Annotated in this window: 46 protein-coding genes (1 of these 46 running past the window's edge); 8 read left to right on the forward strand and 38 right to left on the reverse strand. The window is 58.8% G+C overall.

From position 1 onward, the window contains the following. The 26 genes from B0G52_RS32095 to B0G52_RS32220 all read right to left on the reverse strand — a co-directional run. On the reverse strand, positions 1-212 hold a 212-nt coding region (locus B0G52_RS32095; protein ID WP_233163279.1), incomplete at its 3' end, for a transposase zinc-binding domain-containing protein. Between the two features lie 163 nt (positions 213-375). Next, complete coding sequence (locus B0G52_RS32100; protein ID WP_094050523.1) at positions 376-1275, reverse strand: AraC family transcriptional regulator; 900 nt, start codon at positions 1273-1275, stop codon at positions 376-378. Between the two features lie 122 nt (positions 1276-1397). Continuing rightward, positions 1398-3053, reverse strand: a complete 1656-nt coding sequence (locus tag B0G52_RS32105; RefSeq protein WP_094050524.1) for a transglutaminase domain-containing protein — start codon at positions 3051-3053, stop codon at positions 1398-1400. Between the two features lie 181 nt (positions 3054-3234). Then, complete coding sequence (locus B0G52_RS32110) at positions 3235-5076, reverse strand: ABC transporter ATP-binding protein (protein WP_233163281.1); 1842 nt, start codon at positions 5074-5076, stop codon at positions 3235-3237. Beyond that, positions 5073-5693 (reverse strand): PadR family transcriptional regulator, encoded by a 621-nt coding sequence (locus tag B0G52_RS32115; protein WP_094050525.1) that lies wholly within the window; start codon positions 5691-5693, stop codon positions 5073-5075. Before B0G52_RS32115 ends, B0G52_RS32110 begins: the two co-directional genes overlap by 4 nt. 216 nt (positions 5694-5909) lie before the next feature. Beyond that, entirely contained in the window at positions 5910-7739 is a 1830-nt protein-coding gene (locus B0G52_RS32120; RefSeq protein ID WP_094050526.1) for an ABC transporter ATP-binding protein, read from the reverse strand. Then, positions 7723-9486, reverse strand: a complete 1764-nt coding sequence (locus tag B0G52_RS32125; RefSeq protein ID WP_094050527.1) for an ABC transporter ATP-binding protein — start codon at positions 9484-9486, stop codon at positions 7723-7725. Before B0G52_RS32125 ends, B0G52_RS32120 begins: the two co-directional genes overlap by 17 nt. An 85-nt stretch (positions 9487-9571) precedes the next feature. After that, the gene (locus B0G52_RS32130) at positions 9572-10486 is read right to left on the reverse strand and encodes a carbohydrate ABC transporter permease (protein WP_094050528.1); all 915 of its coding nucleotides are present in this window, start codon (positions 10484-10486) and stop codon (positions 9572-9574) included. Positions 10487-10511: 25 nt separating this feature from the next. Then, positions 10512-11435, reverse strand: coding sequence for a carbohydrate ABC transporter permease (locus tag B0G52_RS32135; protein WP_233163283.1), 924 nt, complete (start codon positions 11433-11435; stop codon positions 10512-10514). Continuing rightward, positions 11419-13683: a DUF5696 domain-containing protein gene (locus tag B0G52_RS32140; protein ID WP_094050529.1), complete on the reverse strand. Its 2265-nt coding sequence runs from the start codon at positions 13681-13683 to the stop codon at positions 11419-11421. Before B0G52_RS32140 ends, B0G52_RS32135 begins: the two co-directional genes overlap by 17 nt. Further along, the gene (locus B0G52_RS32145) at positions 13680-15842 is read right to left on the reverse strand and encodes a YIP1 family protein (RefSeq protein ID WP_094050530.1); all 2163 of its coding nucleotides are present in this window, start codon (positions 15840-15842) and stop codon (positions 13680-13682) included. Before B0G52_RS32145 ends, B0G52_RS32140 begins: the two co-directional genes overlap by 4 nt. A gap of 17 nt (positions 15843-15859) precedes the next feature. Next, the gene (locus B0G52_RS32150) at positions 15860-16741 is read right to left on the reverse strand and encodes a carbohydrate ABC transporter permease (RefSeq protein WP_094050531.1); all 882 of its coding nucleotides are present in this window, start codon (positions 16739-16741) and stop codon (positions 15860-15862) included. Positions 16742-16743: 2 nt separating this feature from the next. Next, positions 16744-17664, reverse strand: a complete 921-nt coding sequence (locus tag B0G52_RS32155) for a carbohydrate ABC transporter permease (protein ID WP_094050532.1) — start codon at positions 17662-17664, stop codon at positions 16744-16746. Then, positions 17654-20638, reverse strand: a complete 2985-nt coding sequence (locus tag B0G52_RS32160; RefSeq protein WP_094050533.1) for an extracellular solute-binding protein — start codon at positions 20636-20638, stop codon at positions 17654-17656. Before B0G52_RS32160 ends, B0G52_RS32155 begins: the two co-directional genes overlap by 11 nt. A 27-nt stretch (positions 20639-20665) precedes the next feature. After that, a complete protein-coding gene (locus B0G52_RS32165; protein ID WP_094050534.1) occupies positions 20666-21772 on the reverse strand; it encodes an ABC transporter ATP-binding protein in 1107 nt (368 codons plus the stop codon). 66 nt (positions 21773-21838) lie between these two features. After that, positions 21839-23227: an ABC transporter substrate-binding protein gene (locus B0G52_RS32170; protein WP_094050535.1), complete on the reverse strand. Its 1389-nt coding sequence runs from the start codon at positions 23225-23227 to the stop codon at positions 21839-21841. 139 nt (positions 23228-23366) lie between these two features. Further along, positions 23367-23954: a thioredoxin family protein gene (locus B0G52_RS32175; protein WP_094050536.1), complete on the reverse strand. Its 588-nt coding sequence runs from the start codon at positions 23952-23954 to the stop codon at positions 23367-23369. A gap of 47 nt (positions 23955-24001) precedes the next feature. Further along, entirely contained in the window at positions 24002-24946 is a 945-nt protein-coding gene (gene cysK, locus B0G52_RS32180; protein WP_094050537.1) for a cysteine synthase A, read from the reverse strand. A gap of 1 nt (position 24947) precedes the next feature. Continuing rightward, positions 24948-25751, reverse strand: a complete 804-nt coding sequence (locus B0G52_RS32185; protein ID WP_094050538.1) for an alpha/beta hydrolase family protein — start codon at positions 25749-25751, stop codon at positions 24948-24950. A 13-nt stretch (positions 25752-25764) separates the two neighbouring features. After that, positions 25765-27093, reverse strand: coding sequence for an extracellular solute-binding protein (locus B0G52_RS32190; protein ID WP_094050539.1), 1329 nt, complete (start codon positions 27091-27093; stop codon positions 25765-25767). Between the two features lie 119 nt (positions 27094-27212). After that, positions 27213-27563: a 4Fe-4S dicluster domain-containing protein gene (locus tag B0G52_RS32195; protein WP_094050540.1), complete on the reverse strand. Its 351-nt coding sequence runs from the start codon at positions 27561-27563 to the stop codon at positions 27213-27215. Next, complete coding sequence (locus B0G52_RS32200; protein WP_094050541.1) at positions 27560-29191, reverse strand: FAD-dependent oxidoreductase; 1632 nt, start codon at positions 29189-29191, stop codon at positions 27560-27562. The genes B0G52_RS32195 and B0G52_RS32200 overlap by 4 nt, the downstream gene beginning before the upstream one ends. 286 nt (positions 29192-29477) lie before the next feature. Further along, positions 29478-30110, reverse strand: a complete 633-nt coding sequence (locus B0G52_RS32205; RefSeq protein ID WP_094050542.1) for a nitroreductase family protein — start codon at positions 30108-30110, stop codon at positions 29478-29480. Positions 30111-30155: 45 nt separating this feature from the next. Further along, entirely contained in the window at positions 30156-30536 is a 381-nt protein-coding gene (locus B0G52_RS32210) for a 4Fe-4S dicluster domain-containing protein (protein WP_094050543.1), read from the reverse strand. A gap of 5 nt (positions 30537-30541) precedes the next feature. Beyond that, positions 30542-32176 carry an FAD-dependent oxidoreductase gene (locus B0G52_RS32215; RefSeq protein ID WP_094050544.1) on the reverse strand — a complete coding sequence of 545 codons (1635 nt, stop codon included), beginning with the start codon at positions 32174-32176 and terminating at the stop codon, positions 30542-30544. Between the two features lie 457 nt (positions 32177-32633). Then, positions 32634-34085, reverse strand: a complete 1452-nt coding sequence (locus tag B0G52_RS32220) for an RNA-guided endonuclease InsQ/TnpB family protein (protein WP_094050545.1) — start codon at positions 34083-34085, stop codon at positions 32634-32636. Positions 34086-34301: 216 nt separating this feature from the next. Here B0G52_RS32220 and B0G52_RS32225 point away from each other — a divergent pair, with 216 nt between their 5' ends. After that, the gene (locus tag B0G52_RS32225) at positions 34302-34670 is read left to right on the forward strand and encodes a DUF6864 domain-containing function (protein WP_094050546.1); all 369 of its coding nucleotides are present in this window, start codon (positions 34302-34304) and stop codon (positions 34668-34670) included. Beyond that, entirely contained in the window at positions 34663-34977 is a 315-nt protein-coding gene (locus tag B0G52_RS32230) for a hypothetical protein (RefSeq protein ID WP_094050547.1), read from the forward strand. Before B0G52_RS32225 ends, B0G52_RS32230 begins: the two co-directional genes overlap by 8 nt. A 66-nt stretch (positions 34978-35043) precedes the next feature. Here the strand turns inward: B0G52_RS32230 and B0G52_RS32235 are convergent, their stop codons facing one another. Continuing rightward, the gene (locus B0G52_RS32235; RefSeq protein ID WP_094050548.1) at positions 35044-36987 is read right to left on the reverse strand and encodes an AraC family transcriptional regulator; all 1944 of its coding nucleotides are present in this window, start codon (positions 36985-36987) and stop codon (positions 35044-35046) included. Between the two features lie 197 nt (positions 36988-37184). On the opposite strand from B0G52_RS32235, the gene B0G52_RS32240 reads away from it, so the two are divergent. From B0G52_RS32240 to B0G52_RS32250, 3 genes are all read left to right on the forward strand, one after another. Then, positions 37185-38315 carry a glycoside hydrolase family 88 protein gene (locus B0G52_RS32240; protein WP_094050549.1) on the forward strand — a complete coding sequence of 377 codons (1131 nt, stop codon included), beginning with the start codon at positions 37185-37187 and terminating at the stop codon, positions 38313-38315. A 108-nt stretch (positions 38316-38423) separates the two neighbouring features. Then, a complete protein-coding gene (locus tag B0G52_RS32245; RefSeq protein WP_094050550.1) occupies positions 38424-39278 on the forward strand; it encodes a helix-turn-helix transcriptional regulator in 855 nt (284 codons plus the stop codon). 145 nt (positions 39279-39423) lie between these two features. Further along, positions 39424-41658, forward strand: a complete 2235-nt coding sequence (locus B0G52_RS32250) for a carbohydrate-binding domain-containing protein (protein ID WP_094050551.1) — start codon at positions 39424-39426, stop codon at positions 41656-41658. A gap of 75 nt (positions 41659-41733) precedes the next feature. Here the strand turns inward: B0G52_RS32250 and B0G52_RS32255 are convergent, their stop codons facing one another. Beyond that, positions 41734-43671 (reverse strand): hypothetical protein, encoded by a 1938-nt coding sequence (locus B0G52_RS32255; protein ID WP_094050552.1) that lies wholly within the window; start codon positions 43669-43671, stop codon positions 41734-41736. Between the two features lie 200 nt (positions 43672-43871). Here B0G52_RS32255 and B0G52_RS32260 point away from each other — a divergent pair, with 200 nt between their 5' ends. After that, positions 43872-44738 (forward strand): AraC family transcriptional regulator, encoded by an 867-nt coding sequence (locus tag B0G52_RS32260; protein WP_094050553.1) that lies wholly within the window; start codon positions 43872-43874, stop codon positions 44736-44738. 35 nt (positions 44739-44773) lie between these two features. On the opposite strand, the gene B0G52_RS32265 is transcribed toward B0G52_RS32260, so the two are convergent. The 4 genes from B0G52_RS32265 to B0G52_RS32280 form a co-directional block, all read right to left on the reverse strand. Continuing rightward, entirely contained in the window at positions 44774-45682 is a 909-nt protein-coding gene (locus B0G52_RS32265; protein WP_233163285.1) for an alpha/beta hydrolase, read from the reverse strand. A 107-nt stretch (positions 45683-45789) separates the two neighbouring features. Then, positions 45790-46578: a prolipoprotein diacylglyceryl transferase gene (gene lgt / locus B0G52_RS32270; protein WP_094050554.1), complete on the reverse strand. Its 789-nt coding sequence runs from the start codon at positions 46576-46578 to the stop codon at positions 45790-45792. A 60-nt stretch (positions 46579-46638) separates the two neighbouring features. Further along, positions 46639-47442: a M56 family metallopeptidase gene (locus B0G52_RS32275; RefSeq protein ID WP_094050555.1), complete on the reverse strand. Its 804-nt coding sequence runs from the start codon at positions 47440-47442 to the stop codon at positions 46639-46641. Further along, on the reverse strand, positions 47439-47849 hold the full coding sequence (locus B0G52_RS32280) for a BlaI/MecI/CopY family transcriptional regulator (protein WP_198960775.1): 411 nt from the start codon (positions 47847-47849) through the stop codon (positions 47439-47441). Before B0G52_RS32280 ends, B0G52_RS32275 begins: the two co-directional genes overlap by 4 nt. Positions 47850-48055: 206 nt before the next feature. Here B0G52_RS32280 and B0G52_RS32285 point away from each other — a divergent pair, with 206 nt between their 5' ends. Together B0G52_RS32285 and B0G52_RS32290 are read left to right on the forward strand one after the other, a co-directional pair. Continuing rightward, positions 48056-48385, forward strand: a complete 330-nt coding sequence (locus tag B0G52_RS32285) for a hypothetical protein (RefSeq protein ID WP_198960772.1) — start codon at positions 48056-48058, stop codon at positions 48383-48385. Between the two features lie 35 nt (positions 48386-48420). Continuing rightward, complete coding sequence (locus B0G52_RS32290) at positions 48421-48711, forward strand: transporter (protein ID WP_094050557.1); 291 nt, start codon at positions 48421-48423, stop codon at positions 48709-48711. Between the two features lie 204 nt (positions 48712-48915). Here the strand turns inward: B0G52_RS32290 and B0G52_RS32295 are convergent, their stop codons facing one another. The 6 genes from B0G52_RS32295 to B0G52_RS32320 all read right to left on the reverse strand — a co-directional run. Beyond that, the gene (locus B0G52_RS32295) at positions 48916-49578 is read right to left on the reverse strand and encodes an HAD family hydrolase (protein ID WP_094050558.1); all 663 of its coding nucleotides are present in this window, start codon (positions 49576-49578) and stop codon (positions 48916-48918) included. A gap of 146 nt (positions 49579-49724) precedes the next feature. Continuing rightward, a complete protein-coding gene (locus B0G52_RS32300; protein WP_094050559.1) occupies positions 49725-51656 on the reverse strand; it encodes a beta-N-acetylhexosaminidase in 1932 nt (643 codons plus the stop codon). A gap of 50 nt (positions 51657-51706) precedes the next feature. Continuing rightward, the gene (locus B0G52_RS32305) at positions 51707-53968 is read right to left on the reverse strand and encodes a glycoside hydrolase family 3 C-terminal domain-containing protein (RefSeq protein WP_094050560.1); all 2262 of its coding nucleotides are present in this window, start codon (positions 53966-53968) and stop codon (positions 51707-51709) included. Positions 53969-53993: 25 nt separating this feature from the next. Further along, the gene (locus B0G52_RS32310) at positions 53994-56519 is read right to left on the reverse strand and encodes a glycoside hydrolase family 3 N-terminal domain-containing protein (RefSeq protein ID WP_094050561.1); all 2526 of its coding nucleotides are present in this window, start codon (positions 56517-56519) and stop codon (positions 53994-53996) included. Positions 56520-56544: 25 nt separating this feature from the next. After that, positions 56545-57429: a carbohydrate ABC transporter permease gene (locus B0G52_RS32315; RefSeq protein WP_094050562.1), complete on the reverse strand. Its 885-nt coding sequence runs from the start codon at positions 57427-57429 to the stop codon at positions 56545-56547. 14 nt (positions 57430-57443) lie between these two features. After that, positions 57444-57671 carry the 3' portion of an ABC transporter permease gene (locus tag B0G52_RS32320; protein WP_094050563.1) on the reverse strand. The gene runs 702 nt beyond the window's last position, so only the last 228 of its 930 coding nucleotides appear in the window; its start codon lies beyond the right edge, outside the window; it ends in the stop codon at positions 57444-57446.

The following is a 57671-nucleotide window of genomic DNA, read 5'->3' on the forward strand; positions in this document are numbered from 1 at the left end:
GTCGTACAAAACCTTCCCTTGCACCTGTACGGCACTCTCCTTATATCGTGGCAACCTTCGCATACCAAAAGCTTAAATCCGTTCTTAGGATTCCCACAACCTAAAAACTTCGTCACTTCCTTCAATACCGCTGGTCGGATTCGATCTCCATGCTTCGCACAAAACCATTCCCAGTTCTCCAGAAAAATCCGCTTCAGTTCATTGCTCTCCATATGCTTACCTTAACAAATTTTCTGAAATAGGGCAGTGATTTTATACTTTCTGATATTGTGAAAAAGGGCAGCAAAAACGCCCGCCCCGTGAAGGGCGAGCGCATCATCCGAACGTTATTCACTTATGGCCTGACTTGAATACGGCAGTCGCACAACAATCAGCCTACGCCTTAGGCTTGACCGGAATATAGATGTCCATCTCAAACAATTCGGCGCGGTCGCGACAGCTGCGCTCGTCGTAATACTCCAGCTCCGCGCCGCCGGAATGCTCGTAGTCGGAGTTGGGGAACCATTCGCTGAAGATGACGCCCCAGGTGCTCTGGATCGACTCGGAGAACCGGTCGGGAGTTACTTTCGGAGTCGTGAAGACGGCGTACGTCGTTTCCGGATAATGACGCTTAACGGTTCCTTCCGGAGCCTCCGCCCCCTCCTTGGCCTCCACGCAGATAATATAGCTGAACTCTCCCGACTCCATGTCGAAGTCGTCGCAGATGCCGTACTCGGCGCCGGAGACGGCCAGCCCGTGCAGATTCTGCCCCATCTTCTCTTCCATGTAGCGGCTCCAGAATGCGGGAATGTCCCGGTGATTCTCGCCCTCGTGGGTTCTGGTGCGAAGCGAATAACCGATGACGTCGAAAGCGGGCTTGGTTACGATGCGGTATTCCATGCGAATTCCTCCTAAGTAGGGATTAAGCTTTCGTTGCCTCACGTCGACCTTGGGATAGTCCGGGGGACGAAAGCCCTTCTTCCGGTAGTCGCCCGGCGTCATGCCGTACAGTTTGCGAAACGCGCGAATGAACGTCTCTGGCGTACCGAACCCGCAGTCGATCGCGATATCCAGCAGCCGATCCTGCGAGTAGGCGACCCGCGCCGCGGCCCGTACCAATCTGCGGACCCGAACGTATTCCATGACGGGAAGCCCCGCAAGGGCATGGAACACTCTGTGAAAATGAAACTCCGAGAAGTTCGACAGCCGCGCCAGGTCGGCGAACCTGAGTTCCTCGCCCAGCCTGTCTTCGATCTCGTCCACGACGCGTTGAATCGCTTCTTCATACGCTGACACCCGGCGTCCTCCCTTCTATAGTCATTGTAGCCGGAGGCGAACTTACGTTCTTGACGTTTCTTGCTCTATCCGCCTCGTCTTTGCCCAAACTTCCTTGACGTTTCTTGCTCTATCCGCTTCGGTCAGCCCCTGGTCATCGTATACATCTTGGTCTTCGAGTCGTAGCTCAGCTTGTATTTGTAATCCTCGCGAATAACGGACAGAAACTTCAAGTCCGTGTCCACCTTTCCGCTCGCCACCTTGAACGTCACTTTCTTGGGCGGCTCGGGACCGCTCTCCTCCATCTTCCGCAGCAAATACACACGCAGCTCCTCGGTCGTCTTCAGGTTCATGCCGTCCACTTCCGGATAGACGTTGATATCCGGGTAGCCGAAGCCCATCCACGTCCGCGTCTTCATCATGAACATGGCGTCCTTGAGGTAATACGTATAGTCGATATTTTTCTTCCCGTCTGCCAGCGTAGCATCGACATAGACCCATTTGCCGTTCAAATAAACCATGTTCCAGGCGTGCTGCCCGACAAAAGAAGGACCGGAAAGCGGCATCGACGGGATTCCCGCCCGCGTGGCCAGATAGTGGAACAACGACGTATAGTGGGCGCACACGCCCTTGCCCTCCTCGATCGCCTTCAGCGCGTTAGCCGCGGAGATGTAGTCCGCTCCGCTGGAGTACTTAATCCGGGTAACGACGTAGTCGAAAATAGCTTTAACCTTCTGCTCGTCCGTCATGTTCGGCTTCAGAATCTTCTTGAGAATTTCATCCGTGCGGGCGTACAGCTTGCGGTGAACGGAGTCCGGCTGCAGCTCCAGCACCGCCTTTTCCCCCGCCTTCAGCACTCGCGGCTCGGCCAGATAGCCTTCGCCATGCCAGTTCGTGTAGACGAAGGTGCCGTACAGAACGGAATCCCCGCGAAAACGAAGATGCTCCAACCCGTTCTTGAACGTGAACTTCACCTCGTGCGTCGGAGTCCACAGCTCCAAAATTGCGAAGCCGACGTCGATCCTCTGGTGCTTGCCCGAGGTCAGCTTCACGCCCTTCGTCATATTTTCGACCTGATACTGAATGTAGTCCTTGGCATCCTTGTCGGAATCGAAATCCAAGTACGCGAAATTGGAGCCGACCGTTAGACGGGCTTTCCCCGCCGATCCGCCGTACGGCAGAATTCCGCGGACATTGCCGGAGGAATGCGCCTCCATGCCGAGAATAGCCTGTTCCCGGGTAAACGGCTTGTTCGGCTGAAAATTGCCTTGAATGGCCGGCATGACGCCGTAAGACAGCACATTCCCGACCGCGTGGAAATCCTCCGGCTTAACGGAGGCGAAATCCTTGGTAAAGACGTCCCTTCCCAGCACGTAGGTCAAGCTCTTCGAAATCCGCCTGGCCGCCTCGGCGCGGGTCATCGTCAGCTTCAAATCTTCCAGATCGTCTATGAGTCCATAAAAGAATGCCGCTTTAACGTAATAGGGCGTATTCTCGTCGAAGCCCGGATAATCGATCTCGATTCGATCGAGATTCCGCTCCTCGCGATAATAGAGCTGCGCCAGCTCGTCCACCGTAATCGCTCTTCTGAAATTCCGCTGGAACGCCTCCGGCAGACTTCCCCGGGCGATCAGCTCGGCAATCCGTTCCTTCGCTTCGTCCGACGGCGCGTCCGCAGGGAAGGAATAGCGATCCCCCGCGTTGCCGACCAATGCCGCATCCCGGGCGTTCGCGGGTACGGTTACAGCTGTTTGCGCCACAAGAAACAGTGCGAGAAACACAGCAACGATCTTCTTCAAATGTTCGATCTCCTCTTCCGCTCGTTTTCTCCTCCGTCCGGACCGTGCAATCGCAGCAGATCCGGCAACAGATCAAGATTACCACAGGTTGCTTTCCAATTGAAGGAAATGTCGAAGAGGGCTGCGGCAGCCGCCCCGACGGCGGTCTGCCGCAACCCTTCGTTGCGGATTTCCTATACGATTACGCTTGAGAAGAGAGTTGAAGCTGCGGGAACTGCATTTCATAGAGCTGACTGTACCGGCCTTGCAGCCGCAGCAGCTCGTCATGCGTTCCGCTCTCGACGATGCGTCCCTGCTCCAGCACATGGATGCGATCCGCCTGCTGGATCGTCGACAGCCGATGAGCGATGACGAGACACGTTCTGCCCTTCAGAAGTCCGGCCAGCGCCTCCTGAATCTGCTTCTCCGATTCGGAGTCGAGCGAAGCCGTCGCTTCGTCGAGAATGATGATTCGCGGATTTTTCAGAATCGCCCGGGCGATCGAGATGCGCTGCTTCTGCCCGCCGGACAGCTTCACGCCCCGTTCGCCGATCTGCGTATCCATGCCGTCCGGGAACCTTGCGATAAACTTATCGGCGTTCGCGGCCCGGGCGGCGGCCCAGATCTCTTCGTCCGAGGCGTCGGCATTGCCGTAACGGATATTGTCGCCGATGCTTCCGTTAAACAGAATGATATCCTGCGAGACGATGCCGATCTGCTCGCGCAAAGATACGGTCGTTACATTCTTCAAAGAATAGCCGTCTATCGAGATCTCCCCTTCCTGAGGGTCGTAGAACCTCGGGATGAGGTGGGCGATCGTCGTTTTGCCGGAGCCGGAGGAACCGACCAGCGCCGTAATTTCCCCCGCTTCCAGCTCCAGGTTAAACCGCGACAGCACCTCGGAATCATTCGAATAGGCGAAGCTTACGTCGCTGAACACGATATGTCCGCGCATGGGAGGCAACGCCGCGGCATCTTCCTTCTCCACGATGGCCGCCTTCGTGTTCATCACTTCCATGATGCGCTCATACGCGGCGGCGGACTGCTGGATCGTATTGATCACGCGGCTGAAGTGCCGGATCGGATTTTGCAGCAGACGCAGGTAAGCGATGAAGGCGACGATCGTGCCGACCGTCATCTCTCCGCGCATGGCCAGCCACGCGCCGAATACGAGCACGATGGCCAGACCCACGAAGTTGAGGAAGTCGATGATCGGCTCGTAAGCCGCGCGCAAGCGCACCACCTGAATATTGGCATCCATATTGACTTTGGTCCGCTCGGAGAAACGCTCGGATTCGTATTCCTCTTTCGTGAACGACTTGATCAGCCGGATGCCCGTCAGCGAGTTTTGCAGATGGTCGCTGACGTCCGCCACCGATTCCTGTACCTTGCGGAACGAGGAGCGCATGCGCTTCCCGAACAGCTTCGTCGTCAGAATCATCAGCGGGAATGTCGCAAGGAGAAGCAGCGTCAGCCTCCAGTCGATCCACAACATATAGATTGCAATGGCTCCAAAAGTGAAAAAGTCCGTGAACAACTGCACCATACTGGAAGAAATAAGCTGCTGCAGGATGCCGACGTCGTTGGTCACGCGCGACATCAGATCCCCGGTGCGATTGCGGTCGAAAAAGGATACGTCCAAGCTCTGCATGTGCCGGTACAGATCGTTGCGGAACGTGTACAGCACCCGCTGTCCAATCGAAGCCATCAACGACGCGCTCAAAAACCGCAGCGCTCCGAGCGCTACGGCCGACCCGAGAACCCCTGCGGCAATAAGCAGCAATTGATCGAATCGCTTGTTCGGAATAAGCTGATCGATCGTGTACCGCGTAAGCTGAGGAACGATGAACTCAAGCAGCGATACGGCAATGATGCAGGCGATCGCCAATACGATCGCTCGCCACTGCTTGCGGGAATGCTCGTATATTCGGGCGAACATCCCCAGAATGCTGGCGGGCTTCGCCTTCTCGCCCGTTCCGAACCGGCCCATTCCCATGCCGCGGCCGGGCCGGAAGCCGCCGGACGAATAGCGGCCGTCGCTCACCGCAACTCCTCCGCGCTTCCGTCGGGCACGTCTCCGATAATTTGCCGCAGCGATACGCGCAGCTCGGAGATAACCGTCCGGAAGCGCGCCGCTTTGTCCGCGTCGGACAGCGCCGCCCGCTCCACGCTCCGGAGCAGATGCAGCAGCTCCTTGCCCGCCGGGGTCAACCGGCGGTTGCGGCGATTGCCGTCCGCCTGCCCCTGCTCCTCTTCCGGTCCGGTCGGCTCCTGCGGCTCGCAGCGCTGCTCGCCGTCGGCAGACTCGGGACGGTCCTTCTCTTCCTGCAAGTATTGGCGGCCTTCATCCGTGATTCGGAATATTTTCTTCCCCTCCTCTTTGTAAGCCTCGACGAGTCCTTGATCCCGGAGCATCTGCAGCGTCGGATAGATCGAGCCCGCACTCGGCTTATACGTGCCTCCCGACTGCTCCTCCAGCGACTTCATCATCTGGTAGCCGTGCATGTTCTCCCGCTCCAACAGCTCCAGCAGCGCGTACTTCACGCCGCCTCTGCTGAAATATCTTCTGCCCGAGCCGCTGCTGTCCCGTTCGTTGCCGAGATGCAGAAACAGCCTTTCCTCTTGACGCCATTCTTCTCCGAGCCATTCTTCTCTACACACGGATGTCACTCCATTCTGCGATAACGATATATCGTTATCTTTATTTTATCGGAGAGTTCGTCAATTCACAATGCTTACTTTAGCCCGGCTTCCACACGGCTTTCACCCGCCTGTCTCAGCGCCGGCGTCGTCGAATCCCCGGCTTTCCAAGACCCCTGCTCCGGGTTCAGGCAGCCAGTTGCCGCCATTCCCCGCTACTGCCGTCCGCTCCCGATCCTAGCCCGCCTCGACCGCCTCGTGCATGCCTTGCGAGTGCCGGTACAACTGCTCGTAGTAGCCGCCCAATTGCAGCAATTGCTCATGGGTGCCTTCTTCAACGATCTGCCCTTGGCTCATGACGAGGATGCGATCCGCACCCATGACGGTGGACAGCCGATGCGCAATGACCAGCGTCGTCCGGCCTTGCGATACGCGATGCAGCGCATCCTGCACCAGCTGCTCGGTATGCGAATCGAGATTGGCGGTCGCTTCGTCGAGAATCAGAATTTTCGGCGCGAACACGATAATGCGGGCGAACGAGATCAGCTGCCGTTCTCCTGCCGACAAGCCGCTACCGCGCTCCGACAGCATCGTATCGTAGCCGTCCTTCATCCGCAAGAAGATCGAATCGGCTCCGATGAATTCGCATGCGCGGATCGCCTCTTCCCGTGTAACGCTCTCGTCGAACATACGGACGTTATCCAGCACAGTGCCTGAATACAGATAGGGCTCCTGCTGCACGAGGCCGACGATCCGGTGCAGATCGCGCTGGGCCAAATCGCGAATATCGTGGCCGTCGATCAGAATACTGCCTTCCCGCACGTCGTAGAAGCGGCATAGCAGGCTGATCAGCGAGCTCTTGCCCGCTCCCGTCGTGCCTACGATGCCTACCATTTCTCCCTGACGCACATGCAGGTCCAGCCCTTTAATGACGTCTGAGCCTCCGGGATAAGCGAACGCAATGCGGTTGAAGTCGAGCCGTCCTTCGATATCGTCCTTGTTCACGCGCTTCGTCTCGGCTCTGTCCCGGATGTCCGGCTCGATCGCGAAGATGTTCCAGACGCGGTTAATGGCCACGGTGGCGGATTGCAGCGTATTCCACTGCTGCGTAATCGTATTGATCGGCTGGAAGAACAGACGGATGTACGTAATAAAGGCGTACAGAACTCCGAATTCCAGCGTTTGCCCCAGCACCGCCTTCCCGCCCAGCCATGTGATGAACGCGATCGCCAGATTGTTCAGCACCTCGAAGGAGCGGTTGAACAGCACATTGGTGCGAATCTCGCGAATGTTGGCTCGGAAGTAGGAATCGTTCCGCTCGCGAAACTGCTTCTTCTGCTCCTCCTGCTGGTGAAACACCTGAATCAGGTTCATGCCCGACAGGTTTTCCGCCACGAAGGCGACCAGACGCGACAAGCGCGTGCGCGCCATCTGGTACGTTGTCCGCATGTAGGCGCGGAAGGCGATCGCGATGCCCGCGATAATCGGAAGCAGGATCAGGCAGTACAGCGTCAGCTCGGCGTCCAGATTAAACATCAGCACGAGGATGAACACAAGCGTAAGGCCGTCGCGGAACAAGCTCAGCACGACCTGGTTGAAGAACTGGTTGATCGCCTCCGTGTCGCTCGACACATGCGTGATGAGGCTGCCGCTCGGCACCCGGTCGAAGTAAGACATCGATTGGCTCGTAATATGGCGGAACAGCCGCTTGCGGATGCTGGCGACGATGCTCTGTCCCGCGTTCTGCAGCAGGTTGTTCTGCAAATAAGCGAAGGCGAAGCTGGCCAGCGACAAGCCGAAGTAGATGCCGCACAGAAGCAGCAGGCTTCGGTAGTCGTTCTTGCCCGCCATCAAGTTGTCGTCGATCGCAATCTTGACCAGATAGGGCTGAAGCAGCTCCGCGGCGATCGCGATGAACGTGCAGAAGATGAAGCCCGCGAACGTCAGCCGATGCTCCTTCATATAGCCGGACAGCGCGCGAAAGGTGGAGATGTATTTCGGCTTCGCCTTGGGCTCGCTCAGATCGGCCTTCTGATCCATCTGCCAATTGTTAATTGCCTGTGCCATGCTGCTGCGTCCCCTCCTCCTGAATGTCGTGGAGGGTCCGGTACAAGCCCTCTTCCGCGAGCAAGGACTCGTGCGTCCCTCTCTGAACGATCTCTCCTTCATCCAGCACGACGATCAAGTCGGCATGCTTCAGCGCGCTGATGCGGTGCGCGATAATGATCGTCGTCTTGCCCTGCCTGACCTCCCGGATCGTCTCCATAATTTCCGTCTCCGTCACCGCGTCGACGGCGCTGACGCTGTCGTCGAGAATGAGGACGGGAGCTTCCTTGATCAAGCCTCGCGCGAGACTGGTGCGCTGGCGCTGTCCTCCCGACAGCGTGACGCCGCGTTCGCCCAATCTCGTCTCGAACTGGTCCGGAAACTCGATAATATTGTGATAGACCCGCGCCTGCTTGGCCGCATGCTCGACTTGCGCCAGCTCTGAATCGCGCTTGTGGAACGCGATATTCTCGCGGATCGTGGAGCTGAACAGAAAGCCGTCCTGCGGCACGTAAGCGATGCCTTGCCGCAAGCTTTCGAGCGTCAGATCGCGCACGTCCGCGCCTCCGTAGAACACCGTGCCGTCGGGCGGATCGTAGGTGCGCAGCAGCAGCTTCGTCAGCGTCGTCTTCCCGCTTCCCGTACGCCCGACGATACCCAGCGTAGCTCCCCGCGCAACCCTCAAGTCGATATTCTTCAATACCGCTCGCTCGCTCTCTCCTCCTTCGTAGGAGAACGTCAAGCCGCGAAGCTCGATATCGGCTTCGGCCAGATCGGCCGCCAAGGCGTCTTCCCGCTCCTTGATATCGGGCTGCTTGCCGAGCAGATCGTTCAGCCGATCGAGCGAGGCTCTGGCCCGCTGAATGACGTTAATGACGTTGCCGATCTGCTGCAGCGGGTTCATCAGCATACGGATGTACAGCGTCAGCGCGACGAAGCTGCCGAGCGAGATTCGTCCGACAATCGCCAGATAGCCGCCGAAGGAGAGCGCGATGATGAGCGCCGTCGAACCGAGGAACGGAACCAGCGCCTGGAAGAAGGACGACACGCGCACGAGGCGGAGCTGCTTCTCGCGAATGCGCTCCACCGTCTTGCCGAACCGGCCGTTCATCGTCTCCTCCATCGCGAACTTCTTGGTCACGCGCACGCCGCCGAACTGCTCCTCCGCCGATTCCGTCATCGTCCCCAGCGCCTCCTGAACCTGCAGCGACCGCTTGCGAATAATCGGGCCGAAGTAGACGACGATGAACGGAATGAGCAGCAGCGGGAAAATGCAGGCGGCGACCAAATAGATCGGCACGTCCGACAGCAGCAGCATGACGATCGTCGAGATCAGAAGAATCGACGCGCCGGCCGTCTGGTTGACGCCCATCGAGATCGACTCCCTGACCGCCGTCACATCGTTCATGAAGTAGCTGAGCAGCTTGCCGACCCCGTTCCGGGAATAGAAGCGTTCGCTTAATCCGGTAAAATGCGCGTACAGCCTGCTCCTGTTCATAAACTCGAAATAACGCCCCGTGTACATGACCAAATACTGCGCCACGCCTCCGATCAGCGCGAAGCCGACGCCGATCGCCAGCAGCGTCCAGCCGTAGCGCACGACGCCGTCCATCGACAGCAGCCCCGCTTCCAGCTCATCGGTGAATTCCCCCAGCACCTTCGGGAAGTTCACCTGTATGATGTTCGCAACCGTATGCAGCGCGATGGACATCACGTAGAAAGGCCAGGTTTTACGAAAAAAGTTCGCCAAAATCCGTTGTGCATCCAACCTGCTATCACTTCCCGTCTTCCGCGAAAATAAGTGTCTAACGTTCCAAGCGCAACTACAATCGCCATTGAAATCCTAATCGCTTCTACTCCACCAAGCCGGTCCGCTCCACCCCTTCCACGAACCATCTCTGAGTGAAGGCGTACAGCACCAGCAGCGGCATGATGATCAGAAACGAAGCCCCCATCTTGACCGGCTCCAGGAAAGCCCGCAGACCTCCTTCCTGCGCCTCCGTCACGAGCTGAGCGTTCAGCTTGGAGAGACCGACCGACAGCGGCACGTCGGACGCGCCGAACATGTACATGGACGGGAAATACGCGTCGTTCCACGACCATACGAACGAGAACAGAAACACGACGACGATAGCCGAGCGCGAGATCGGCAGCATGACGCGGAAGAAGATACGGAACGCCCCCGCGCCGTCGATGCGGGCGGCCTCCTCCATCTCCTTGGGCAGCGTCGAGAAGAACTGCCGGAAGATCAAGACGAACAGCGCGCCCTTCAGCCCATGGCCGAACAGCGTCGGAACCAGCAGCGGCCAGAAGGTGTTGATCCAGCCCAGCTCCTTGAACAGCAGAATGGAAGGGAGAATCGTCACCTGCGCCGGCATAATGAAAGTGAAGAGCAGCGCCCCGAACCAGAACCGCTTCAGCGGAAAATCCAGCCGCGCGAACGCATAGCCCGCAATCGAGCAGGACACGACCTGAATAACGGCCGAAGCCGTCGACACCGTCAGGCTGACGCCGAAGCTCTTCGCGTAATCGAGCATCTTGATCGCTTCGGCCAGATGGCCGCCGTACAGGGCGGTCGGCACCCAGATGACGGCGGGGTCCAGCAAGTCGGGAGCGCCCTTGACCATCGTTGTCATCATATAGAAAACCGGCTTCAAATAAATGAACGCGACGTCCACCAGCAGCAAGTACAGAAACGCGCGAAACAGAAGCCCTTTGTCCGCTTCCAGGCCGACCAGCTTATTTCTCAGCCACAACCACTTTCCCATCCCGCAACCCCCCTTTCCTGCCGACTTAATGACCCCGCGGCGACATGGATTTGATCGTTCTCGCGTAGATGGCGAAGGCCAATGCGATGAACAGAAGCACGATGCCGAAATAAATCCAGGCCAGCGCGCTGGACACGCCGTAATTTTCCGTCGTCACCTTGCTGATGATCGGATTGGACGGATACGTGAACAAGTCGACAATCGTATAGATGACGTTCAGAAAAATGAACGGCGCCATGCCGGGCAGCGTAATTTTCCAGAACGTGCTCCACGGATCGGCCCCGTCGATGCGCGCCGCTTCGTACACGCTGCCGGAGATCGTCTGCCGGCCCGCCAGGAAGATCAGAATCTGCACGCCGGAATACCAGAGCACGAGCACGAAGGAGCCGATGACCTTGCCGATCGGCCCCGCCCACGCGTCCGGCAAATACCGGGCCAGCCTGTCGTCCATCCCGAGCGATGCGATGACATTCAAGGAGCCTTCGCCCTGGGCGATGAATTCGCCGATAATCTGGCCGGAAGCGAAAATGACGGGAAGGAAGAAGATGACCCGGAAAGCCGCCCGTCCGGCAAATCGCAAATTGAGCAAAATGGCGATCATAAGCGAAAAGACGATAATAATCGGGATCATGACGAGCGCTTCGCGCAAAAACGGAAACAAATCGTCGTACAGCAGCCCGCCGTCGGCCAGCAAAATCTCCCGGTAATATTGCACGCCCACCCAGCTGGTCTGAACCCCGGTAACGGTAATTCGAACTTGATTAAAGCTCATATACAAGGAATAGACGAGCGGAAACGCCACGAAAACGAGAAAGCCGACCACCCATGGCGCGATAAACAGCGAGCCTTCAACCTTGCGCAGCACGGCGTCGTTCTTCCTCCAGCCGAGCAGCGGCAAGCGCCTGCGCGTCCGCTTGGCCGGCTCCAGGCGGCTATGCTCCGTGTTCATCCGTATCCCTCCTGTCGATGACGGCGAAATCTCTTCCGGGCACTTCGACACCGGCCGCGCTGTAAGGAGCGGCGTTGTAGTTCACGATGACGGCCATGCCGTTGTCGTAGACCGTCTGCCTCACGCCAGATGCCAGCTCCCGATGTTCGGTAATGAAGCGATCCTGCACGTCGCCAAGCGCCTCGTCAAGCTTGCGGTATTGCCGGGCGGCCGTCTCCAGCCAGTCCCGGTAGTTCATGCTGTAGTACCGAACGGAATAAGCCTTCTTGAACTCGTCGGAGGAAGCTGCAGTGAATACGAAAGCGGGATACGCCCCGTACTCCGCGCTGCGGAGAAATTCCGTCTCGTATTCGTCGCGCAGATTGCCCCATTCCGACGTATAGGTAACCAGGCCGTGCAGCGCAATCTGGGCGAACGGCACCGCTTCATCCACGAAAATATCGTACGAATAGTCGTCGGCGATCCGATGAAGATGGCCCGCGGCCGCCAGGGAATAGAAATTGCCGTCCTCCACCGCCGCATAGCCGACCGCCTCCGCCGTCTCCCGCAGCAGCTCCTGCTGCCCGCGAAGCACCTCTGTGCGGCTCGCCCGATTCCGGCTGTTGAAGTCGGTATGAAGCGCGCTGCCGATGCCTCCCGTATACAAAATGCCGTCTATGCCCAGCTCCCGGTACGTATCCAGATCGCTGCGCGCTTCGCGGAACGAGTAAAGCGGACTGACGATCGACACGCGCTTGCCCCGCGCGGGCAGAGCCGACTCCTGCAGCGTGCCGGCCAGATTGCGCAGGCCGTCGTTCAGGCTCCAGAAGCCTCCCCGGCCGCTGTTGTTCAGAGAATAATTCGCCGCGAGCATCAGCTTGCCCCCGCTCCGGCGCGCCTCTTGCGCCAACGCCGCCATCCCTTGGTTGCCGCCGATTCGCCGGTCGACGGGAAGCAGACCGCCGTAAGAGCTGTAGCCCCATTTCTGCCAGCCGTGATAGATGGCCGTGATATTGCCGATGCCTGCGTCTCCCAGCGCTTCGAGCAACTCCTTCGCCTGCTCCGTCGTCGTGCCGAGGATATAATCGTCCCACAGCGCGCCCTGCTTCAGGTCTGCGCCGATCAGATCCGCGTAGAACGGAATATGGGACCGCTCCGGCGTCAACCGGCTTAAGCCGCGTTCATCGATCAAATATTGGCGATATCGGGAGGCCATCCCGACGTAGTCGCTGCCGTCTCCCTCCAGCAAGTAGTACCTGACGCTGCGCGAAGCGGCCTGAAAGCGCTCCTTGCTGAACGTATAGAAGCCGTTCCGGCCTTGCCGGTCGGTGCTCTGGAAAAACTTGATGCGATACTGCCATTCCGGGCCGATCCAGTTCGACTGCCCGAGCGCTCCGGCCGGAGCGGCGAACAGCTTGGCGTACTCCTCGCCCTCCGTCATGACGCCGAGGAAGCCTTGCTCTCCCGACTTCAGGCCGAAGATCGGCATCCGCACCGCGTTGCGGTTCGTGTTTTCGTTATAGAAGGAAATATCCGGCCCGTACACCGTCTCGCGATAGATCGATTTGTCCTTGATCTTGTTCTCTTCGAATCGGGCCAACGCTCCCGAGCCGTCCGGCAGAAGCATATAACCGTCCGTTCCGGAGGAGGGCTGCGCGCCGAATTGCGGATACACCTTCAAGTTGAGCAGACTGAGCTTCCCTTCGCGAATCCCGCTGTCGACGACCTTAACCTCGACGTAATCGTCGACCAGCCGCACCTCGACGGGGATTCGGAACGAGGTCGACGTCAGATGAAAAATGACGCGGAAGCCGTTGTCCAGCTTCTCGTAATTTTCCATTACGCCCTTCTCCTCCATCCAGTTGGTCATCTTCGTCTGGGAGTTGGAGCTGGAGGCGTCGATGTATTCCAGCATGACCGGCGACAGAAAGTTGCTGCGCCATATGCCGGCCGCCGTCTCCGCCTCCCAATGCTCGGGATCGGGATAAGACCGCCAGATCCGGCCTCCGGCCTTGCTCTCCGCCTTGAAGTGGCCCGTAACCGGGTCCGCCCACAGCTTGAACGACGCAGATTCCCCGACCTGTACGAAATCCGCTTCGTCCGGCAAGCCGATCGCGACCGGCTCCGAGACGGTCGTCGGCGTCCACGCTTCGTCCGCAGGGGCGGCCGGCTCTTGCGGCGCATCTCTAGCCACGATCCACAGCAGTCCCAGAAGCAGCAACCCAATGACGCCCGCCGTCGCGGCGACGGCTATTGCGCGACGCTTCATCGGATAACCACCTCCTGATAGATCGAGTAGACGAAGCTGACCAGTTCGCTGGTCAGGCTAAACACAATAAACAGCAGGATGCCGATGACCAGCATCGTAAGCACGCTCAGGGACAAGCTTTTGACCGTCTCGCCCACGCTGAAGTTCTGCACGCCTTGCACCTGCCAGAATAAGAGCAGCGCCGCCCACCCGTACAAGCCGTATTGGATGAAATAAAAGATGGACGCCTCGCTGAGCGTCATGACGCCCGACACAATCGTCAGAGGCACGCCGACCAGCACGATGGGAAACATCGCATAGGCGCTGGCAGTATACACGTCGCGGAAGCGTCCTTCTCCCTGCGTAAGCGAGCTCGTCAAGTAATTGGCGATGACGAAGCCCAGCCACACGACCCCGAACTGAATGAGCGCGTTCACGATCTGCGCCTCGAACAGGATCGACGGGTTGAAAATAAAGTTCGTCCGGGCTTTCATGAAGCCGTACGCGGCCACGGCGAGCAGGAGCCAGATCGAGGCGCTGAGCGGGTTCGCTTTGCCCTCGTACCGGATGCCGTAGAAGCCGTCCAGCGGATGCTTCATCACGTAGAAGGCATGGCCCAACTGCTTCAGATGCCTGCCGATCGAACCGCGCGGCTTGCGAATGCGTTCGCCGAGCAGGGATGGACGCCAGCCGAGGCGGCGGCTCGCATACCGGGCGATATAGACGAGGGCGGCAAGGCCCAGGATCAGGTTCATAAACAAGCCGAAGCGGTTCTGAAACCAGAGCAGACGATTCTGCCAGAAGGAATCGGAATAGCCCTGCACCCCTCCGGCGCTCTGGAACAGCCTCTGCGCTTCCTCGTAGTCGCCCTTCTTGTAAGCCGCCTTCGCCAAGCCCAGCACGGCCGGCGCATAGAAAGCGTTCTGACGGTACACCTCTCTCCACAGCGGCTCGCTGTCCTCGTATCGGCCGTCCTGGGTCAGGCCGTTGGCCTGATGGACCAGCTTGCCGAATTCGGACAGGACATATTTCTGCACCACGTTGTTCTCGCTGTCCAGAATATACAATTGGTTGGCCGAGTCGCTGGCGATGGCGGACGGCAATTTGACCAGTCCCAGCTTTGTCGTCGTATCTCCGGCCTCTCCTCCCCAGAAGAACAGCAGATTGCCGTTGCCGTCGTATTGGCTGACGACATTCAGACGGGTGTCAATGACCGTCATATTGCCGTCCGTGTCCACGGTCAGATCGTTCAATTGGGGGGAAACCAACGGCATTCTCCCGAACTGCCGGATGGACTCGCCGAATTGGCCGTCCGACAACGTATCCGCGAACTCTCCTTTGCCGGCGAGCTGATCCAGCCCAGCGATATTCAGCTTCTTGAGCTGCCCCTTCGACACTTCCTTCGTAACCGTATAGATGAAGCCTTCTCGATTGATATCCACGCTTGTGATCGAGCCCGGCAGCTTGCTGATCTCCCGTTCATACATCTCGCGGGAGTAGAGCAGCCGCTTGACGCTGTCGATGAACGAAGCGCTCGTCTTGTTGGCTCCGAAGAAGCCCTGGAATTGCCCTTCCGGGTCGAGCTGGAGCAGACCTTGGTAGCCCCCCAGCGTCGCGATGTACAGAAACCCGCGCTTGTCGACGACCAGCTTGACCGGGTCGAACTTGAACGAGGCCGGAATCAGCTTCGAATCCGGGCGTCCGAATTCGGCGAGCACCCGTCCGTCCCTGTCGAGCCGCAGCACCCGGTTGTTGCCGGTGTCCGCGATATAAATATCGCCGTTCGTATGGACGTAGACGCCTTGCGGCCGCCTGAGCGGATTGTCCTTCGGCTCCAGCAGCCGGATCAGGCTGCCGTCCTTGTCGAGATGCACGATCCGATTGTTGCCGGTGTCGACGATATAGATCTGATCCCGGCTGTCGATGAACAGATCCTGCGGCTGGGACAGAGGGGAGATCTTAAGCTCCCCCGGATGCGCCGGATCTTCCGCGAACAGCTCCCGGCCGAATACGCCCGCGGGCATGTACGCTGTCTGAATCTGGTATTGCTGATTGTAGTTGTCCCTGTAATAGGTTTGATAAGGCACGCCTCCCCGGACCTGCCGGGGATAGACCGACAGGGCCGCAATGATCCCGACGATGCCGAGCAGCGCGATACGCAGCGCCAGCCGCCTATGCATTCGATCTCCCCCAGTGTTTATTTGATGCCCGAATGCGCCATCGTCGCGATCACCTTGCTCTGCAGAACGACGAACACGACCAGATTCGGCACGAACATAATAAGCGAAGCGACGGCCGCGGCGCCCTGCATCGCCACGTTGTTCGCCAGATTGTTCGTTAACGTCGACAGGAAGAAGGCGAAGCTCTTCATCTCGTCGTCCAGCATGAACAGCGCGGACGTCTCCACGTTGCCCCAAGCGTTCTGGAACGCCAGAATGGCGACGGTCGCCACGGCCGGCATGCAGACGGGCAGCGCGATTCGCGCGAAGACGACGAACTCGCTCGCTCCGTCGATGCGGGCGGCCTCCAGCAAGGAATCGGGAATCTGATCCACGAATTGCTTCAGCAGGAATACGCCGATCGGCATCGCCATAAGCGGAAACAAATGCGCGAAATACGTATTCATGATTCCCAGCTCGCTCACGACCAGATAACGCGGAATTTGCACCACCTCGGGCGCGAACATCAGCGTCAGCAGAATGGCGGCGAACACGATGCCCGCGCCCGGGAAGCGGTGCTTGGACAGCGGGTAGGCGCACAGCGCGCTTACTCCGGTCACCAGAGCTACGGCCAGCGCCGACACGAACACGCTGTTGAACAAGTACCGGACCATCGGCACGGTCGAGCGCGACGCGACCGAGGCCAGCTCGTTGACGTTTTGCAAGGAAGGTTCCCTCACGAAGAAGGTCGGCGGATAGACGAACAGCTCGTGATAGGGCTTAAAGGCATGGTTGAAAATGTAGACGACCGGCAAGAGCATGAAGACGGACAACAAGACGAGCGACAGCAGCAGCAGCTTCTGAAAGCCGTCCATCCTTCGCCATCCGGCCGGTCCGAATCGTCCAAGAGCGCGCAGCATGGTTATTCGTCTCCCTTCGAACCGAACAAGCCCCAGCTCAGCTTGTTGGATACGTACATCAGCAGCAGCAAAAAGACGGAGACGGCGGCCGCATAGCCCATCTCGAAGCGGATGAACCCGAAGTCGTCGATATGGTTGATGATGAGATGACCCGAGTAAGCCGGGGTCGGATTGGCGCCGGACAGCTCCACGCCGATCGCTCCCGTCTTGAACGTCGTCACGATCGCCATCACCGCGCCGAACAGCATCTGCGGCTTCATCGACGGAATGGTGATGTACCAGATTTCCTGGAGACGGCTCTTCATCCCGTCGATTCTGGCCGCCTCGTAATAGTCCTTGTTGACGTTAAGAATGCCGGCAAGCATCGCGAGGAACCCGACGCCCATGCTCGACCAGAGCGTCACTCCGATCATCGAAGTCATCAGATAGTCCGGATCGGTCACCCACAGCTGCGGCACCTCAATCCAACCGAGACGAAGCAGCACGCTGTTCAGGTAGCCGACCCGATCCCCCGTCAGCATCGGCAGCCAGACGATCGACATCGCGATGCCGATGGTCAGGGAAGGAGTATACATCGCCAGGGCGAACCACTTGCGCAGCCTGCCCGGCAGCTGAGAAATGATCCAGGCGAGCAGGAACGCGGCGATATAGCCTCCCGGCCCTACGATAAGCGCGAATTTGAACGTATTAGGCAGGGCGTACTTCAGAAACAGCAAATCCTGCGAGATCAAGTATTGAAAGTTCTGCCAGCCGATGAACCGCGGCTTCTCGATCGCGTTGAAATACGTAAAGCTCAAAGCTACGGCGGCCGCGACCGGCACGACGATAAAGGCGATAAAACAGAGCATGAACGGCGTAATGAACAGATAGCTCAGCCTGTGCCGCCACATCTGCCGCAGCAGGGCGGCCCGCTTATTTGACATATTGGTCCACCCCGTCCCACGGCTCCTTCACGATTGGAAAATCGAGCGATCTGAGCGGCTGCCCGGACTCGCCAATGAAGCCGAACTCCTGCTGCTTTCTCCGAAGCTCCCGGTTGATATCGAGAATGGAAGCCTCCAGAGAAGCTCTGTAATTCATCCCGTCGATGACGGAACGTACCCAGGCGTTGTTAAGCTCCCGGCCCATGAAATAGCCGCCCGGCGGATTTTCCTTTTCCTTATACCAAGCCCACTGCCGCAAAATGACGTTGGCGTCCTCTCGCTTCCACGGCAGGCGCGTGAAAGCCTCCACGTTGGCCGTGTTCCAGCGGAACGATACGCCGTTGATCGCTTCCAGATCGGAGCCGTATCGGACCTGGGTATCGGTGGACACCCACCATTTCAGAAACTTCCAAGCCTGCTCCTTCTTCTGCGAAGCCTCGAAGACAACGCCCGTCGTCTGCTGGCCTCCGGCCCAGCGCTTGATCGTGCCGTCCGGCTGCTCGACGCCGGGAATAAGCGCGATGCCCCAGCGGCCGTTCAGCTCGGGCGCGGCAGCGGCCAGCTGCACGTACATGTTGTAATCGGAGATGCCGATCGGCATCGCGCCGCTGCGGAAGTGCTGGTAGAAGCTCGGAACCTGCTTCTCCATCGCGTACATGTTGTACAGATCGGTCCACTGCTTAAACGCCTGGAAGCCTTCGGGCGTATCCAGCCCTGTCGCGAACCCGTTGGCCGTATAGAACTCCACGCTGTTCTGCGAGACGAACGGCAGAAACTCCTGCGGGTCCATGTAGAAGTTCATGTCGTTCTGCTGCAGCGTCGGCAGCAGATCGTACACGTCCTGCCACGTTTCCGGAATCTCGAGCCCCAGCTCCCGCATCATATCCTTGCGGTAATACAGCACCTGGAACGACTGCGTCTCCGGCAGCCCGTAATAGCCTTTGTCGTAATACAGCGCCTGCCAGGAGCCCGGACTAAAGCGGCTGTAGACGTCGCCGAAATCGTCGTAACGGCTCAGGTCGTACACGCTGCCCCGGATCGCGTAATCGACGGGCAAATCCTGGTTCAGCCCCAGCGCCACGTCCGGCTGCAGTCCCGCCGCGTTCGACATGACCAGCAGCTGCGGATTCGGCAGCAGATTGACCTTCACCTTAATCCCGGTAACCGGCGTGAACGTCTCGTCGGCGAGATCCTGCAGCTGCGTCACGTAGTCGCGGCCCCGCAGCACCCACACGCTAAGCTCGCTCTCGTTCTTATCGCTCAAGCTCTGGCGCGTATCGAAGGAGTACACGAAGTCGGCCGCCGTTCCCTTGATCTTGTCGGCCAGGGAAGTCGTTCTCTCCGGGAAAGGCTTGTCGGCAGGCACGATATAGATTTCATCCAGCTGAAGCGGCTGCTTGTGCATGTTCACGACAAAATTGTTGATCTTCTCCGTAATCGATGCGATCTCATCGGCGTGGTACGGAATGTCGTCCGGAATGCGCAGCAAGGCGCGCAGATCGCTCGCGGACAGCCGGAAGCCTTCGCTGGCGCTGTCCTTGCGGCCGTTCGCCTCGGTCATGGCGTCGGCCAGCACGTCCAGATTGCCGGCCGCCTGCTCCAGCCGATCCCTTAAGCCGGGCAAGTCGCGATCGAGCTTCCAGGTGCGGTTGCGGTCGCTCTGTCCGCTGGTCACGGCGCTCAGATCCTTGTCGATATCGCGCAGCAGCGCGCTCAAATTCTCGATGCCTCTGACGATCGGACTGACCGCCGCGTGCGTCAGTCCGATGGACAGCGTATGCGGCCCCTTCTCCAGATAAATCCGGAACGGCTCTCCCGACTCGTCCGCAAGCGCGACGTGCTGCCAGGAAGATTGGTAGGGGAATCGGTAGGTCAGCCATTCCTTGAACGGAACTTCTCCGTCGATGCGGATCGTGCGGAAGGAGGCTTTCTGCGAGAAACGATTTTGCAGCGCCCTTAACCCGATTTTGTACAGACCGCTCTCCGGCGCTTCGAACTCCCAGAATACCTCCTGATTCGGCCAGTCCCAGCGCACGCCGCCCATCGTATTGTACGTGATGCGCCCTTGGGCCCTCGGTAACGTGCGCCAATCCCGGTCCCACATCATCACGACCGAAGGATCGTTCTTCCAGGACATCCGCTCCGCTTGGATCGTAAGGCTTGCGATATCCGGAGAGGACGCGTCCGCATGGGCGGCGGCGACCTCCTTGTACGGCTTGGGAGAGTTGGGAGCGACGAGCGCCAGCTCCGCGACGGCGACCGGCTCGTACCCTTCCAGCCGAATCCTGTGCTTTCCCGCGGAGAAATGCCATTTGAAAGGTTCCGCGTAGTTGGCCCCCGAATCGGCAAGCGGATAGGTCGTCCAGTCGGACACATCCGAAGCGATCGGGCGGATTTCGTCTCCGTCGTCGTTCTTCTTGATTTCCTCCGCGTCCTTCCATTGGCGGTAGAGCGTAATGGAAGAGGCTTCGCGGAAGGGGCGCGCCCCGTCGACTTTCACGTCCCAGACGACGGGCCGCGTATGGTTCTCGCCCTTCAGCGGCAAGTAGGTGGCATGGATTTCATACAGCCCTTCCCGCTCGACCGTCACCTCGTATTCCACCCACTGGGTATCCATCGAATCCCAGACGAGCACATCCGGCCTTCCCCCGTATTCTCCTTTAACCAGAGCCGATTCGCTGGAACGGGCGGACGGAGCCGAAGCGTCGATCGCAATGCGTTCCTCGCCGTCCGGCAAGGAAGCGTAATCGCCCTGAAGAACTTCAGCATAGTAGGGCTCCAGCTCCGCTTCGGCAATCGAACGATTGTCCCACAGCTTGAACCCGTCCAGCTGCAGCCTGGCCTCGTAGGGGCCGTACAGCCCGCCGCCTGTCCCGCCGACGGAACCGAGCGTCCATCCCAGCAGCGGTATCGCCACTGCCGTAACCAGCACGCTGGAATAGATCAAGCGCCGTTTCTTCCCGCTGCGCCGCATCTCTTCATCCTCTCCTTCCCGCCTGTCTCAAGTCAGCCGCGCGCCGCTGTCCGCGTCGAAGAACAATGCCTTGGACATATCCAGCACGATGCGCAGGCTCTCGTTATTCTCGCAGCGATAATAAGCGTCGACCCTCGCCACAAGAAGCCGATCCTGTCCGATGTCGAGATGCAGGAACCGGTCGGCGCCCATCAGCTCGCTTACTTTGTACACCGCCGTGAACACGCAGTCGGAATACAACCCTTCCGGCCCGACATGCTCCGGACGGATGCCGAGCGTCACCTGGCGGTTCGTCTTGTTGTGCCGTCTCAGCACATTCGCCGCTTCCTTCGGAACCGGCAGCGAGAAACGGTTCGTCTCGAATAACAAATTTCCCCCCGCATCCTCGGTAATCTTGCCCTTGATAAAGTTGATGCCGGGCGAGCCGATAAAGCTCGCGACGAAGGTATTGCTCGGAGACGTATAGACCGCCTCCGGCGTGTCGATCTGCTGAATGACCCCGTCCTTCATGACGACGATCCGATCGGCCATCGTCATCGCTTCGATCTGGTCGTGCGTCACGTAGATGAACGTGGCTCCCAGCGTCTTGTGAAGCTTGATCAACTCCATGCGCATCTGAACCCGCAGCTTCGCGTCCAGATTGGACAGCGGTTCGTCCATGAGGAACACGCTTGGATTGCGCACGATCGCCCTTCCCAGAGCTACCCGCTGGCGTTGACCGCCCGACAGCTCCTTGGGCTTCCGATTTAAATAGGATTCGATCTCCAGCACCCGCGCCGCACGGCGCACCGCCAGATCGATCTCATGACGCGGCTGCTTGCGAAGACGCAAGCCGAACGCGATATTTTCGTAGACGCTCATATTGGGATACAGCGCGTAATTTTGAAACACCATGGCGATATCCCGATCCTTCGGGGGCAGATCGTTGACCAGCCGGTCTCCGATATACACCTGGCCCTCCGTGATCTCCTCCAGCCCCGCGATCATGCGAAGCGTCGTCGACTTCCCGCAGCCTGACGGGCCGACGAACACGAGAAATTCCTTGTCCTTGATGTCGAGATGGAAGTCGTTCACGACCGTCTGCCGGTCTTTGCCGTACCTCTTGTACAAATGCCGAATCGAGATGCTGGCCATCCTGGTCCCCCCGTGAGACGGCAGAAGCGCCGATATCGCGCTTCCGCCGCAATAGACCTTCCCTACTCAGTTCGTCTTGCTCAACGTAATAAGCTCTTTCTCGATCGCTTCCTGGGCGGTGCGAAGCGCCGAATTGACATCGACTCCGTCGACGGCGATACTCCGCTCAGCCTCGGTCAGGAACTTGCGCACCTTGCTCTCGAACTTGTGCGGCTTAATGACATTGCGCGGCGGCGCCTTGAAAATGTTGGCGACCGTCTTGCCTTCCAGCACCGGAATGTCGTCTCCGTATACTTCCTCGAATTGCTTGCCCTCCACCGTCGGCACGCGGCCGATTCGGGACAGCGCCAACTGCGATTCGTCGGTCAGAATGTTGGCGATGACCTGGAACGCGATGTCCTTGTTTTTGCTGGCCTGCGTCACGATCAGCGAATGCACGTTGGCCGCCTTGCCCGTGCCCAGATTTTCCTCGAAGTTCGGGAACGGCGCGAAATCCCAGTTCAGCTCGATGCCTTGCTGGCGCAGCTCCTCGAGCGGTCCCAGCAGGTGGGCGATATTGTAGGCGACCATCGCCAGATTTTTCTCATTGTAGAAAATGTCGTCGTCGTTGGCGTACTGGTAACGGCCGTCCGGGCCGATATACCCTTGCACCTCGTAGCTCCGCTGAAGCTGCTCGAACACCTTGCGCCATTCCGGCGTCGTTACGTCGGCCTTGCCTGTCTCCGGATCTACGATATACAGATCGAGCCCCGTCGCGATGTTGCTGGAGCCGAACAGATCGATGCCGATATAGTCGACTCCGTTGTCGCTGCGCGTCACCTGCTTGCCCAGCTCGATCGCCTCGTTCCAGCTCAGCTGCTCGTCGGGCGGGTAAGGAGCTCCGAATTTGTCGAAGATGTCCTTGTTGTAGAACACGACCGGAAGGTTGACCGAGAACGGAATGGCGTGCAGGGCTCCTTCCGGCGAATATTTAGAGACGGTGTCGAGCACGACAGGCTTCAGCCTTGCCAGGTCGACATTGTGCTTCTCGATGTACGGCTGCAGATTTTCCGCCAGATTAAGCTCTTTTAACGTCGTAGAGAGCGACGAAGTGGACACGAACATAATGTCCGGCACCGAGCCGGACGTAATGAGCGGCTCCAGTTCCACGTCCTCCGGCGCTTCCACCCATTCGAGCGTCACGTGGGGGAACTTCTCCTTCGTCCGTTCCACCAGCGTCTTCTCGAATTCGGCCTGGGTAACCGTGATGCCCGCCCGAAGCACCTTAAGCGTGACCGGCTGCTGGCCCCCGTCATCGGCGGCTTCGCTTGATGCGGGCGACGCCGCTTGCGGCTGCGCCCCTCCGCTCTCCGCGCCGTTCGCCGAGCCGTTCGTTCCTTCAGTGGATCCGCTGCAGCCCGTCACGATTCCAATTCCCAATAGCAATGCAAGCAAACCCCAACTCTGCCTTTTCATCCGATATTCTCCTCTTTGTCTTTATGACTGATTTAATCTCCCAACAAAAAAAGAAGACGCGTCCCCCCGTCGCACGGACGAGGGAAGCGCATCTCCGTCGATACGGTCGATCCACTTGCTCCCATCGCTGCCTATTGCGTTAATTCAGCACCAGATCGCATGCCTCTTCCGGCATCCAGCGCTTGTCCTTGCCTTCCCATTTCACGTTGCAGCCGATCGGATTGGTCAGCGGCACCGACACTTCCTTGCCTGTCAGATACTCCTCCAGCGCATTGTTCAATTCGTAGGAAGTAATCTTGGAAGCATCCTTCGGCGAATCGACCGCCCTTCCCGTATAGATCAGCTTGCGGTCCGCATCGAACACGTAGAAGTGCGGCGTGCGCAGCGCGCCGTAGGCCAGCGCGGCTTCCTGCTTCTCATCGTACGCGTACACCCACGGGAATTTGTGCTCTTCGATTCTCTCGATCATTTTCTCGTAGGAGTCCTCCGGATAAGCCGTTGCGCTGTTCGAGCTGATCGCCAGGAACTTCACGCCTTGCGGGCCGTACTTGAGCACGGTCTCGCGGGTCACTTCGTCGGAGCCTTTCACGAACGGACAATGATTGCAGGTGAAAAAGACGACGAGCGCCTTGGCGTCCGCGAAATCTTGCAAGCTGTAGTGCTTGCCGTCCGTCGCGAGCAGGTTGAAGTCCGGAGCTTTCTCTCCGATTTGCAGGGTAAATGCCATAGTTCCAATCTCTCCTCTATTTGAATAGTTGATTGTTGCCGAATGGATCAGGCTTGCTGTTCTTCCGCGTAGAGCACCGTCGACAAATAGCGTTCGCCGTTGCTGGGGATGACGGCGACGACCCGCTTGCCCGCGCCGAGCCTCTCCGCCAGACGAAGCGCCGCATGAACGGCCGCCCCCGAAGAGATGCCGCCGAGAATGCCCTCTTCCCTGGCGACAAGCCGGGCCGTCTCGAACGCTTGCTCGTTCGTCACCTGCAGCACCTCGTCATAGATGGCCGTGTCCAGGATGGACGGGACGAAGCCGGCGCCGATGCCCTGAATTTTGTGCGGACTCGGGCTGCCTCCCGACAGGACCGGAGAAGCTGCGGGCTCCACCGCCGCGATCCGGATGTCCGGGTAGCGGCCGCGCAGCACCTCGCCCGCGCCGGTAATGGTGCCGCCCGTGCCGATGCCGGCGACGAAGCCGTCGAGCTGCCCACCCAGAGAGTCGATCGCTTCCACGATCTCCGGGCCCGTCGTCTCGCGGTGGATCTTGACGTTGGCTTGATTGTCGAACTGCTGCGCAGGGAAATAGTCGGGATTGCGGTCCAGAATTTCCTTGGCGACGCGAATCGCTCCCTTCATCCCTTCGCTCCCCGGCGTCAGCACGAGCTCCGCGCCGTACGCGCGCAGCAGATTGCGCCTCTCCACGCTCATCGTCTCCGGCATGACCAGCACCGAGCGATATCCCCTGGCAGCGGCGACCAGCGCGATGCCGATGCCCGTGTTGCCGCTGGTCGCTTCGACGATCGTGTCGCCGGGCTTCAGCTTTCCTTCGCGCTCCGCTTCTTCGATGATGCTGATCGCGATGCGATCCTTGACGCTGCTGCCCGGATTGAAGAACTCCAGCTTCAAGTAAATTTCCGCGCTGCCCTGCGGCACAATCTTGTTCAGCCGCACCAGCGGCGTATCGCCGATCAGCTCCGTAATGCTGTTGGCCACTCGCACCATCTTACTGCCCCCTCTTGAGCTTGCTGTCCAGGAAACCGATCGTGACCTCGAAGGCCGAATCCAGCGCTTCGTTCGCGCCTTCGTAAGGATGGGAGGCGTTGAACGTATGGTTGGCTCCCGGGATCGAAGCATAGGTCTGATTGGGCGCCAGCTCCTGCAGCCGGTTCACGAAGGAAAGCAGTCTCTCGCTGTCTCCGTCTCCTTGGACGATCAGCGCCGGCTGGCTCAGCTCCGCGAAATGCTTGGCCGTATCGAAGCGCGCCGGGTTCGCTTCGTAATCCAGCGCCACGGCCTTCTGCAGCGGACTCAGATCCGGCTCCCCGCTCGAACGGATCGGCGATGCGCCGCCGTTCCATACGACGACCGCACCGATTCGTCCGGAATTCTCGCCGGCGTACACGATCGAGCTTCCTCCCGCCCGGCTGTGTCCGAGCAGCGCCGACCGCTGCGGATCGGCCTCCTCCGGGAACGGAAGCCGCCCTTCGAGCGCATGGCGGACGATCGCGTCGATGTCCAGCAGCTCCTGCGACAACGTACCGGCTTTTGACGCCCGCTCCTCATCCAGGCCGTCTTCCGCGGCCGTAATCCGCGAGAAATCGAAGCCGACCGCGTAATAGCCCCGCGCCGCGAACCGGTCCGTCACGTCCGGCCAGAAGCCCCAATCCTGATGCCCTCTGAAGCCGTGGGCGACGATGACGATCGGCTTGCGAGCGCCGTCTCCCGACGTTTTGACGCGGCCTCTCAGTCTCAAATCGTCATTCAGTGCAATGTCGAACGATTCCGTTTTCAGCGTTTGTTCCGGCATATTTCTCGCTCCTCTACTTCGTATTTTTTAACGTTTCCAGGTCCTTGTTGATCTTCTCCTCCGCCGTGCGCAGCGCTGTGTTGACATCCGCTCCCTTGAGGGCGATGTCGCTGGCCGCTTCGGTCAAATACTTGGACACTTTGCGCTCGTTCACATGCTCGTTGCTGAGCGGGCGCGGCGTCGCCTTGAAAATGTTCTCGATCGTCTTGCCCTTCAGCACCTCGATGTCCGCGCCGTATTCCTTCTCCAGCTCCGGATCGTTCAGCACCGATACGCGGCCGTTGCGGCTGACGAGCCGCTGCACTTCGTCGGACAGCAAGTAGTTCAGCACCTGGTACGCTTCCTCTTGGTGCGCGCCGCCCTTCGTTACGCCGAAACGGTGCACATTGATTTTCAGACTCGTTCCCAGCGCTTCTTCGAAGTTCGGATGCGGGGCGAAATCCCAGTTCAATGTGACTCCCTGCTTCCGCAGCTCCTCGAGCGGTCCGACAAGCTGGGCCAGATTGTGCGAGTACATGGCCAGGTTCCGGTCTACGTAGAACACGTCGTCCTTGTCGTCATGACGATAGTCGTCGCCCTGCACGAAGCCCGGAATGTCGTACAGCTTCTTGATCGTCTGGAACACCTTCGTCCACGCCTCGTTCGTAACGGCCGCCTTCTCCGTCACGGGATCGATCAGATCGAGCGACAGACTGCTTCCCAGCTTGCTCGGCGTCAAGTCGATGCCGATGTAATTCACCCCGTCGTCGCTGCGGGTCAGCTTCTTGGCAATGTCGATGATCTCGTCCCACGTTTTCAAGTCATTGATGTAAGGAACGTTAAACCGGTCGAAAATATCCTTGTTCACATAGATGACCGGCAAGTTGATGGAGAACGGGAATTGATTGCCCTCGGACGACTGGTTGATGGCGCTGACGACTTCCGGCTTCAGCCGGCTTTCATCGTAGCCGTATTTCGCCTTCAGCGGCGCCAGATCGGCCAGCAGATCCTTCTCCTTCAGCTCGCCGTAGCTGCCTCCGAAGATCAGGTCCGGAATCGTCCCCGCAGTCAGCAGCGGCTCGATCGGATCGCCTTCCGGGATGTCCAGCAGCTTGATTTTGATATGGGGAAACTTCTTCTCCACCGGAGCAAAATAAGTTTCCACCTCCGTCTGCGTCAGGGTGACGCCTCCGTATTTGAATATCGTAAGCTCGATCTGCTCCTTCTCTTCTTCAGCCGCTTGCTGCGAACTCGCGGCTGCCGGCGCCTCCGTCGGAGCCGACCCGGTCTTCACTTCCTTCTGGGCGCAGGCCGCGACCAGCATCAGCATCAAGGCGAACAGCGCAATTCCTATTTTCTTCATTTCTTTTTCCTCCTTTTCGGATATGCATAGTATGGATTATTTGCATAAGAGTAGAAGCGATATTACCGACGCAATAACATCGATTTCTCCTCCGTCCGAAACGGTCGGGTTCACAGTCATTATTCGCCTCGGGCGATGCCGCTCCGCGCTTGGCGCAAAATCGGGGTCGTATCGTTGGCCGCCATGGACACCTTGCCGCGGCTTCCGAATCCGATAATGGCTCTCCAACTGCCCAATAAATCTCGATCGATCAGATCCTGCTCTGTTACCGCTACCTTCTCGTCCGCATGATGCGCGACGAACAGCGCGTCTACGGGGCAATAGGCCTCGCACATGTAGCAGGTCTGACAATCCTCCTGTCTTGCAATGACCGGCAGTCCGTCCTCGTTCGTATCGAACACGTTGGTCGGACATACCTTGACGCACAGTCCGCATTGAATGCAACGATCTTCGCTGACCAGCTCAATCATACGCTTTGCCGCTCCTTCACTACGACCGCCGGCGTTATCGAGCCATAGCTGCGAGGTACGTCTTCCCAGCGGTGCCGGATGTCCCCGATGCCCGATAACAGCAGCCTGCTGCTCATCGCCTCGTCCAGCTCCGGATACTCCGCCATTGTATGCATGCCTCGCGTCTCCTTGCGGATCAGCGCGGCCGAATACATCCAGCGCGCGTTGACGACCATGGCGGCCGCTTCCCGCGCTTGCACCCTTGCGGTGGCGGAAGAACCTACGCCTCCCCGTACGAGCGGCCATTGCTTGTGCAGCCGTTCCAGCGACGCCGCGATAATCGGCTCGCTGCGGAAATAGTTGATGCCCAGCGGGAACATCTCGTTCTGAACGGCCTTGACCACCTCGCGCACCGGGATCGACTCGGCCGATTCGGCTGTATGCCGCAAGCCGTAACGCCCCGCCGGCCGCAAATCGCGATGGTCCGCGGACTTGCCGTGCGCCAGCGCATGCTCGGCAGCGCCCTTGCCCGACCACGTGCCGGAGGCGATGGCCCAAGAGGCGTTGTAGGCTCCGCCGCCGGAACGCGCGCCTGCGGTCTTCTCCCGGGATGCCGCGTCTCCTGCGGCGAACAGTCCCGGAACCGTCGTGGAGCAATAATCCCCGACGAGCCGTATCCCTCCCGTGCCGCGGATCGTTCCCTCGTAGCGCATCTTGATCGGGAACTTCTGCGTGAACGGATCGATGCCGGCCCGATCGAACGGCACGAACCATAGCGGCGTCGAGGCCCGGATGATCGCCTGCTTCTCGGGCGTATTGCCGTGCGTCAGCATGGCGTACACCGGCCCTTTGTGCAAATGTACGGCGAAGAAATGATCCTGGCGGGGTCCGCCCTCGTGAATGACGTTGCCTGCTTCGTCGTAGAAAGAAGCGAAACCAAGTACGCGGTTGCGCGTCACGGTGCCGAACGCCGCGGTCGTCGCGTATTGGCGGCTGAATTCCATGCCGGACATCTCTACGCCGAGCTCCGCGGCCATCAGTTGCCCGTCTCCCGTCTGGACGTTGCAGCCCAGCCCCTTGCTCAGGAAGGCGCAGCCGCCCGTAGCCAGAATGACCGAATGCGCGCGAACTTCCCACGACTTGCCGCTGAGCCGGTTCACGCCTCTCGCCCCGCCGACGCCATGCTCGTCCGTGAGCAGCTCCAGCGCCGGGTGCTGGTCGAGAATCGTGACGCCCGCTTTCTTGACGACTCTGCGCATCAGCTCCATATACTCAGGTCCCTGCATATGGGCTTTGTACAGATTGCCGTTCTCGTCCAGAGGGAACCGGTAGCCCCATTGCTCTACCAGTTGAATGTTCAGATAAGCCTGCTCCATCAGACGATAGATCCATGGCTCTTCCGACAGATAACCTCCCGACTTCAACCGGTCGGCGACCGCCTTCTCCCGCTTCTCCTTGTCCGGCTCCACGTAGAGAAATCCGGTGCCGCCCGGCGCGGTAGCGCCGCTGGTGCCCAAGTATCCCTTGTCCGCCAGCACCGTTCGAGCCCCGTGGGAGGCCGCGCTCCAGGCGGCCCATGCTCCCGCGGGACCGCCGCCGATGACGAGCACGTCGGCGACCAAGCGTTCCTCCGGTTGCTCGCTAACCATGACCATCCCTCCTCTTATTTAGAGGTAGTTCAAAAAGTCCGTTTTTGATCACGAAGCCTCTCGGGAAGCAGACTCGACATCGAATCTTGAATTCAGCCGTCTCTTCCGGTGCTCACGTAGCTTCCACTACGCTTTACGACCGTTCCTCATCAACGGTCTTCATCCAACCTTCCAGGATGCATGGGCGAGCAGTTCGCCGTAAGGCGAACGACCAGCCTCGGTGCTGAAAACCGAACTTTTTGAACTCTCATTTTACGAATCGCCGCCTGTCGCTGCGCGGCTCCTCTTATTCCCCTGCGGGAATCGGCAGAAGACTGTCCGCCAGCGGACGTCTTCCGTTCGGCTGCTCGGCTTCGCGGAACGATTCGTCCAGCGCCGACGCGTCCCCGCGATAACCAAGGGCGATGACGGCATGCAGCGCGACGGAATCCGGAACCTGCAGCGTCTCTCGCGCGATATCGTGTTCGAAGCCTCCGATCGCCCGGGTAGACAAGCCGAGCAATCTGGCTTGGAACGCCAACGTGGCCCATGCAGCCCCTGCATCAAAGGCGTGCGCGCCCAGCGGATCTCCGTTCTCCTTGACCGTCACCGAAGCGACCAGCAGCAGCACCGGCGCTTTGTCCGCCCATAGACGGTTGCGCGGCTTGATGAACTTGCGGAATTGCTCGTGCTCCGCTTCCGTTCTTGCGACATAGAAGCGCCAAGGCTGCTGATTGCCGCCGGACGGCGCCCAGCGGGCGGCTTCCAGTACGGTGAACAGCGTGTCGTCGGACACTTCCCGCTGTTCGTAGGATCGCGGGGACCAGCGGTTCAGGATGAGCGGATGCACGGGGTAGTCCGGCTTTCTAGCGGCCTCTACCTCCGGGGCATACGATTGTTGCTCCAGCGATTGATTCGATTGAACGGGTACAGCACTCATGCTTTGTCATTCCTCTCTATCGTTGATTCAAGATGGCTTCAAGCTTCAGCCGGTCGCAGGCGATCGCACATCGGATACCCCGGCTGCGCGCACCGGCCTGGCCGGCAAAATCCGGTTGATGAACGGCGTCTGATCGATCGCCGCCAGCTTCGTTCGTCCCGGCCCCCAGCCGAGCGTAGCTCTCCAGCTTCCGAGCACGCCCTGCTCCGCGAGCGCGGCTTCGTCGACTTCCACCTGTTCGTCGGAGTACGGAGATACGTACAGCGCATCGACGGGGCAGTACGCCTCGCAGATGAAGCAGGTCTGGCAATCCTCTTGCCTGGCGATAACGGGGGCGGCTTCGGTCTTGTCGAAGACGTTGGTCGGGCATACCTTCACGCATAGATTGCAGCCTATGCAGCGGTCCGTGCTAACCAGCTCTATCATTGCGCTTATGCCCCCTGTTCCGTTCCCGGATAGGATGCCGCCGAAGCTCCGCCGAGGAAAGTGCGGTCCGGCCGCGTCCGAATCGTCTCCAAGCCCGAGACGAGCAGCCGGTGATGCTGGTTCGGATCTTCGTCCGGGTACTCCGCGAGCAGATGCAGACCCGCTCCGCGCGTCTCCTTGCGAGCCAGCCCGGCCGTATAGATCCATCTCGCCGTTGCCGCCATCGCTGCCGCCTCGCGGGCATGGACGCGCTCGTGGACGTTGCCCGGCGCCTGCTCGTTCACGCTTGGCCAGTAGCTGTGCAGCTTGTTCAACGCCGCCTTCAAGCCGACCTCCGAACGGAAATAGTTGATCTGCAGCGGGAACACCTGATCCTGAATCGCGCGCACCAGCTCCGCCGTCTCCACTCGCGGCGACGAGAGCGCCCGTCCGCCGGTCGTCTCTGCCAATCCGTAGCGGCCGGCCGAGCGAAGCTGCCGGGAATCGGCTCCCGCCCGCTGTGACAAAGCGTACCGGGCCGCGCCTTCTCCCGACCAGGTGCCGGAGCAGATCGCCCACGACGCGTTAAACGCGCCTCCGCCGGAAGCGGCTCCCGTAATGCGCTCCCTCGTCGCGGCATCGCCGGCCGCGTACAGGCCGGGCACCGTCGTCTCGCAGTTATCGTCGACGATCCGCAGTCCGCCCGTTCCCCGAACGGTGCCTTCGTAACGAAGCGTCAGCGGGAAGGGCTGCGTGAACACGTCGATGCCGGCCCGGTCGTACGGCAGGAAGAAGATGGCGTGCGACGAGCGCAGAATCGCCCGCTTCTCCGGCGTGTCGGCCTTGTTCATAATGGCGTAGACCGGTCCTTCCAGCAGCCGCTCGGCCAGGAAATCGCCGTTGCGCGAGCCTTTCAGCTCCTTCCCGTCCTGGTCGTAATAGGTCGCCCAGCCGAGCAATCTGGAGCGCGTATTGGAGCTGAAGGCCGGCGCCGGCGCATACCTGCGCGAGAACTCCATGCCCGACAGCTCCGCGCCGACCTCTGCGCCCATCAGGTACCCGTCTCCGGTCAGGACGTTGCAGCCGAGTCCCTTGCTCAGGAAGGCGCAGCCTCCGGTCGCGATCACGACCGCTCCGGCCCTCACTTCCCAATCCTTCCCTTGCTGGCGCAGCGCGCCTCTTGCTCCGCCGACGCCGTGCTCGTCGACGAGAAGCTCCAGCGCGGGCGCGTGGTCCAGCACCTTGACGCCGGCTTTCTTCACCGTCTTGCGCATTAACGCCATATATTCAGGTCCCTGCAAGTGATTGCGCTGGGGAACGCCGTTCTCGTCCCGAACGAACGGATAGCCCCACTGCTCGACCCGCTCCAGGTTGATATAGACTTGATCCAGCACGCGATGAATCCAGCCTGCTTCCGACAAGTAGCCGCCGGAGGCCATTCTCTCCCGCACCGCCTTGTCTCTCATCTCCTTGTCCGGCGGCAGGTACAGCAGATTCGTCCCTCCGGGCGCCGTCGCTCCGCTTGAACCGAGATAACCTTTGTCAACCAGCACGACCTTGGCTCCCTTGGATGCGGCGCTCCAGGCGGCCCAAGCGCCGGCAGGCCCTCCGCCTATAACCAGCACGTCCGCCGTCAGCTTTAATGCCGTTTCCCCACTCATTGCGATTCCTCCGTCTCCCTGTTAGCGCGGGCTTGCCCATCCCCATCGTCCGGAATTGCTTGCCCGTAATCCTTCTGTCGTCCTCTTCTTCTCCTTCCGCCCGGCATTCCGCCTTCTTAACTTGCGTCTGTATGCATACAAAAAAGATGCACGTTCCCTCCACGCAAGCGATACGTTCATCCGTGTACGCTGCAGCAAGAGAACCTACATCTCCATTGGAATGGTCAATGTCTGAAGCAAAGCCAATAATACCAAGTGAAATAGTTTGAGTTTATTGCCATCATCCTACCATGCGATATATCGTATGTCAACACGTCATTTTCGATACACTTTCGCGAGAGCATTCTCCCGGTTGTCATGTCCCCGTGATTGCAAACGTAAATATGAATACTCCCTCCACTTACCATCGCTGATGCTCCGGTTGAAGTGGGGGTTTCAAGTGTATCACTCGTACAACCTACCGAATGCTTAACACTTGAGGAGTTGACACATTGACGGACTGGTTACCGTCCAACCCCGCTATCCCATTTGCTCGCGCATTTGGGACTACTTTGCGCAAAATATTCGCGGCTCCGTTCACATCGGCATTAATCAAACCTTTCGCACTCCGATACAAGCCACGACCTATTCGTCTGCCGGAGAACGACCTTGTCCGGCCTTCTTCATACGCAGGCACAGGGTCGTGGTCCAGAAAACTCGCCTTGGAGGTGTAGGCTTCCTCTGTCAGTTGTACCGCAATTCCCTGTTCCGCAGCTTTGTACCTGATCATCGCAATCAGCATGTGGTGGGGAATGTGACAGAACGATTGATTGTTTCGCCTGCCGATGCTGACCGCTTGTTTCCATCCGTCATTCTTGCCCATGACGATCGTTCCAATGTTTTGTTCAATCGCCTGCTTGACGATCTGGTAACTCGCCTTGTGGAACAGATCCTTGATTCTACGTTGACGATTGCGATGTAACTGCGCCAATCGCTTGGACGTGTGCGGCCCTTCCTTTGGGGCTTTCCCCTGACGAAGGATGCCGGTATAATGCGCCTTCAGCTTGTTGTAGTACTGATTGATCGCTTTGATCGACTTGCCCTTCACAAGCAACGGTTGTGAACCTGTTGTGGTGACTAAGGTTGCAAGGTTGTCTACGCCCAGATCAATCGCCATGAAGCGTTCTTTGTCCCGTGCTTCGACTGCAATGGACCGTTCAAAGACGAGCTCGACCACATATTGCCCGTACTTTGGCACGACGCGTACCTGCTTGAGTTTGCCATCGGTGCAGCCCAGCTTTCCAATGTTGAGTCGAACACGCGTTTTCGGAAGTTTGAGGTATTTCCCCTCTTGGATAACGCAATCTTGATTCGAGAACAGCATTTCTTTCTCTCTGGCACGACAGTAGCCGGGAATACGCGGTTTGCCCGTATACTTCTGGGGATGTTGCCCGTAATCCTTAATGCTGGCAAAGAACGCTTTCCAGTTTTGACACACAAGTCTCATCACCGCTTGACTGCTTTGAATTGAAAGTGCGAGGTAATCCTTCTGTTTCATCACCTTGAATAAACAATCCAGGAAGTTGTAACCGACCAAAGGTCTGACTTTGCTCGGCAACTCGAAGAGGTTACAGCGAATCTCCCGACGTTCGAGCAGGGGCTTAAGCTGCGCCTTGTCGATCTTAGCCTGGTAAGCCGCAAGTTGACGTTCGTTCATGGCCTCGATGTATTGATGCAGGGTATTCATCACTTCTTGTTGCAACGGTTGCAGGGGTTTGTCTTGTCGACAAGACGTATAAATTTGCCGGATGTAAAAGTTCGTGACGTTGTATAAACCCTTCGCATCCACGCCCATTTGTTCGAAGTAGGGATATAAGCGATGACCTTTCTTAATCCAAATCTGAAACGTATGGTAGGTGAAATCTGTCATCCTATCACCTCCTTCAAAAGGGAATGTATGTTCCTATTTCTGATCTTAGTGTACCATAAAATGCAGGATAACAATAGGTCTTGAAGGTGTTCCACAGAAGTCGCCGATTCACCCCCCACTTAGCTTCTTCGTCGCTTGAAGAAGGCGTACTCTCGGCGGTAACGATAGATTAACGGAGCTCGTACGCCAACCATTTCGTCTCGGGAGGGATACGACATGAAAATTACGTCCGGAGGATTCGAAGCCGTCTACCACGGAAGAGTGCTCGCCTACGACATGAACCCGATCGAGATCGTTCTGTCGGAAGAGCACGACCCGCTGACGTTCGTATTTTGCGTGGAGTACGAGCCGGAGAGAAACGACTTTACGACCGATATCCGGCTCGTCCGCTACAACGAGGTGCGCATCGCCTGCGTCAACTTCCCCAGGGGCAAGCCGACCGGCAACCGGGACATGATTCACCTCGGGGTGCTGAACAATCGCAGGCTCTCGCTCCGATACGAGGTTACGATCAACTACGAAGCGACGAACTGGTCGCTTACGTTCACCTTTTTCGCGGGAGAGGGGGTCCCTGAGCATGAATAAAATCGAGATTCAGGACCCGAAAGTGGCCAGCAAAATTATCGCCGCGAACTCGGAGAGCGAGAAGCGCAAAGCCGAGCTCGGCTTCCTGGGCCGATTTTTCGGCTCGGGAGACAACGTTCGCCTGTACATCGTAGGCACGATTGCGCTCGCCGTTCTGCTGATTGCCTTGGTCTACACGCTGACGCCCGACAAGTACCGCTCGCCCGACTTCGGCCTCAAGGAAATGTGGACGCTTGTCGTCCTTCCCGTCGAATCGACGATTATCGGCTATTTGATCGGGTCTCGCTCGAAGGAAGGCGGGGGATAGCCGGAATTAAAACGGGAGCGTCCCCAGTCGACGTTGACGACTTAAGGGATGCTCCCGAATAAAGAACTATTTTGTGCCGGCCAGCCAGTTCGCCAGCTCTTCCGTCTGCGACAGCACCGACAGCGGATCGTTAAAGTACGACCGTTCGTTGCGCCATACGTAGACTCGGCCGTTCTGGACGGCGTCCAACTTCGACCAGATCGGGTCGTTCTCGATCTCTTCGAGCGATTTTTCCGTAGTCAGAAGGATATAGTCGCCCGCGAAATCTTCCAGAACCTCCAGCGAGATTTGAAGATAGCCGTCCTCCTCCTTCAGAACTTCGACGTTGGAATCTGGCATTGGCCGCCCGAGATTGCGGTAGATCGGCACTCCGCCGCGTCCCATATCCTCTCCGTACATCGACAGCGCCTTGTCCGACCATTCGAAAATCGTAAACGCGGCGTCCGCCGGAACGGCCGCATCCACTTTCGCCTTGGCGGCGGCGATTCTCGCTTCGTAATCGGCTACCCATTGCTTGGCCTCCTCCGCGCGGCCCAGCAAATCCCCGAAGAAGAGCACTTCCTCCTCGATCGTCTGGAAAGCTCCCCACGGAATCGGAATGGTCGGAGCAATCTTGCTGTAATTGTCGTACTCCTGCTTATCCGATGTCATCAGGATGATCAAGTCGGGCTCCAGGGCAACCAGCTTCTCGAAAGAGACGTCCGCGGACGAAGTGCCCACCAGTTCGATGCCGTCCTTCAGCTTCTCGAAATAGGGATTGTCCAGCACGCGGTTCGTTGAGGCGATCGGTTGAACGCCAACCGCCAGGATGCTGCTTACGTATTGGATGGCTGCAATTTTCATCGGCTTGGCCGGCACCTCGAGATCGCCGAACAACGTATTGACCATTTTCGTCGTCTTCGACTGCTGCGCTTCCTGTTCCGCGGCGACTTGCGGGGCCAGACTTGCGGACGGGCCGGCGCTCGACGTCTGGCTCGCGGACGCTCCGGACGCTTTGTCGGTTGCGGCTCCTCCTCCGCAAGCGGTCAGCAGCAGTGTTACTCCGAGCAGCAGGCTCATTGCTTTGTTCATTCGCGACATGTTTCGTTCTCCTCCGAATTGCAAATGATATTGATTTTCATTATCATCTACAATGTACCATGGGAAAACGCTGCCCTCCATGGACAATCCGTACCCCTCGTATGGAGAAAAAGGCATCTTCCGCCCCTCGTCCTGCCGATACCGGCCGGGGGAGCAGCCCAAGTTTTTCTTGAACAGCCGGTTAAAGTAAAACATATCGTCGTAGCCCACGCTCTGGGCGATTTCTCCGATGGACGCGGGGGTGCGGCGCAGAAGCTCGCAGGCTTTGCGCAGGCGGATGCGGATCAGATAGTCGATCGGGCTCAGCCCGGTCTCCTTCTTGAACCGGCGAGCGAGATATCTGGGATTGTATCCGCAGGCTTGGCCGAGGCTTTCCAGCGTATGCGGCCGGTTGAAATGCTCCCGCAAATAGTCGATGACCTGCTGCTTCAGCTCGGGCGGTTTCAGCTCGGGGCTGCGCTTCTGCTCCAGCATCTCGGCAATGAATCGATAGAACAGCGATTTGAGCAGCAATCGGTCCTTGCCGGAGGACTGCCCCGCTCTATACATTCGTTCCAGCAGTTCATACAATACGAGAGGCTGAACGGGGGCAAAGGAAAAATCCGGGGGATACGCAGCGTCCGCCCTCCGTCTGCGCCAGAGCGGAGCTTCAGCCCGGTAACTCAGCATATAAGATTCGAAAGGCTCGCTCGCCGAGATCTCTATGCGCGTATTCTGACGGAGATGCAGCATAAGGAAGGGCTCCAGCGCTCGCGGCTCCTCGTCCGCGATCAGCACGGCCCTGCCGCTGCAGGCCAGGAGAAAGACGTTGGAGGAAAGCACTTCCCGGTACAACGCCCGACCCTCCGTCAGCGTCAGCCTGCCTACCCCTTGCACCCGAACCTGCAGCTCGTCCCACAGCTCGTATTCGTCTTCCCGATGGTTGTCCATGGCCTCCCCAATCCCCTTTTGACCGTTGCCTCTTTTTCATGATTATACAGGTTTCCGGCTCGGATGATCAAAGACCGACGATCGCCCGCATAAAGCGCAATACAGCGACAGACTCGCGCAACAAACCGAAGCGTCCGGCCCCCTATAATGATAATCGAAAAGAAAAAAACGCCCCAAATCTACGAGGAGGCCATCCAATGAATTGGCAATCGGCTATCGAACAGACTATCCGCATGACAACCGCCAACGTCGCCCGCTTCGGGAACCAATTCCCGATCGTCAGCAAAGGAACAGAAAAATATGAGCTGGAGGATCAAACGTCCTGGACGGAAGGCTTCTGGGTCGGCATTCTATGGCTTTCCTACGAGTACAATCAGAACCCGGCTATTCGCGAAGCCGCGGTCGTCGCCGTCGCTTCCATGAAGCGCCGTTTGGAGCAGAACCGGCATTTGAATCACCACGATATCGGCTTTCTGTATTCATTGTCCGCCAAGGCGCAGTGGATTTTGGAAAAGGACGGGCCGGCCAAGGAAGTCGCTCTGCAGGCGGCGGATGTTCTGATGAAGAGGTGGAGAAAGGACTCGCAGCTGTTCCAGGCTTGGGGGCCTGAGGGCGATCCCGATAACGGCGGGCGCATCATTATCGACTGTCTGATGAATCTTCCGCTGCTCTTCTGGGCGACCGAGCAGACGGGCGATCCTCTCTATGCCGAGCGAGCCCGCATCCATGCCGAGAAAAGCCGGCGCTTCCTCGTCAGAGGCGACGACTCTTCCTATCACACGTTCTACTTCGATCAGAAGACGGGAGACTCCGTTCGCGGAGGAACTCACCAAGGCTTTCGGGACGGATCTACTTGGACAAGGGGTCAGGCTTGGGGCATCTACGGTTTTGCACTGGCCTATCGGTATACGAAAGAGCCTTCGTTTCTGGAAACGGCCGTGAGATTGGCGAAGTTTTTTATCGCTCATCTCCCCGCTGACCAGGTCGCCTACTGGGATTTCGACGCTCCGCAGGAGGAGGGAACGCCGAGGGACAGCTCCGCTTCGGCCATCGCCGCGTGCGGCATGCTGGAGATCGCCGGGCATCTTCCCCAAGACGATCCCGCACGGCAATTGCTGCTGGATTCGGTGAATGAATCTATGACCTCGTTGACCGAACATTATTTTACGGCGGGCGATCCCGCGGAGGAAGGCTTCCTGCGCCATGGCTCCTATTCGGTCAGGGGCGACATCTCTCCCGACGACTTCGTCATCTGGGGAGACTACTTCTATCTCGAAGCGCTGCTCCGGCTTCACAAGGGCACGCCGGGATACTGGTACGAACGTTAGTCCGCGTTGGGCCGATAACGTTCTCTTAGCCAGCGGTTGCGCACGCTCGCGGGTGCTCCCTATAATGTAAGAAAGCGGATTCGCACCCGACAAGGAGAGCTTGGCGCAATGAACAAGCATACGCAGATCGGATTGGAGCCCGGTTCGTTCCTGTACACTTACAGGAAGCGTGACCTGGAATCGCATTGGCACCATGCGCACCGGGGGATCGAAATTCTCTATATCCACGAAGGCCAGGGAGAAATCCGGGTGGACAACCAGACCTACCCGATCGAGGATCACTCCCTGGTCTGGTTCCAACCCTATCAGCTGCACCGGGTTTCCGTCCCGGCGAGGCCGAACCGTGCTTACGTCCGCACCAATCTAACGTTCGACCCGCAATTCGTCGTCCGTTATCTCGCCCCGTTCCCGGACTTGGAACGGTTTTTCCGCCTGCTCTGGAACGGGCATCTTCAGCGGCAGTATTTCCCTTCATTGCAGGTCTTCCCGCTGGCGGAGCTGCTGCGGGAGCTGCATGACGCAGCCGAAGGGGCCTCTTCGAGCCGGGAAGAGGAGGTCGGCCTTCTCATGCTCTCGCTGCTTCGCCTGCTGAAGAAGCATCTGTTTACCCGCGAGGCCGAGGCCGAAGACATCCCCTCCCGCGCGCGGTCGCACTCGGAGAAGATCGCCGAATGGCTCGACGCTCACTACAAGCGGCCGTTCAAGCTCGAAGAGCTGGCGTCCAGCCTTCATCTGTCCCCCTACCACGTCTCCCACGTCTTCAAGAAATCCACCGGCATGACGCCGTCCGATTATTTGACGAAACGCCGCATCCGGGAAGCATGCGCGCTTCTCGCCAACACGTCGCTCTCGGTCGCAGAGATCGCTTCGCAGCTCGGAGGACTGTCCTCCTCATACTTCTGCCAAATGTTCAAGAAAGCGAAGGGCGTGTCGCCCGATCAGTATCGGAAGAGCATATACTAAGTCGTCGCCCCCGCGCATCGCCGCCGCTGTCCGCTTGCCCGACGCGAACAACCGCGACGGATGAGGCGATAGCTGCATTTAAGTTTCATTTAAGACTCGCCGGTTACAGTAGGGGCATACCTTAGCGAAGGGAAGTGCCCGATACATGCTGAAAAGAACTTCATCCTTACTGCTCGCCCTGCTGATCGCGCTCACCTGCGCCGTGTCCGCATCGGCTGCGAGCGCGGAGGAGGAAACGGTCATCCGACTGTCCGACGCCGGAGTAACGGTGAACGGCCAAGCGGCTTCGTCAGACCCCGGCTCCGCCGTATACGTCGGAGCGAAGATCGTCTATTACGAGGCCGGACGAGGCAGCGACTACGGAGAGGGGACGGCGGCCGATGAGCATACCGCCGAAGAAGCGGCCGCGCACACCGTCGTGACGATTACCCAGCCCGGAACGTATCGCGTCTCCGGCGCCTTATCGGCCGGCCAGCTCGCCGTCGACCTGGGCAACAACGCGGCGGAAGACCCGACGGCGGTCGTCGTCCTGATTCTGGACGGGGCGGACATTACGAGCACGGTCGCGCCTGCCGTCATTTTCTACAATGTGTACGAGCCTTACAGCTCCACTCAGGATACGAAGGGCGTCACCGACCTGTCCAAGGCAGGCGCGCAGGTCGTCCTGGCGGACGGTTCGGTCAACAAAGCGACAGGCTCGCACGTCGCCCGCATCTACAAGGAAGGATCGACCAAAAAGCTGCACAAGTACGACGGAGCCTTCTATTCCAAAATGTCGATGAACATTTCCGGAGAATCGGCCGGCACCGGGAAGCTGTATATCGCGGGAGACAACGAAGGGCTCAATTCGGAGCTGCACCTGACGATCAACGGAGGCCATATCGACATCCAGTCGCAGGACGACGGCATCAACACGAACGAAGACGGAATCTCCGTGACGACGATCAACGGCGGCAGCCTGAAAGTGAACGCCGGACTCGGTGCGGAAGGAGACGGCATCGACTCCAACGGCTATCTGACGATTAACGGCGGGACGGTCGTGACCCAATCCAACGAGAGAAGCCCTGACGGAGGCATCGACGCGGACAGGGACATCTCCCTTAACGGAGGGACGGTCATCGCGCTGGGCACCCGCAACGATGCGGCGAGCTCCGGCTCCAAGCAGACGTTCATCGAGCTCGCTTTCGCTTCGACGCAAGCCGCGGGCAGCGTCGTCAAGCTGACGGACGCGAGCGGCAAAACCCTGCTGACGCACACGGCGGAGAAGGCGTTCCAAAGCGTCACCTTCAGCTCGCAGGAGCTGGCTCGGAATACGGAATACCGCGTTTATATCAACGAGGTTCAGCAGCAGTACACCGGCAATTCCTTCGGCATGATGGGCGGATTCGGGGCGCGTCCCGGCAACGGACAGGCCCCCGGCGAAGCTCCTCACGCCGGCGGCCAAGGCCAAGGCCCGGTTCCGGGGCAGACGCCTCCCGAAGGCAGCGGATTTCCGGGGACAAGGCCGGAGGGCATGCCCGATTTCCCGGAAGGCTTCGATCCGCAGCAAAATCGGCCGAATCCGGATTCCGACGCCGTCGGTTCCGTATCGTTCGTCATTACCGATACGGTTCACAGCTTCTCCGGCATCTCGGATTCTGCCGACGCTTCGGGCAAGCAGCGCGTGACCTTCAGCGTCAATAACGGAGCCGGTCTAACCGGATCGGCGTCCGGCATCAAGCCGACATGGACGTCCATCGAAGCCAGCGCGGACGTGTCCGACCGGGACGTCCAGATTACAGTGACGGACGTTCCTTCGGAAAACTATTCCGAGACGCGCTTGCTCTCCGAGCTCCAAGGCTCCCTCTCGGACATTCTGCCCGAAGCGGACGGAACGTATCGCCTCACCGTCGCCGTCGTCTCCGGCAACGCGGAGTATGCCGGCGTATCGCAATGGCAATTCACGATCGGCGGGCTGCCCTTCACGGATGTCGACCCGGCGGACCGCGCCTACGGCGCGATCAAGACGCTGTACGAGAAAGGCGTCATGAACGGAACCGGGACGGCCAGCTTCTCCCCGAACGCTCCGGTGAGCCGCGCCGCCGCCATTACGGTGCTGGGCAGGCTGCTGGAGGCGAAGACGGCCGAGAGCGGACTGTTCCCCGACGTCAAGACGGGGACATGGTACAGCGGCTACGTCGGCTGGGCGGTCGACAACGGGCTCGTGCAAGGCGACACTGCGGGCAAGTTCCGCCCCGACGACTCTCTCACCGCCGCGCACATGCAGCTGATTCTGGACCGCTACGCCGCTCTGAGCGGCAAGGAGCCGGTTGTCCTGAGCAGCGCGGGCAGCCAGCTTACCCGCGCCGAGTTGGCCGTCGCTCTGGCCGCCTTGCTGTAAGTGGTACGAACATGAAAAGGCAGCGCCTCCGATCCCCGATTGCGGGTGCCGCAGGCGCTGCCTATTTCAGTTGGATCAAGACTCGAAGCGAACCTCTGCGGCTTCTCCGTTTCGCAGAGAATACGCCTGTTCGCGGCCGTCCGCTGACACCGTCAGGAGAACATTCCCGTCCTCGGACCGGCTTACACGCAGATCGAAGCTTCGTCCGAACGCTTCGATTCCGGACAGAGCCATCGACGGCCAGCTTTCCGGCAGGCGCGGCGCACAGGAGAAGGAGGCGAGTCCGGTTGGGGAAATGCCGAACAGGCCTTCCGTCACGATCCGGCCATACAGCGCGCTCTCCGCGGACAGATGGCGCTGGTTCCCTTCCGGATACGCTTCGACCGCATATGGCACGTGATCCCCGAGCAGTCGCCGCTTCGAATAAGCGGACCATTTATCCAGCGCCTTGCCGGTTTCTCCCGCCACGAACAGCGCGCGCAAGCCGTACAGCGTGGAACGGTCCCAGAACACGGTGTCCCCGGCCTGCGTCGCCAGACCGTCCTCTGTCCATAAACGGGGGGAGAGCATTGCTGCAATCGTACCGTCTTTCCGTTCCGTGATGCCGAGAGACAGCGGAAGGCCGATCCAGGAGCGCAGAACGTCGTTGCCCTCATAATAACGGTAGGTTCGGAACCCTTCCACCTCGGCTCCGAAATAGGCTTCGATCGCTTCGCGCAGCTCCGCCGCCGACTTCGCCGCGGCTTCGGCTTCTTCCGGGAAACCCAACTCCCGGGCAAGCGCCGAAGCGTAATGAAAACCTCCGAAGGCCAGCGCCGACGTGGACAGATTCGCCGAACCGGTCGGGAATCGGCCCTCGAGCTCATCCGAGTCGGAGGCGACGACTCCCTCCGGAGTCAGGCGGCTTCGGCAATAGTCCAGGCACCAGGAGATCGCGGACCACAGCTCCTCGGCTATCTCCCGGCTGCCCGTCGCCAGCGCGAACTTCGACGCTCCGTACGCGTACATGGCCGCGTCGCCGCGATCCCCGGCCCCTTCCCAAATATCGATGCCCTCGGAGATGACGGAGCTCGGAATCGGCGCGTTGTCCGGTCCCATGAAAGGCATATACAGACGGAAAGCGTTCAAGCTGGCCTCGATCGCGGGAGCGTCCCCCAGATAGGCGAAGAACGGAGCCGCGTATTCGATCTGATCGTTCGTCCAGACCGCGGCATAGTAGTGCCCTCCTCCGGGGCTGTGCAGCAGTCCGTATTTCGTGCGGAACAGGCTCTCCGAAGCGCGGAGCTTGGCGAACTCGAACATCCGGCCGAGAACCGGGTCCGGCGAGTCGAAGCGGAGCTTGTCCCGCAGCGTGCCGATCTGCTCCCGCCGACGGCTCTCTTCCTCGGCATGGTCGATGTCTCCGAGACGCTCGCTCCATCTGCGACCGACGTACGACAGCCTGAACTCGGCGCTCTCGCCGGGCTGCACGTGGACAGGCCCGGAAGCGTCGACGACGGCTTCCATCGCATAGATTCCGCCGACGCCTCTGCCGCGGCGGGAATACCCGGACGGCTCCGCCTCCAGGACGACGGAACGGCTCGTCCCGTTCGTAATCGTCACCGTCTCCAGCAGCGCGGGACTCTCGGAGGCCGGAAACAGGAGGCGTCGCACCGTCAGCCCTTCCGCCGTCTCGCTCTCGATCTCCAGCAGCCCGTTGAACGCAACGATGCGCGGCCGTTCCGGGGACAGCAGCCGCCCATCCGCCTTAAAGCGGGGAATCGCCTCTTCGGGATATTCGTGCATTAAGCTGGCGTGCGTATTGTTCGGGATCGTGCGCAGCATCGGCCATACGACCTGTCTGGCGAGAAGCAGCTCCCCCGCTTCGTCGACGCCGTACCGGACGATCGCGGAGACGCTGCGGCCGCTCATCTCCAACTGATCGTCGTGAGGAAGTCTTGAATCGGCCCCGATCTCCCATCGGATGCCGCTCTCGTCTAACCGCCAACGGGCATTATCTGTTGTTTCGCTCATTGAAACGCCGCTCCTTATCGATTGGAATAGGGTGAAGTGCTTTCATTGTAGCGGAAGCGCGGAGCGGCAAGGAGGGGAGGGCTGTGTGATAGATCGGTAATTTTGCGTGTTTATTTTCGTCAAAAGCCTTAATATGATGGAAATGAGGGGAAAAATGTGTCTATCGGCTATTCACCGGAGAGTACGAGGAGGAAAAGGAGATGGAGAGCGAGTTCGGAGAGCATTTCATTACCGCGGGATTGTCCGGGAGGCCGATTCGGCTGTACTATTGCGGCTATCATCGGTGCAGCCCCGGTCACGGCTACGGGCCGGCCATGCGCGATCATGCGCTGCTCCACTACATCCGTTCGGGCAAAGGGAAGTTCCAGGCGGGCGGCACGTCGTACGAGCTGCAGGCCGGGGACTGCTTCGTGCTGTCCCCCAACGTTCCGGGCGCCTATCGCGCGGACGAGGAAGAGCCCTGGCAGTATGCCTGGGTCGGGTTCGACGGGGAGATGTTCGGCGCTTACTTGGCGGCGGCCGGGCTGACGGAGGAGCACCCTACCTATTCGTTCCGCGAACCCGAGCGAATCTCCCGCCTGTTCGATAGAATGTTCGCGGGCACCGCGGACGAGTCCTTCATCGGCGAGGCGGAAGGAATCAGCTATTTGTTCCGCTTCTTCGCCCGTCTGCTGGAGGAAACGCGGCAGTCCTCCGTAGCGGCGGGCCCTCTGTCCAGACGGGACGCCGACGAGTCGGTGCAGCAGGCGATTCGCTTCATCCGTTCAAACTATTCCCGCCCTCTGACCGTATCCGATCTGGCTGCCCACGTCGGGCTGGAGCGCTCCTATTTCTCCAAACGGTTCCGCGAGCGGATCGGCAAATCGCCCCATGACTTCCTGACCCGCTACCGAATGGAGCAAGCCGCGCGCATGCTCATCCATACCCGGGTTCCGGTCGGCACGATCGCGGCCTCGGTCGGCTTCGAGGACCTCTCGTATTTCTCGAAGGTGTTCCGCAAGCACCACGGCGCGAGCCCCGGGAGCTTCCGCGAGCAGCATCTGGCCCGGCACGGCGCGGCAGAGTAGCGGGGTCGCTTTCCAAAGCTGTCGTCGCGCCTGCCTTACTGTCCCGTCGAGCCGGAGTAGAACAGCAGGTAATCTCCAAGGTGCGCGGTCCAATACGCTTCGTCGTGCCCCCCTGGATTCAGGCGATACTCCGAGCGCACGTTCCGGCTGCGCAGCTTGGCGTCAAGCGCCTCGGCTCCTTGGTAGAACTTGTAATAGTCCTGGTCGCCCGAGTCCAGATAGACCGACATTTCGCTCAAATCCGCGGTATCCGCCAAATAGTAAGGGTCGCGCTGCTTGCGGACCTCCTCCGTCGGATAAATCCAGTTTTTCAGACCGCCGGTGTCCATCCAGTCGTCCATCCACACGGCCGGACTATGCCCGCCCGCTTTCGAGAATAGTTCGGGATGCGTAAAAGCATGATGCAGCGCGGCCCATCCTCCCATGGACAATCCGCCTATGTAGCGGTTCTCTCTATCCGCGGCCGTGCTGAAGTTGCCGTCCACGTATCGGATCACGTCTTGTACGATATAATCGCCGTAATTGCCGAACTGCTCGGAGTTGAACCCATAGCTGACGTCGATCTGGGGCGTGACGATGATGAGCGGCTCGATTTTGCCTTGCGCGATCCATTCGTCGGCGACTTTATCGATGCCCAGAACCCGAGTCCAGGAATCTTCATTCCCGCCATACCCGTGGTAGATATACAGTACGGGATACTTTTCGGTCGTCGCATACCCCGGGGGAAAATATATGTTGAACTTCATATCCTTGTCCAACGCATCGCTATGAAAAGTCACCTTCTGCACGTTCGGAATCGAGGATACGACTTCTGCGCGGACGGGAGAGCTCTCGACCGACGCGCTCTCCGTACCGGATCGTTCGCTGCTCGCGCATCCTGCCGCCGCCATGACCGCTATGACCGCCAACATCGCCAAGAGCCATCCGACTCGTCTTCCTCTCATTTCCGTTCCCCGTCCTCTGCAATGGATTCCGACAAGATCAGTATATAGAAATTTTTGGCTATAATACACCGTTTTATGGAAATTCACGCCTATGAAATGAAAAAGACTTAACCTGCGCGCTTACTCGCGCTCAAGCGCCGCTCCCGCAGCGTCAGAACGGCCAGCATCGCCAGACTTACGGCAACGGCGCAGAAGCTTGTCCATTGCCCCGCCGTCCAGTCGAACAGATAGCGAGGGGAGTCTCCCCGCAGAAACTCCAGCAGAAATCGCCCGGTCGAGTAGAGAATGCCGTAGGTTAGAAACAACGCCCCTGTCGGCAGCTTCCTGGCCTTCAGCAAAATAAGCAGCACGAATATGATCAGATCCCACTGTCCTTCCCAGATCTCCGCCGGCCACAGCGGCTCGGCTCCGTACCGGTCGTACGCCATCGTGCCTTCCGGGTATACGATGCCGAATCCCCTGCCCGTCGGCGCCCCGTAAGCATCCCCGTTCAGGAAGCAGGCGATTCTCCCGACCGCTTGCCCCAGCACGACTGCCGGCGCCACAATATCGGCCATTTTCCAGAAAGACAGGCCGTGCTTCCTCGTGTAATACACCATGGCCGCGGCTCCTCCGACCAACGCCCCCTGGATCGCGATCCCTCCATGCCAGATGTAAGGAATTTCATGCAGATGCTTCGAGTAATACCCCCATTGGAAAAAGAAAACGTGCCATACCCGGGCAAATACCAGAGCCCCGACGATCAAGTAGAACGCCATATTCGGGATATGCTCCCGGTAGGAGGTTCCCTCCGCCAGATAGAGCGCCATCCCCCACGCCAGCAGCACGGCCAGCGCGACAACGACCCCGTAGGAATGCACCTGGAAGTCTCCGATCGTAAATAAAACCACTTTCATCCTTTTATCCTCCTGACGTTTTATACTACATTATGTAGTATGATCTTCGAAAAAAAGGGGCTAAGAGTCCCCTCCAAGCATCAGCAACAGCAGCAAGGAGCAAGAGACCAGCAGAGGCCTCAGCAGCGAGAGCGGAACCTTGACCGCCCGGCCGGGCTCAAGAACCTGCATGATCCGGTACTGCATCGTGCCGTCGGCGAAATGAACGGCTCCCTCGCGCTGCCGGATGTCCCCTAGCTTCGCCAGCTTCAACAGCACGTTGCCCAAATACAGCTCCGTCCCCATCCGCCGGATCGCGAACCTGTCGGCGAACAGTTCCTTCCACGTCCGGTAGTGTCTGACGATCGGCTTAATGATCGGCCAGTAGCCGAAAGCGTCTTCCAGCACGGCCGACGCGAGCAGCTTCAGACCGTCCCGGTTCCGGCAATGATGCCATTCGTGCAGCAGAATCGCTTCGATCTCCTTATCGCCGAACATCTCGAACAATGCGGTCGAGACGACGATTCGCGGCCGCAGCGTTCCGATTGTCAGGGCGATGAACGCAGCGTCCCGCACCACGATGATTTCCGTTCCCCAACTCCGATACTTATAGTTAAGGCGCTTCGTTAAACGTCCGTGCATGCTGCTGCGGAAGCGCTTGTGCCACACCCGGGACCAGTAAATTTGTTTGGCGCAGCGCCATGCCGCTCTAACGATCGTATAGACGATGACCAAGTCGACAAGAACGGCAATCGCGGAAAGATACGGCGGTTCCCCGGACGCGATCTGATGATACGCGAACGCGGCCATCTGCGCGACGACGGCGGCAACGAAGACGAGCAGCAGCGCATAGATCCATCTCAGCTTCGCGATGGGACCGTTCATCTTCGTCTCCCGTCCTTGATTTCCTGCAGTTTGCGTTCCAGCTTGGCGATGACCTCGGGATCGACCTCGTCCAGCGCGTCAATCATATGGTTGACGACCAGGCTTCCGTACTCCTGGATCAGCCCCTGCGACACTTCCTTCGTCTGATCGGAGAGAAACTGCTCTCTCGTCTGCACGGTGGAGAATTTCGCCGCCTGCGTTCTGCCGCTCCCGGATGGCGTCTTCTTCAGATGGCCTTTGTCCACCAGACGGTTCATGACCGTCATGACAGCGTTGACCGAGATCGGGCTCTCCTGGTTCAGGATCGACTGCACTTCCTTGATGGTCAACCCTTCCGAAGACCAGAGAATCGCCATAATCCGGGCCTCCAGCGGTCCGAAAAAGCGGTTCAAGCCTTCGCCCTTCATATTCAGCCTCTTAATTGGCAACTTGATCTCACCCCATACTACAGAGTGTAGTTCGTTTGGGCAGAGCTGTCAACGTTGACTTCTCCGCCAATTCCGATCGTCGCGGACGGTACATCTGGCACAAGAAAGCGGCCGGCGTTTTCCCGTAACCCCGAACTGGGCTTCCGCATAGAATGTTCCATGCTCTGCACACGGAGGTCGTTAGAATGAGCTCGTCAAATCAGGTTCAGGTTCAGCATCAGATGACGCCGATCTATCAATGCGATTCCCAGGTTCACAAGACGCTGCGCTCGGTGAGGGATCAACTGCATCAGCTGTGCTCCCGTCATTCCAATCGGCTGGTCGTCGTCGAGACGATGGACGGCGACGTATTCGAAGGACATATCCGCTATTGCCATAACGGAGTTCTGTATCTGTCTCTATCGAACGAGGGCTGCTCCCGCGCCTTTTTCCCGGGGCCGCCTCCGCCTAACCCTTATGCCAACTTCGTGCTTCCGTTGGTGCTGTTTAATCTGCTCACGATTTCGCTGCTTTAAGATTTCCGATCACGAACAGGAAAGGTGAGATCCTCTTGGCCATTACGCCTCCTCTCGGACCACAAGGCGGACTGCAGCCCCCGACCGCTCCGCCTCCGCAGACCGTTCCGCAGCAGCCGCTCGCTTCGACGCTTGCGGTAGACCCGGGAGCCATCTCCGGATGCCTGTTCCGCCAAACCTATATTTGGCCGCAGAGCGGACCGGGTTTCTGGTTCTACCCGGTGTTCGTCGGACGCACGTCCGTCTCCGGATTTCGTTGGAACGGATTTTTCTGGATGTTCTCCGGTTTCGACCTGCGGAGAATTCAATCGTTTACGTGTTTCTAGGAAAGCCGGGGCCCCCGCAGAGGATTGCGGGGGCCCCGGTTTCGCATCAAACATTCCGCACGAATGTACCGATGAACTCCGCCAAGCCTTTTTTCACAGAAGAACCCATACTCACCCTCCGTCACAATTGTAAAATCATTCAAAATCAGAATACCTATTCCATTGTAGCTTCCGGATTTGAATAATTTCTGAACAGGGGCCAACTTAATGTCGTTCTGTGGGTATAGACAATTCCTTGAGCTCTATTAAATCGTCTATAACGATGTCGGCTTGCGCGAGCTCGTCGTCACGGGCAAAATCAAAATTGCATCCTATTGCTATCAAACCGTTGTCCTTAGCGGCAATAAAATCGGACAAGCGATCTCCTGCCACCGCCCCTTGAGTAATGCCGTACTTTTCTACAATGCTGCGGACCAGATCCGACTTATTCAACGATTCGATCTGCTGGATGCTGAACGTTTCCGTCACCCACGCATCCAAATTATAATAACGCACAATTGCCTTTAAATATTCCACTAAACCGTTGCTCGCAATGTAGATTGCATAATCGTTCTCTTTCAAATAGCTGAAAGCTTCCTGTACGTTGGGATATAAAGCCCCGTTACCGCTGCTTATATTTTCAATCAATCGCTCCAGGAAATAGGCATCGGTATGTTCTCTTGCTTCCAGGGAATGATCGGGCAGCAACGACTCCCATACCTTGGGCATAGGCACGCCCATAATTTCGCGGTATTTGGCAATCGGCGTTTCCCCCTCCCATTCATTCCGCAACCTCAAACGGTTAAAAGCGTCTTCGAGCGATATTTCCAATATTCTGTCCGTCTGAAACAGCGTTCCGTCCATATCGAAGATGAATGCTTTCGTCATTGCGCTCGCCCTTTCCCTCTCTGCATGTATACTGACCGCTTCAGCTTCACCCCCTATACTAACATATATTGGGTTGTAGAGCCGGGAACACGCCCGGCAGAAAAAGAAGAGATCCCCTCGGCTTGAGGCGGATCTCTTCTTGTTGTCTACTCTTGTAACGCTTCTTCGTATTGCGCGAGCAGCTTGGCGAACGCCGCAGCGCTTGCGGACAGGCCGCCTTCGCGGTTGCGCGCCAGCCAGAGACGCTTGAACTCGGAGAGCGCCGTCTCAAGCTGCTTCCGGAGCCGCTCGAGCCATTCCCGCTCGGCGGCCGCCCCCTCCAAGCCTTGCCGGTAAATATACCGGTGAAGGCCGGCGCCCTGCTCGATCAGCCGCAACGTGTTGGCCAGCTCGTCGCGCACGATCGCGGCATCCGGTCCTTCAAGCTCAAGGCGATTCAGTTCCTCCTGCCGCTCCTTCAACCAACTCTCCGTCTCGTCGAAGCGATAGTCCTGCGTAAACGGCGTGCCGCTGCCGCCGATCAGCTTCAGCACTTCCGTCCGGATCGCGGTATCCCGCTCCAGCGTCTCCCGGTCGGACAGTCCCCGGCCGAGCAAATAGGCGGTGTAGGTGCCGTTCTCCATCGTGCTTCGCTCCAGACGGCCGTACCGGCCCAGTTCCAGAAGGAAGCGTCCTCCGATACGGCTGCGGTCCTGAAGCATCCGAGCCGAGACATACTCTTCCAGCGCCTCTAACCCGTCCACGTTCGCCTCCGTCTGCCAGCTTGCGCCAGCCGCATAGGCGATAGCCGGATAGCCGACAGCCGGCGCCTGCCAATGTCCGCCATCGCCCCAATCGGCGACGATCAGTCCTTCCGCTCCGTGCGCCAGGCCGCTCCTCGCGGCGTCCGCAATGTTGCCCAGCATATTGTCCGTGCGTCCCGCGATCGAGGACCAGCCGCTGGTGCCGGGACATACATAGTAGCGGACGCCATTCTCCCGGAGCCTGCGGCAATGCGGCTCGAACGGTACGGGAGCGTCGTAGTTCCAGTGCAGCACCGTCACGTCGGACGGCAGCCGCCGGATCAGCTCGGGGTGATGCGCCAGCACGTCCCCCCACATCATCGCTTTCTTGCCGTGGCTGCGGGCGGCCTCGAACATTTTCTCCGCGTAGTCGAAGTACAGCTCCCCAATGCCGATCTCGTCAGCCCGCTCCTTGCTCTTGCCCGATCCGAGTCCGAACGGCTCGTCCATGTTGAGGTTGACATATTCGGACGAGAAATTCGGCAGCAGTTCGTCAAACAGATCCTTGGCCAGCGCGACGGAACGTTCGTCCGCCGGATTCATCGTCGTTGGCGGCAGCTTGAACGGGAGCGGAATGGGCGGCTCCATCCCGTCCGGGTGCTCGGCCAGCTCGCGGAACTCCGGCTTGGCCAGCCAGGGTCCCATATGGCCGAGACAGTTCTGGTTCGGCACCAGATCGATGTACCGGCTTCGGGCGTAAGCGTCCAGCTCCCGGAATTCCGCCGCGGAGAGCGGCGTGGCCTCCGGGAACGACGATCTGTACTTGACGTAGTCGAAGCAGAAGCCTTCCATATACAGCTGAAGATGGTTGAACTTCAGCTCGGACAGCCTGTCGATCAGCGCGTACAGCGTGTCCATCTTCGGAATTTTGTTGCGGCCGATGTCGAGCATGACGCCCCGCACCGGGAAGCTGGGCTCGTCTTCGATGCGGAAGTGCCCCAGTGTTGTTCCTTCCCGACTTACCAACTGCTCCAAGGTCACCAGCGCATAGTGCAAGCCGATCTCGGTGCCGGCGCCGACCTTCAACCTATCGTTGCTCCATTCCAATACATACCCCTGCGGATGCAGATCGGGCAGAAACTCCATTTCGAATGCCGTCTCGGCGGAGCAAGCGTCCTTTGCCGAGAAGCCGCCCTTAATCGCGCTATGATAACGCTGCTCGACTTGCACGTTCGCAATGAGCCGCTGCGCCTCGTCCCCTATTGCACGCAGCTTCAAATGCGGAGACAGCGCCGAGGAGCCTCCCAGAAACTTGAAGCTGCGCGGCTTCGGATACAAGTTCATGAACTCGGTCATTTAAGCCCGCCCCTTTTGCACAAACTGTAATCGGTCGAATCCAGGCAGGCTTAGCTGTTCAGATGCTCCAGAAGCTCCGCCAATTCCTTCTCCCCGAATTTTCCGCCGCTGAACTGGGCCAGCGATCGCAGCGGAAAGCTCTCTCGGAAGCCTTCCAGCATGGCCTTGCTGTCTTCGTCGGCTACGTTGCCGAACGGAAGCAGTTCGCGAAGCTTCTGCATGAAGGCGATGCCTTTGTCCGACAGCATCAAGTCGGCCAGCGTCGAGTTGCGGTCGTACACATACTTGCGGTCCGATGTCGAGCGAACCGTCACCGTCTCCGACAGCGCGATATCCTGCGAGGAGTGCCCGATCAGGATCTCGAATTGTCCCGTTTCGACGATCCAATCCTGCTCGCCGACCTCGTAGTAAGCAAAGCTGCGCTTGTCGAGCTCGAAGGAAACCGCAGTTTCCTCACCCGGCTCCAGGGAAACTTTGTCGAAGCCTTTCAGCTCCTTCAGCGGGCGGAGAACGCTGCTGTCCACATCCCGGACATACAGCTGCACGATTTCTTTGCCGGCGCGCTCGCCCGTGTTTTTCACTTGAACGGTTACCTTCAGCGTATCCGTGTCCGCAAGCTCTTTTTTATCCACAATCAAGTTGGAATAGGAGAAAGTCGTGTAGCTGAGACCGTAGCCGAACGGGAATAGCGGGCGCAGCTGCTTCTTGTCATAGTAACGATAGCCTACGAACAGCCCTTCCTTGTACTCCACGCGATCGCCTTTGCACGGATAGTCGAGATACGTCGGATTGTCGCTCAGTTGCACCGGGAACGTCTCCGCCAGCTTGCCGGAAGGATTCGCATCGCCGAACAGAAGATCGGCCACTGCGCCGCCTAGCGCTTGACCGCCAAGATAAGCTTCGAGCACGCCTTGGGCTTTGTCCAGCCACGGCATCTCGATCGGAGAGCCGTTGCAGAGCACGACGACCAGGTTCGGCTGTACGGCCGCAACCGCTTCGATTAATGCGACTTGGTTGGCGGGCATGCGCATATGCTTCCGGTCGTAGCCTTCCGATTCGTAGCGCTTCGGCAGTCCGGCGAACACGACCGCAACCTCTGCTTCCTTCGCCGCGCGAAGCGCTTCTTCGCTCAACTGCGCGTTGATATCGTCAACCTTCAAGTCATATCCTTGCGAGTAGACAACCTGCGCGCCTGCTCCTGCCGATGCGGTCAGCTCTTCGACGATATCGTCCAGCTTGGTCGGATTGATCTGCGAGCTTCCGCTTCCTTGATATCGCGGCGCTCGGGCCAGCTCGCCGATGACGGCAATCTTGCCGCCGCGCTTAAGCGGCAATACGTTGTTCTCGTTCTTCAGCAGCACCATGCTCTCGGCCGCGATCTCGCGGGCAAGCCGGTGATGCGCCTCCCGATCGTAAGTCGCGCCGGGCTTGCGATGATCCACGGCTTTGAATACGATCGTCAGCAGCCGCTCCAGAGCTGCATCAAGCTTCTCTTCCGCAAGCTGTCCGCTCCGAACCGCCTCGACGATTTGCTTGATGCCGTCGCCTTCGCGCGGCATTTCGAGCTCCAGACCCGCCGCAAGGCTTTGCACCCGATCAACGACCGCGCCCCAGTCCGACACGACGAAGCCTTCATGGCCCCACTCGTTATTCAGAACGTTCGTCAGCAGCCATTCATTTTGCGCCGCATATTCGCCGTTGACTTTGTTGTACGCACACATTACCGTCCATGGCTGCGCGTTCTTCACCGCACCCTCGAAGCTGGCCAAATAAATTTCCCGGAGCGTCCGCTCGTCCACGACGGAGTCGGCGCTCATCCGGCGGAACTCTTGATTGTTCGCCGCGAAATGCTTAAGCGAAGTCCCTACGCCTTGGCTTTGTACCCCCTTGATATGGTGGGTAGCCATTTCGGAAGAGAGATACGGATCTTCGGAGAAATACTCGAAGTTGCGTCCGCACAGCGGCGATCTCTTGATGTTGGCTCCCGGACCGAGCAGCACGCCCACGTTCTCCGCCTGGCATTCCATGCCGAGTGCCTCTCCCATCTGTGCAATCAGCTCCCGATTCCACGAGCTGGCAATGCCTACTGCGGACGGAAAGCAAGTGGACGGTACGCTGTCGAACAACCCCAGATGATCGGCATTCTCGACCTGCTTGCGCAGCCCGTGCGGGCCGTCGGTCACCATCACGGAGGGGATGCCCAACCTCTCCACGGCCTCGGTATGCCAGACGTCGCGCCCCGTGCACAGGCTCGCTTTCTCCTCCAAGGTCATTTGCGCAATCAAGCCTTTAATGTCCCGTTGTTTGCTCATTCCGAATTTCTCCCCTCATTTCTGCTTATGTTCCAACCAATGTAAACTCGGCCGACCGTACGTCCCTGCTGTTGGAGCCGACAAATACGAAGAACTTGCCCGGCTCTGCCCTGTAACCGACTCCCGGCGTCCAGAAGGTTAAACTCTCTTCGGCAATCCGGAACTCCACTTCCTTGCTTTCGCCTGCGGCAAGACGAAGCTTGCTGAACCCTTTCAGCTCCTTCACCGGACGCACGATGCTGCCATGGCAATCCTGAATGTACAGCTGCACGGTTTCTTCTCCGTCTACCCGGCCCGCATTGCTCACCGTGACCGACACTCGAATCTCTTCGTCAGCCGCAAGCCGATCGCGATCCAGCTTCAGATCCGAATATTCAAACCGGGTATAGCTGAGGCCGAAGCCGAACGGATACAGCGGATCATTCGGGCCGTCCACATATTTGGAGATAAACTTCTGATGCCGATTGGCTTCCGTAAGCGGTCTTCCGGTACGGAAGTGGTTGTAATACACCGGAATCTGCCCGCCATGGGCCGGAAAGCTCATCGTCAGCTTGCCCGAAGGGTTGTAATCGCCCGTGATCACGTCGGCAATCGCATGTCCGGCCTGAGAGCCCAGGAACCACGTCTCCACAATCGCGTTCACGTTCCGGTCAAACCAATCCAGCACCAGCGGGCGGCCGTTCGTCAGTACGAGCACGACCGGTTTGCCAAGCGCGGCCACGGCTTCCGCGAGCTTCTTCTGCGCTTCCGGCAATTCGATGCTCATCCGCGAAGCCGCTTCTCCGGACATGTCGCTGCTCTCTCCGAGCGCCAGAAGGACAACGTCCGCCCGTTCCGCCTTCTCCACAGCTTCCTCGATCCCGCCCTCTATCGGCGTATGGACCCCGCACCCTTTGGCATACAGCAATCTCTCTTCCGAGATTCCCTTGTCGCGCAAGCCTTCGTATAAGGTCACGGTCTCATGACCGAACTTCGAAAACTGCCAAGGACCGAGCAAATCCCGGCTGTCCGCGAACGGACCGATCAGCGCGACCTTCCCGCCGCCGTTGACCGCCATAGGCAGTACGCCGTCATTTTTCAAGAGCACGATCGACTTCCGCGCTAGATTGCGGCTGGATTGCAGATGATCCTCGTGAAAATGATATTCCGCTTCCTTCTCCGGGCGAACATAACGGAACGGATCATCCATCAAACCGAGCCTGTACTTCAGCGTCAAAATGCGGCGAGCCGCATCGTTAATCTGCGTCTCCGAGATTTTCCCTTCCCGCACCAGCTGCGGCAAGTGCTCGAACGTACGCGTCGCCATCTCGATATCCATCGTCGCGTCGACCGCCATTTTCGCGGCTTCCTTCACATCATCCGTCAGGCCATGCACGACAATTTCGTCCACCGCGCCATAGTCCGAGATCAAGATGCCGTCGAAGCCGAGCTCATCGCGCAGCAGGTCCTTCATCACGGCCTTGCTTGCCGCCACCGGCACGCCTTGATAAATATTGAACGCGTTCATGACCGAACCCGCTCCGGCTTGCAGGCCCGCCTGGAACGGCGGCAAGTATACATTGCGCAGCGTCGCTTCCGACAGATCGACCGTATTGTAATCGCGTCCGCCTTCGGCTGCGCCGTAACCGATAAAGTGCTTCAGACAAGCCACGATCGTTTCCGGGTCCAGCAGCGAATCCCCCTGAAAACCTTCAACCTGCGCTTTCGCAATCAGCGCGCCCAAGTACGGGTCCTCGCCCGCCCCCTCGGACACTCGGCCCCAGCGCGGGTCCCTGCTCACATCGATCATCGGCCCGTGGTTGTACACCGTACCCGATGCGCTCGCTTCCTTCGCCGCGATCGCGCACGCTTCCTTGATCGCATCGAGATCCCAGCTGCAGGACCAGGCCAGCGGAATCGGGAAGATCGTCTGCGAGCCGTGAATAATATCCGCGTTGAACAACAGCGGAATGCGATGCGGCGATTGCTCCACCGCGATCTTCTGCAGCTCGAATACCCGGCCGACATCGAACGCGCCCAGCACCGAACCCGCTCGGCCCTCGGCGATCAGCTTCTCCGGCGGATCGGTCTCCACCGCATGGCCGAACGAGAAGTTCGACGCGGGAACCTGGAACATCTGGCCGATCTTCTCTTCGAGCGACAGCCGGCCCAGGAGATCTTCCACCGCTTCCCGAATCTCCTCCTCGGATCGCTTTGCCGCGTCATCCTTCCGGTAAGGCTTCACCTGCTCGACCAGCGCTTCCGATAGAGCAGGTCCGCGCCCCCTGGCTGCCTCGATCGGCAAGCTTCCGAGACCGGGCATGCGCATCTCTCCGCTCAGGCGGTCTTCTTCGAACGCAAGATCTACGACGATCTCCTCGTCCGGCCTCCAGAACGCTTTCGCCCGGCCATGGAGCCGATTGCCCTCCACCGCAAGCGAATCGATCTGAATCGGAATGGCCAGCGGTTCCGTCGCGATATCCAGCGAGTAGCCCGCCTTCTTCGTCACCTTGAATTGGATTTTCAGCTTCATTAACGGTGTCGCTACAACCGTATGCCACAAGCCCAACATGGCTGTCCCTCCACTCTTCATCCCATCAGCCTTTTACGGCGCCGATCATCAAACCTTTAACGAAATACTTCTGGAAAAACGGATAAGCGAGCAGAATCGGTACGATCGCCACAACGGCGATCGCCATGCGGAACGTTTCTTTGGGCAGCATCGCCAAGGCGTCGGTAGCTCCCATACTGCTGTTCATGGATAAGAACTCGATGTTGCTCATAATGCGGTTCAGCACGTTCTGAAGATTAAGCAGATTCGGATCGTTGATAAAGATCAGTCCGTTGTTCCAGTCATTCCAGAAAGCGAGCGCCTGGAACAACCCGATCGTCGCGAGAATCGGCAGCGACAGCTGCAAAATGATGCGGTAATAGATCTTGAATTCGCTCGCTCCGTCGATACTGGCGGATTCGATCACCGCGGTCGGAATCGTATTGGTGAAGAAAGCGCGCATCAACAGCACGTTAAATCCGTTCATCAGCAGCCACGGAATCAATTGCGCCCAGAGCGTATTTTGAAGCTCGAACACTTTGGTATAAACCATATACGTCGGCACCAGGCCGCCGTTAAACAACAAGGTGAAAAATACAATGAAGGCCAGCGCCTTGCCCCCCGGCAAGTCCCTGCGCGACAACGGGTAAGCCAGCAAGGACGTGATCGCAAGACTCGTCACCGTACCGACCACCGTGATCAGGATGGTAATGCCGTAAGCGTGGAGGATGGTGTCGGAGTTTTTCCACAAATATTCGTATGCGCCAAAGCTGAATTCCGACGGAAAGAAGGAATACCCGTCTCTCACGATCGCTTTATCATCCGTAATCGAGGATATAAACAGCAGGGCAAACGGAAGGATGCAGGCCAGTGAAAATAACCCGAGCACGAGATGAGACGCGACCTGCCATCCGCGGTATTGATTCTTCATAAGACTCCCCCCTATCAGAACAGTGCGTTGTCTCTGTCGATTTTACGGACGATATAGTTCGACACCAGAACCAGGACGAAGCCGACAACGGATTGATAGAACCCTGCCGCAGCGGACATCCCGATATCGCCGAGCTGCATCAGACCGCGGAATACGTAGGTGTCGATAACGTTGGTCGTATCGTAGATCGCGCCGGAGTTCATCGGGATCTGATAGAACAAACCGAAGTCGGAGTAGAAAAT

Origin of the sequence: Cohnella sp. SGD-V74 (assembly GCF_003001675.1) — a bacterium.
Classification (GTDB): Bacteria; Bacillota; Bacilli; order Paenibacillales; family Paenibacillaceae; genus Cohnella.

Coding starts and splice junctions, on each gene's coding strand:
- B0G52_RS32145 (WP_094050530.1), bottom strand. CDS start 15,842: ATGCATAGGCGGCTGGCGCTGCGTATCGCGCTGCTCGGCATCGTCGGG.
- B0G52_RS32165 (WP_094050534.1), bottom strand. CDS start 21,772: ATGGCCAGCATCTCGATTCGGCATTTGTACAAGAGGTACGGCAAAGAC.
- B0G52_RS32235 (WP_094050548.1), bottom strand. CDS start 36,987: ATGGACAACCATCGGGAAGACGAATACGAGCTGTGGGACGAGCTGCAG.
- B0G52_RS32250 (WP_094050551.1), top strand. CDS start 39,424: ATGCTGAAAAGAACTTCATCCTTACTGCTCGCCCTGCTGATCGCGCTC.
- B0G52_RS32295 (WP_094050558.1), bottom strand. CDS start 49,578: ATGACGAAAGCATTCATCTTCGATATGGACGGAACGCTGTTTCAGACG.
- B0G52_RS32210 (WP_094050543.1), bottom strand. CDS start 30,536: ATGATAGAGCTGGTTAGCACGGACCGCTGCATAGGCTGCAATCTATGC.
- B0G52_RS32120 (WP_094050526.1), bottom strand. CDS start 7,739: ATGGCACAGGCAATTAACAATTGGCAGATGGATCAGAAGGCCGATCTG.
- B0G52_RS32200 (WP_094050541.1), bottom strand. CDS start 29,191: ATGGTTAGCGAGCAACCGGAGGAACGCTTGGTCGCCGACGTGCTCGTC.
- B0G52_RS32185 (WP_094050538.1), bottom strand. CDS start 25,751: ATGCCGGAACAAACGCTGAAAACGGAATCGTTCGACATTGCACTGAAT.
- cysK (WP_094050537.1), bottom strand. CDS start 24,946: ATGGTGCGAGTGGCCAACAGCATTACGGAGCTGATCGGCGATACGCCG.
- B0G52_RS32140 (WP_094050529.1), bottom strand. CDS start 13,683: ATGAAGCGTCGCGCAATAGCCGTCGCCGCGACGGCGGGCGTCATTGGG.
- B0G52_RS32220 (WP_094050545.1), bottom strand. CDS start 34,085: ATGACAGATTTCACCTACCATACGTTTCAGATTTGGATTAAGAAAGGT.
- B0G52_RS32240 (WP_094050549.1), top strand. CDS start 37,185: ATGAATTGGCAATCGGCTATCGAACAGACTATCCGCATGACAACCGCC.
- B0G52_RS32150 (WP_094050531.1), bottom strand. CDS start 16,741: ATGCTGCGCGCTCTTGGACGATTCGGACCGGCCGGATGGCGAAGGATG.
- B0G52_RS32175 (WP_094050536.1), bottom strand. CDS start 23,954: ATGGCATTTACCCTGCAAATCGGAGAGAAAGCTCCGGACTTCAACCTG.
- B0G52_RS32190 (WP_094050539.1), bottom strand. CDS start 27,093: ATGAAGAAAATAGGAATTGCGCTGTTCGCCTTGATGCTGATGCTGGTC.
- B0G52_RS32160 (WP_094050533.1), bottom strand. CDS start 20,638: ATGCGGCGCAGCGGGAAGAAACGGCGCTTGATCTATTCCAGCGTGCTG.
- B0G52_RS32245 (WP_094050550.1), top strand. CDS start 38,424: ATGAACAAGCATACGCAGATCGGATTGGAGCCCGGTTCGTTCCTGTAC.
- B0G52_RS32280 (WP_198960775.1), bottom strand. CDS start 47,849: ATGAAGGGCGAAGGCTTGAACCGCTTTTTCGGACCGCTGGAGGCCCGG.
- B0G52_RS32260 (WP_094050553.1), top strand. CDS start 43,872: ATGGAGAGCGAGTTCGGAGAGCATTTCATTACCGCGGGATTGTCCGGG.
- B0G52_RS32310 (WP_094050561.1), bottom strand. CDS start 56,519: ATGTTGGGCTTGTGGCATACGGTTGTAGCGACACCGTTAATGAAGCTG.
- B0G52_RS32300 (WP_094050559.1), bottom strand. CDS start 51,656: ATGACCGAGTTCATGAACTTGTATCCGAAGCCGCGCAGCTTCAAGTTT.
- B0G52_RS32155 (WP_094050532.1), bottom strand. CDS start 17,664: ATGTCAAATAAGCGGGCCGCCCTGCTGCGGCAGATGTGGCGGCACAGG.
- B0G52_RS32135 (WP_233163283.1), bottom strand. CDS start 11,435: ATGAACACGGAGCATAGCCGCCTGGAGCCGGCCAAGCGGACGCGCAGG.
- B0G52_RS32315 (WP_094050562.1), bottom strand. CDS start 57,429: ATGAAGAATCAATACCGCGGATGGCAGGTCGCGTCTCATCTCGTGCTC.
- B0G52_RS32215 (WP_094050544.1), bottom strand. CDS start 32,176: ATGAGTGGGGAAACGGCATTAAAGCTGACGGCGGACGTGCTGGTTATA.
- B0G52_RS32255 (WP_094050552.1), bottom strand. CDS start 43,671: ATGAGCGAAACAACAGATAATGCCCGTTGGCGGTTAGACGAGAGCGGC.
- B0G52_RS32130 (WP_094050528.1), bottom strand. CDS start 10,486: ATGGGAAAGTGGTTGTGGCTGAGAAATAAGCTGGTCGGCCTGGAAGCG.
- B0G52_RS32305 (WP_094050560.1), bottom strand. CDS start 53,968: ATGAGCAAACAACGGGACATTAAAGGCTTGATTGCGCAAATGACCTTG.
- B0G52_RS32225 (WP_094050546.1), top strand. CDS start 34,302: ATGAAAATTACGTCCGGAGGATTCGAAGCCGTCTACCACGGAAGAGTG.
- B0G52_RS32275 (WP_094050555.1), bottom strand. CDS start 47,442: ATGAACGGTCCCATCGCGAAGCTGAGATGGATCTATGCGCTGCTGCTC.
- B0G52_RS32265 (WP_233163285.1), bottom strand. CDS start 45,682: ATGAGAGGAAGACGAGTCGGATGGCTCTTGGCGATGTTGGCGGTCATA.
- B0G52_RS32205 (WP_094050542.1), bottom strand. CDS start 30,110: ATGAGTGCTGTACCCGTTCAATCGAATCAATCGCTGGAGCAACAATCG.
- B0G52_RS32195 (WP_094050540.1), bottom strand. CDS start 27,563: ATGATTGAGCTGGTCAGCGAAGATCGTTGCATTCAATGCGGACTGTGC.
- B0G52_RS32285 (WP_198960772.1), top strand. CDS start 48,056: ATGAGCTCGTCAAATCAGGTTCAGGTTCAGCATCAGATGACGCCGATC.
- B0G52_RS32230 (WP_094050547.1), top strand. CDS start 34,663: ATGAATAAAATCGAGATTCAGGACCCGAAAGTGGCCAGCAAAATTATC.
- lgt (WP_094050554.1), bottom strand. CDS start 46,578: ATGAAAGTGGTTTTATTTACGATCGGAGACTTCCAGGTGCATTCCTAC.
- B0G52_RS32170 (WP_094050535.1), bottom strand. CDS start 23,227: ATGAAAAGGCAGAGTTGGGGTTTGCTTGCATTGCTATTGGGAATTGGA.